Here is a 57,671-nt window from a genome sequence, read left to right as displayed (position 1 = left end):
TTTAAAGAAAAGAAGTACAAGTTTTTGAATTTTTACATCTTTTTATATGTCATTCTTCGTTGCGGCTCATTCCCGTATAAATCATGATCAATCGTACCAATTCAAGAACGGCGACAGCTGCGGCAGCGACATAAGTCAAGGCTGCGGCATTCAGAACCTTTTTCGTTTCCCTTTCTTCATCATTTCTGATGACTCCTAAGGAAACGACTTGATCCATCGCCCTTGATGAAGCGTTGAATTCAACAGGCAATGTAACGATTTGAAACACGACGGCTGCGGCCATGAAAGCGATGCCGACAAGCAGAAGTCCGGAAATTTGGGCAAAGATACCAATCAAAATCAGGACCCAGGATAAGTTTGATCCGATGTTCGCTACCGGCACAAGGGCATGGCGGATACGAAGAAAGGAGTAATCCTGCTGGTCTTGGATCGCATGGCCAACTTCATGCGCCGCAACGGCTGTACCGGCGACTGAATGGCCGTGGAAGTTGTCGGATGACAACCTGACTGTTTTCGAACGGGGATCGTAGTGATCGCTCAAGACGCCTCCCGTTTCTTCGACTGTGACATCATACAATCCGTTCTGGTCCAGGATTTGCCTTGCCACCTGGGCCCCTGCCATCCTGGAAGAAGACGGCACCTTCGAGTATTTCTTATAGGCACTTCTTACCTTCATCTGTGCAAATATCGGAACGAGAATGATGATCGCCAAATAGATGAAATACATATCTTCCTCCTGATTATTTCTAACGTACTTTAATTGTATGTTTCGAGAAGGGTACTGTCAATCATTTCGCTCTTTGATTGATTTTTCCTTACCGCCTTTATATTTTCTCCAACCAACGTAGGATAATGTCAAAATAATGATGCTTCCTGTCGAGATAATCACCCACCAAAGAGATGGATCTGCCTCGTCTTCATTCATCTCGTCAAAAATTGATTTAAAATCCTGCTGCAATGCGTCCAACTCTTTCTGGCTCCCTTTTTCTGAAAAAACCTGGGTGCTATTCTGATTGATAAACTGCAGGCGTTCATCCAGCTTTTGGATCCTATCCGGTGCAAGATCAACCTTTAAGCTTGGATAGATCATGTCATATTGAGATAGCAGCGTATTTAGCTGTACATGAAATTCCTCGGGGTCCTGCTTCTTAACCGCAGCTTTAGTCTGACTGAACGTTACCATCAACTGATCTTCCATGGCAGTCCACAACGGTTGATGTGTGGAGTTAATCGCATCAATAACAAGCCGGAATTTAGTCACTGAATTTACTTTTTCTGCCGAGGATGCTTGATTATTTTTCACAGCCTGTAATGCTTGATTATGGGCCACTGTAATGATACGAAGTTCATCCATACTGAAAATCTGTTCTTTGGCAGTGGCTTTTAAAAACTGATCCGAGAAATAAGACAGCATTTTTTCTGTATCTTCATATCTTTTCAGCTTTGTCAGCTGCAATGCCTCATCAGAGATTTCATCTAATTGAAGTAAATTAGAGGGGGACTCTGCTTGAACATTAGAAAAAGAAACTGCAAATACAACGCATAACAGCAACAGAATTTTTTTTGCCATACCCTTGTCCCTCCTTATTTCTCTACTAAACAATATGAGAGACGATTTAAGAGTAGACCAGAGTTAGGCAATTATTTTTCTAGCGATAGGGTGTATCGGTGTTTGCGAAAGCCAAAATAATAACCAATGAAGATAGATAGTATGCTTAACCAAAAAGTAAAATAGCCAATTCGGTCCATATAAAGCATGAGGTCGCTGTACCTGGGCATCATGTTAAATACATAATCGATAATATCATTATGTATCGTCCATATTGCTGCTGCAATCAGGTGCCATGCTTTCATGCGGTAGAACGGTGAATAAAGAATTCCCTGAATCGCCATCGCGAAATGTGATGCTATCAGCATATAGCCTTCCCACGGTAAATACCCCGTCGTATAAAGGGTTAAGAGATTCATGACAACAGCCCAGATCCCGTATTTAAAAAGCGTAACAATCGCCAGTGCCTCGATCAATCCCCAATTTGTTTTCAATAAAAAAGCGAGCAGGACAAATGCAAAAAACAAACTGGCCGTAGGGCTATCAGGAACAAACGGCAAAAAGATTGCAGGTGTTTCCTGTAATTGATAGCCATACCAATAATACCCGTAAATAGTCCCTAAAATATTGATGACGAAAAGCAAAGCGATTACATTTCTATTAGCAAAAAACACATAAAGGATATTCATACCCTTCCCTCTTTCTATGCTTCAATCAACTGGTCTGACATGCTTTACTTCCATTCTACCTTTATTGTCCAGGGAATCCAAATTTATTCTCTAATTATGTCGAAAAAAAACTGACGAAGAAGTTCCGCCAGTTTATTAATGTTAATATAGTATATCTTTTTCAACGAGAATTGGTGTCTGGCTCCAGCGCCTAGCCCCGACGCACAGGACGTGCTAGTGCCGGCGAAGACATAAGGATGTGGCGGCTCTTAGCCGACGTTCCTTTTTACCAGACGCTTGCGCTTTTCTTGTGTTATTCTGATTTTGCATTTGAGATGAATTCAGCCAGCTTTTCTAAATCCTCATCTGAACCTTTGAACATACCGGCTGGCATCGCGCCTTGGCCTTCCTTAGCAATTTTCGCAACTTCTTCAGGCGTAAGGCCGGTATCCAGCAATGTAGGCGCCGAGGCACCACCGGTTAGTTCAGCGCCATGACAGCTGATGCAGCCGCTGGCATTGAATACTTTATAGCCTTCACTTTCTTTGTCAACTGAGCTTTCCGCAACGATTTCCCCTTGCTTCTTGGCTGCTTCCCAGTCATGGGTAGAAGCTGATTCCCAGGTAAGGAAAAAGATAGCCGCAATTGCAAGCAGCATGAACCCTACTGCAAACGGACGTTTTGCAGGACGGCGGTGCGGGCCGCGGTCGATAAACGGCGCAAGCATCAGCGCCCCGAATGCTAGTCCGGGAATGACAAGTGCTCCAATAACATTATAAGGGCCGGAAGCATAGGTATATTTCAATAATTGATAAAGAAATAAGAAATACCAGTCAGGCAATGGGATATATGCAGTATCAGTCGGATCCGCGATTCTCTCTAACGGAGAAGGGTGGGCAACTGTTAAGCATAAATAACCAACAAGGAAAACTGCCCCAACCATCCATTCCTTTAACAGGAAGTTAGGCCAAAACGCTTCCGTTTTACCTGGATATTCCGAATAATCCTTCGGAATATTCGGTTTACGATGCTCAGCCGTTTTAATACGTGAGTCGCCAACGAACTTCATACCTTTTCCACGCTGCATTGAACAATTCCCCTCCTTTATGAAAAGGTTATTAATAATCTAGATTCGATTTCTCTTTTACAATGGGCCGGAAATACCCTGTTTGCGGATCATCAGGAAGTGAGCCGCCAATAAGCCCATAAGTGCCCCAGGCAGGAAGAATACGTGTATTGCAAAGAAACGGGTAAGTGTTTGCGCCCCGACAATGGTCGGATCCCCGGCAAGCAATGTTTTAATTGCCGTACCGATGAATGGAACGGACTCAGCGATCTGCAAACCTACTTTAGTCGCAAAGAGCGCTTTCATATCCCAAGGCAGCAAATAGCCTGTGAAACCTAAACCAAGGACGATGAAGAAAATGAGCACTCCAACAATCCAGTTAAGTTCACGCGGTTTTTTATAAGCTCCCTGGAAGAATACGCGAAGTGTATGTAAAAACATCATAACGATAACCAGGCTCGCTCCCCAGTGGTGCATACCGCGGATGATTTGTCCGAAAGCTACTTCATTTTGCAAATAGAATACAGATTGCCAAGCATTTTTAATATCAGGTACGTAGTACATAGTCAGGAACATACCTGAAAGGATTTGGATTACTGTGATGAAAAATGTCAATCCGCCAAAGCAGTAAACAAACGCTGAGAAGTGATGCGCCGGGTTTACGTGTTCTGGAACCTCATGGTCAGCAATATCCCGCCATAACGGCGTAATATCTAACCGCTCATCAACCCAGTCATAAATCTTGTTTAACAATTATTACGCCCCCTTATGCGGTTTTACTTGGCCTAAATAAAGCATTCCGTCCTTTTCATTATAATCATAAACGTCCAGTGGTGCTACCGGCGGTGTTCCCGGAACGTTTACCCCGTCTTTTGTATATCTGCCATAGTGGCAAGGACAGAAAAACTGATTTGGATTGGACTTGTCCGTATTCCAGTCAACCGTACAGCCCAAGTGCTTGCATACCGGTGATAAAGCGACTATTTTGCCATTATCATCTTTATAAACCCAGGCGACTTTGGTTTCTTCGGACTTGTACCAGGCGTCTGTTTGCTCATACGTAAAGTCGACACGCTTTGGTTCAGTTGTCAAATCGGACACTTTTTGATTAGTAGCGATAAAATCCCCGCCTGCATCCGCCTTCAGTACAGGGTCAACAGCAAATCTAACCATTGGCATTAACATACCGGCTGCCATGAACCCACCTACTCCAGTAAGTGTGTAACTAAGGAATTGACGTCTTGAAACATTATGTTTGCTCATGCATTTTCCCCCCCTCTATCAGAAGCTTCAGTCCAAGCGGACCAATTGATAGTAACACTATAAAACTAGGACATTACAATGATATATCAATAATTCGGCAAGGTCAACATTCTGTTAAATTTTAAAGATGCAATAATGTGTCTAAATTTCGAAAATTTCAAAAAAGGCCATTTATGCCTCATTCCATTTTCTTTTGAACAAGTCAAATACCTGGCGTGCCTGGTCACCCACCATGGTCCGTACCTGTTCTTCCCCAAAATGTTCGAGGGGGATAGAAGGCATCCAGATTAACGTGCCCGCAAACTCAGGCTCCCTGGCTTTCCACTCACTGTCAGATGTGATGAAATAAATGTTTTGAAAGCTGCCTATTTCATTTTTCCAATCGTTAACCAGTTCCATTCTTTTGTCGATGTCAACGCTTGACAAGTAAGCAAGTGAAGGCATCAGCATAATTCGGCCTTTAAATTGATGTTCGATAGCAGCAGTAAGCAACGTGATAAAATCATACATCGATGCCGATTGTTTCATTCCATTCTCAAATGCAACGGGTACAAGCGGCACGAGTACGGTATCGATATACTCCCTTGCCTTATCAAAGGTATCAATATCTTTTGGTGTCCATCTCAAAGATTAAAACCTCCTCAAACTTATGTATCAACTCCCATATTATTTTAGCATTTTTCTTCTTTATATAGTATCTTTACCAATTCCACGCGATTTTACTATTGAAACTGTCATTTTTTTTGACCAAGACAAAATAAAAAAACCTGCCCTTACGGGAGGCTTTAAGTATTTTGTCTTGATTTACCTAGTTTGTTTCTCTATTTTGTTTAACTGGTCTGATAGTTGAAGGAAAGCTGTTTCATCATGGCGGTCTAAAGCTTCATCGATCTGCAGCAATATTTTTTCGCGTTGGAACGTGAGAATCGTTTTCTCTAAAAACTGTTCGGCAAGAATTTTGTCTTTTTCATTAGATGTGCTGCTTTTTTGCATAAAAGGATTGTCCTCCAGCACAGCTGCATATTGATAGATAGAATATGCAGATTTGAAATTCAATTGGATATAGATTTCCTCCTCGCGATTCAGCCTGATATCGTGGAAGGACTTTTCTGCATCTGTCGTCATGATGTTAGATTTGTAAAATCTGAATGGGGCTTCGTCAACACAGTGCGTTGACATCACAAGTCCCCTGGGGCAATATTGCGCATGTTCCACAAAATGTACCTTCTTCATTAATTGGTCATGGCTCATTAGATAGTTCAAAATCCACACACATTCTCTTCTTTTTAATTGATAATGATTCAAAAACCAACGAATGAAATCTTTCTTTTCATTTACAGATACAGGAGCAGCCACCATGAGTTCCCTCCTCTGTTTTCATTTGTCCCACTCAAGGCTTCCTACATTCTTCTCATTCTGCCAGACGTTCCAAAATCAGCACATATTCATCATTAGATGGGTTTTCTGCGGCTAGTTTACTAAATATTTCTCTAGCTGTAGGCCGGTCTCCTTCTTCAATTAAGAAGAATCCGTAATCTTCCAGAAAGTCGTGGTTGTTCTTAAATGAATTATATGCATTATGATAGTCATTTAATGCCACTTCATATTGTTCTAATTTTTGATGGCTCACAGCAGAGAACCAATCAAACTGTGGATCCTCTTCGCCGTATTTCTTAACTTCTTCGATGCATTCAAGAGTATCTTGATAACGTTCCTCCTGCATCAACAACTTTAATAATGTCAAGGCGGCTTCTAAATAGCCCGGGTCAATTGCAAGTGCCTCCCTAAACATTCGCTCCGCTTCACGGGGCTCTCCTTTTTTCAGGGCTATCTTCCCGCCATAAAAATACAGATCTTTGTTAAATTCATCAACCCTGATTCCCTCTTGTACGGTTCCAAGCGAGCGGTCTATATCTTCAAGGTGTTCATAAGCCCTTGCCAGATATAAATATAAGGAGTTATATTCCGGGTCAAGCCCTTTCAATTCCGTAAATTTTTCAACAGCGGTCTCGTATAAGCCGGCTTGATAGGCAGTAAGGCCGTATTCAAATAGCGTGTTGATTTCAAGCCTTGCATCCAAGGCCTTTTCAAAGTAAGGGAGCGCTTCCTCAAAGCGGCCTAAGCCGCCCAAAGCCTCAGCCACTCGTTGATTCAAATTGGCTCCGCCGATTTCAGTTTCAGTGGCAAGCACCTTCATATAGCTTGCAAGTGCATCCTGGTCTCTTCCCTGCTGATAATACAGCTCTCCCAGAGCAAAATCGATCAAACGCTCTTCAGGAAGCAGTTTACTTGCTTTCAACAGCTTTTGCTCGCTTACTTCATCCATGCCCTGCATTTGATATAAATCGGCTTCTAGGAGGAGCGCACTTGGATAGATTTCATCCTCAGGGCTGATTCGAGCAAGCAAGACAAGCGCTTCATCTTCCTGATCGCCGTCAATCAAAATTTCAGCAAGCGACAGCATCAGTTCGCCTTCCTCGGGAAACAGTCTCAATAACTGCTCATACAAATCTTTTGCTTCTTCGATAAATCCAAGCTGCAGCATTTCGTCCGCAAGCAGGAGCATGTCTTCGGCAGACTCGGAAGCTTTTATTCGTGCAATCTGGATCCCCGCTTCTTCAAATTCCCCTTTTTTCAATAGTTGTAACGTCTTTTCTACTATATTCATTGGCCTTTTCCTTCCGCTATCGTTTATCGTTTGATTTCTAGAAAAGCGCAAGCGCCTTGTAAAAAGGAACGTCGACTAAGATCCGCCACGTCCTGTGGCACATCGACATCAGCGCATCCCTGCGCAAGTCCGATAAGCATAAGACGAGCAGCTGTATGGGGAGCGGTTTTCTCCCCATCAGATGATTGGCTTATGACCTCGAGGGGCTAGGCTGCTTGCGCTAGACATCTTTAGGCAGTGACAACTTTACCATAATCAAACGCAGAAATTCCATTAGGATAGCTTATGAATGCAATCCTTCGCGAATAAGTTATAGCTTATTTCTCCATTGACATGCAATTCTCCTCTTTGGTGACAAAGATCATTTTTTAATTCCGACAGTTTACAAACTAAACAATATCTAAAAAGGATAAAAAAAAGACCAGGAAGCGTCCCCGGTCAAGAATGAATCAACTCTGAAAGGTGTTCGAAAAATTGCGGATAGGATACTTCTATTGCTGAAGCGTCCAGTAAATTCATCTCGCTGCGGGCAATCAGCCCCGCCACCGCAAGCATCATGCCGATGCGATGGTCTCCATGGCTTGAAACCGTGCCGCCATGTAAGGTAACTCCTCCATTAATGATCAAGCCGTCATCCGTCGGTGTTATATCAGCGCCTAGTGACGAAAGCTCTTTCGCAACCGTATCAATGCGGTTTGTTTCTTTCACTTTCAGTTCTGCCGCATCTTTTATCACTGTTTCTCCTTCTGCCTGAGTGGCAAGCAGGGCGATAATCGGCAGTTCATCTATCAAGCGGGGGATAAGTTCCCCAGAGATCTCGATTCCTTTTAAGCTTGATGAGCGAACAATGATATTCCCAACCGGTTCTCCATCACTCTTGACCGGTTCGACTTCAATATTGGCACCCATCTGTTTAAGACAATCGATGATCCCCGTTCGCGTAGGATTCAACCCGACATTGACGAGCTTCACTTCACTATCTTTCGTAATCGCGGCGGCAACCATGAAAAAAGCAGCCGAAGAAATATCTCCCGGCACATCAATATGGGCCGCTTTAAAGGATTGATTTCCTTTTACCTTTATCGTATTCCCGTCTCTTTCAACGCGGCCGCCGAATTGGACGATCATTCTCTCCGTATGGTCTCTTGTTCTGGTTGGCTCAATGACAGCAGTTTCTCCTTCTGCCTGAAGGCCGGCAAGCAAAATCGCTGACTTTATCTGGGCACTCGCCACGGGGAGCTCATAGGTTATTCCCTGCAATTTTCCGCCGCGGATGGTAAGCGGGGCGAATTCCCCATTATTTTTACCCTCCACAATGGCGCCCATTTGCCTTAACGGCTTTACCACCCTTGTCATTGGACGTTTGGCAATGGAACTATCACCGGCAAGGGTTGCCTCGAACGGCCTGCCAGCAAGAATGCCAAGCATTAACCGTATCGTCGTTCCAGAATTTCCGACATCCAGCAGTTGCTCCGGTTGAACGAGCCCATTCATGCCGCCTCCGAAAACGCGGGTCAATGGACCATCTTCTTCGATTGCGACCCCAAGCTTCCTAAAGCAAGCAATCGTACTCAGGCAATCGGCGCCGGCAAGAAAATTGCTGATTATCGTTTCACCCTCGGCAAGAGCCCCGAACATAATCGACCTGTGAGAAATTGATTTGTCTCCAGGTATCGAAACCGTTCCTCTGAGCGACGTGATATTGGTCTGCAATGTAACATTTTTCATATAATCATTCCTTTGGATATGAATATAAAAACGTCTAAGCAATGAACGTCCCATAATTTGTGCGATGCTTGATGCACTTTTCAGCTTTACTTCTATCGTAGTCCGTTTGAAAACTGACGACGAGTACGCCGTATATTTCTTCTTCCCTTGTCTCGAGGATTCTGATATTCGTGATGCTGATGCCTTCCTGGGCGAAATAACCGGTGATTTCGGAAATTATACCCGGATAATCAGGCACATCAATATATAAATCGTAGAAAGCAGGAATCGCTCCTTTAGCATGTACCGGCAGTTCATCACGAAATTCTTTGGCACTTTTAAAAAAACCAAGAATGGATTCAGCGTCATCCTGTATTAATACCGATTTTACGCGTTCCATTTCTTTGAGCCAATCATCCATCAGATCCAAAAGCACCGTTTTGTTCTGTATGGAGATATCGCGCCACATGACCGGACTGCTGGAGGCTATTCTGGTTATGTCCCGAAAACCGCCAGCTGCAAGGCGGGAGACGAGGCTATTTTCTATGTTGTAATTTTTAGCCTGTTGGACGAGGCCGGCAGCTATAATGTGCGGAAAATGGCTGATGACGCCCGTCAGCCTATCATGTTCTTCCGGGGTAACAACCAGGAAATTGGCCTGGGTTCCCTCAAGCCATGACTTAAGCTGCTCGATTTTTTCTATATCGGTTTCTTCATTTGGCGTCAATAAATAAAAAGCATTTTCAAACAGACGGGCTTTCGCTGCACCTGGACCGCTTTTATGGGATCCTGCCATTGGATGTCCGCCAATGAAACAGATTCCCTTGTTGGTGAGGCATTTAGCCGTATCAGAAATTCCCTGTTTGGTGCTTCCGACGTCCGTAATAATAACACCCTGCTTTAGATCCATGGATGACAGGGTGCGCATGATCCGCTCCGTCTCAATGACCGGAACTGAAATGATTATTAGATCAGCTTTTGAAGCTGCCTCTTCCAGGACGTCGCAATCTTCATCAATGATTCCGAGCATTTTAGCTAACTGAACATTTTTTTGATTGACATCATAGCCAATAATCCTCACATCTCGATGATGCTGTTTAATTGCAAGCGCAACGGATCCGCCAATTAAGCCGAGACCGATGATAAATACGTTTCCCCTCATGAACTCACCCCCACCTACAGGGAATATTACATTTTGCGTACTATTATGATTTTTTTGAAGCAAGGTATTCCTTCATGATTTCAATAATTCCCTTATTTTGTTCAGCAGAGCCTACCGTTACCCTGACAGAAGTTGGGAAGCCAAGTGCCTGTCCTGAACGGACAATAAAACCTCTTTCAAGCAGAAATTGAAACACCTCGTCACCATCTGCCTGAAAATCAATCAAAATGAAATTTCCTTGTGATGGATAATAAGAAAGTCCTTCTTCTTCACAAAAACGGTAATATTGTTGAAGTCCTTTCCGATTTTCCAGCTTGCATTCTGCAATAAATTCCTGGTCACTGATTGCCGTCATCGCAGCAAGCTGCGCCAATGTATTCGTATTAAATGGTGCGCGGGCCGGTTCAAGCTTCTGGATGATTTCTTCGTTTGCCACACCGTATCCAACACGTAAGCTTGCGAGGCCGTATATCTTGGAAAAAGTCCTTAACACAATAATATTTTTATACGTTTCGATAAGTTTGGTGCTATCAGGATAATCTGCTGCGTCAACATATTCAAAATAGGCTTCATCAATCACGACAAGCACATCTTTAGGGACTTCTTTTAAAAAGCTTATCAATTCTGCTTCTGTAATATAAACGCCTGTCGGATTGTTAGGCGTGCACAGCCAGACGACGGCGGTATTTTCATCGATTTCTTCAAGCATCCGCGGTAAATTATGCGCTCCGCCCACAAGTTCCACTTCCCTGATTTCAGCGCCTTCAATGACGGCGTTGTGGCGGTATTGTGAAAAGCTCGGGGTTGCCATTACGGTATTCCAGTTGGAAGTGAGAAGGCTGCGGGAGATAACCTGGATAATCTCGTCAGTGCCATTTCCAAAAATGAGTTCTGTTTCCTTCACTCCTAAATAACTAGAGACAGCCTGCCTCAGCATCGTTGCGTATCCATCTGGATAGATGGCATACGATTCATTGAAACTGCTTATCACCTCTTTAACAGTTTCGGAACAGCCAGAAGGATTTTCATTTGAAGCAAGTTTCGTGATGCTTTCAAGACCGTATTGTTTTTGCACTTCCTGAATCGATTTTCCGGGCTGGTAAGGCTTTAACGAAAGTACGGCGTCTTTCCATTTCATTAACATTCACCTCAGTTAGGTAGATTCAACGCTTTAAAGCGGCAGAGTATATAGCTAGTATAGCACATTTCCATGTTTTAGCGATAGATTTATCTTTAGTTTTCAGATTTTTCAACAGCTGCTTATGAATGATTTTGTAGATCAGGACGCAAAGCAATCGCTTTTTCCAGATAAGCGTGTTGGATATCCTGCTGTGCTGTGTCTGTATTGAGATGAAGCATAATGCGAATACAGAATTTCAGCGAACTTGGTACAGGAATTTCCTTCATGCACATGACAGGCACATACATCCATCCTTCAAATTTACGAAGAGCCTTAGCTGGGAAGGCGGAACTAAGGTCGTCCGTAACAGAAATAAAAACAGAAGCAACTTTATCCGGGTCTATCTCATTTTCAGCAATCATCACAGACAACAGTTTTTCTGTTGCATCAATTATAGCGCGTTCATCATTTTTTTCGACAGTCGTTGCACCCCTGATTCCTCTAATCATATTGCTCCCCCTTCGATTTTACGACGTTCACTTCCCGCTGTACATAAGCGAAAGGCTATCCAGAATCTCACTGTCAGGAATATCTTCCATTTGAGGATGGCCAACCTTTTGAAGCAGTACAAATGTGATTATATTGCTGACATTCTTTTTATCTCGTTTCATAAAAGACAGCAACTCTGATTTCTTATCGTCCCGATCAATCGTTGTTTCATAGCCCAATGTATGTATCCAGCTTATAAAGCGTTGCATATCAAAATCGAGGCCAAGCCTTCTTTGGCTTAAATGCAAGGCGAAGATCGTCCCGGTCATGACCGCTTCGCCGTGAGAGATGCTGCCATAGCCCAGTAATCCTTCAATTGCATGGCCGAGCGTGTGGCCAAGGTTTAAATAAGCCCTTACCCCTGTTTCTTTTTCATCTTCGGCAACAATCGCTGCTTTGATTTCGATTCCTCTTTTAATCATATGCATGAGTTTTTCTTCGGTCAGATCATTCAGATTACCTATCGAGGACAGCAGCCAATTGTAAAAATCGCTATCCTGGATAAGGGCTTCCTTAACTACCTCCGCAAACCCGGAACGCCATTCCTTTGGAGGCAATGTCCTTAAGAAGTCTAGATCAAAAAATACTGCTTCCGGCTGATAGAAAACGCCAATCATATTCTTTCCTTGCGGATGGTTGATCGCGACCTTCCCGCCAACTGCACTGTCGTGGGCAAGCAGCGTTGTCGGGATTTGGAGAAAGGGGATCCCTCTCATGAAAGTAGCCGCAACAAAGCCCGCCACATCCCCGACCGCACCGCCGCCTAGCGCAATAATCACCGATTTCCTGTTTAAATTCTCCGAGAGCGCAAAGCTTTGGCACTGATAAAACACGTCAAAGCTTTTCGCATGCTCTCCTTCTGGGACTATGTATTCACAGATCGGGATATTGGTCTGAGACAGGCTTTCCTTTACGGTATGCAAATGAAGGCCAGCGACTTTTTCATCTGTAATAATCATGATCTTCCCGGTCAGGCGATAGTGGCCGATGATAAAATCAGTCAGTGATCTGACGGTATTCCGGCCGATAAAAACGGGATACGATTTGGATGGTGTTTTAATTTCGATGGTTTCCATAGCCGATTAAAACTCCTTTGCCTCTTTCTTATGGATCTCTATCGCCTCAGCCAGTTTATCAAAACGGTCAGACGGGAATTGATCGACAAGAGCACGGGCAAGCTCCCAGGCTACCACCGCTTCAGCGACCACTGCGGCGGCAGGTACTGCACAGCTGTCGGAACGCTCGATGCTTGCGGTAAACGTTTCTTTCGTATCAATGTCCACACTTTGCAGCGGTTTGTACAATGTCGGGATCGGCTTCATGACGCCGCGGACAATAATCGGCATTCCGGTAGTCATGCCGCCTTCCAAACCGCCAAGGCGATTCGTTTTCCGGTAGTAGCCTTCTTCCTGATTCCAAAGGATTTCATCATGAACCTCACTGCCGGGAAGATGGGCCGCTTCAAAGCCGATTCCAATTTCAACGCCTTTGAAAGCATTGATGCTGACAATGGCAGCCGCAAGCTTCGCATCCAGCTTCCGGTCATAGTGAACATAACTCCCGACCCCTACAGGCATTCCCTCGACAATTACTTCAACGATTCCACCAATCGAATCACCGTTCTTCTTAGCCTCGTCGATTGCGTCCATCATTTTTTGTTCAATACTAGAATCGAAGCAGCGGACGGGTGAAGCTTCCGTTCGTTCCTGAAGCTCACGAATGGACGAATACCCTTGCGGATTCGCCTTAATTCCACCGATTTCAATAACATGTGAAGCCACTTCAATTCCAAGAAGCGACAATAGTTTTTTGGCAACGGCTCCGGCGGCGACTCGTACCGTGGTTTCCCTCGCCGAAGAACGCTCGAGGACATTTCGCAAATCACGGTGGCCATATTTAATTCCGCCGTTTAAGTCGGCATGTCCCGGCCTTGGCCTGGTAATTTTCCGTTTAACCTCTTCCGTTTCTGTTTCGTCTAGGGGCTCACTGCCCATTATTTTCGTCCAATGCGTCCAATCCTTGTTTTCAACCACAAGAGCAACCGGTGAACCAAGTGTAGAACCGTGCCTGATTCCTGATGCGATAAACGCCTGGTCCTTTTCAATTTGCATTCTTCTGCCGCGGCCATGTCCCTTCTGGCGGCGTGCCAGTTCTTCGTTGATATCTTCCTGTGTGATTGGCATGCCAGCAGGCAAACCCTCAATGATTGTGGTTAACTGTGGACCGTGGGATTCCCCAGCCGTTAAATATCTCATTTCCGCTTCCCCCTTTTATCTCTTTCAAGGATTTATGTATCAATATACCATAGTTTTAAGAAAAGTGGGAACAGTATACGGTGAAATGTTATCGGTGTTTTTTATAAAAAAAAGTATCCTCCGTCTCGAACTGATAGCGGGCAGGATTAAATATTTGTTCCGTACTGCCAACAAAAAAAATTCCCCCGCTTTTAAGGGAAGCGCTGAATTTATGGTAAAGGATGTTTTTCGCTTCCTCAGTAAAATAGATCAGCACATTGCGGCAGACAATTAAATCTAATTGCGAGTCAAACCGGTCAGCCAGCAGATTATGTTTTTTAAAAATTACTGCCCTCTTGATTTCATCAGCAATTTGATAGAAGTCTCCATTTTTTGAAAAATACCGAGCCCTCATAGCTGCGGGAATCTCAGTAAGTGAGCGTTCCGGATAAATGCCCAGTTTGGCACGGGCCAATGCCTTTTCATCAATGTCTGTGGCCAGTACTTCGATTTGTGATAAAGGAACAAATTTGGAAAGCACCATTGCGATTGTATATGGTTCCTCTCCAGTAGAGCAGGCTGCACTCCATATTTTCAATTTCCGCGACGAATTCAACAAGCCAGGAAAAATTTTTTCCTCTAATACTTTCCATCTTTTTTCATTTCGATAGAACTCGGAAACGTTGATTGTCATTCTATCGAGGAATTCGTTTAAGATGTTAGGGTCTTCTTCAATTGCTTTATAATAGACACGAAATGATTTATATCCCTTTTTTTCATATAACGAAATAAGCCTGCGTTTCATCTGGGCTTCCTTGTAAAGTGATAAATCGATTCCTGTGAGCTTTTTGATATGTATGATGAATGCTTCATACTCTTGCGGCATAGATACGTCCCCCTGCTTTTTTTACTTCCGCCCACTAATATATCGGAAGAAGTTTGCAGGAAGTTTGCTTTTAGGACATAATTATCAAATGATCTTTTTTAAAAAAACAAAAAGCTTCGCCGGATGGCAAAGCTAGATTGATTAATATACCCATTCACCGATTGACTTAGCGTATTCCGCCAATTCTTCTTCTTTGAAAAATAAGCTGATTTCACGCTCTGCACTCTCCAGTGAATCAGATCCATGAATGATATTTTTGCCGACAGTAACAGCGAAGTCGCCACGGATTGTAGCTGCAGCTGCGTCTTTGGGATTTGTTGCACCCATCATCTGGCGTGCGACAGCGATTACATTTTCGCCCTCCCAGACCATCGCAAAAACGGGGCCGGAGGTGATGAAATCGACTAGTTCTCCGAAAAAAGGACGCTCTTTATGTTCACCATAGTGCTGCTCGGCAAGTTCTGTTGAAATCGCCATCAATTTTGCTCCAGCTAAACGGAAGCCTTTTTTCTCGAAACGAGAAACAATTTCACCGATGAGGCTGCGCTGTACACCATCGGGTTTAACCATTAGAAACGTTTTTTCCATGAATGTCCACTCCTGCTATGTATGAATGATATTTGCCTAAATCTTAGACAATCCTCAAAAATAGTATCATTGTTTTGAAAATTACGCAACCTTTCGGATATCAATAATTAAAATTTTCGTTTACCGATGAATTTCGCTATTTCGGAAAATGTGTTTTTTGCACGGTTGGGGGGCAGTGTCTCCAATATTGCAAATGCTTTTTTCAAATAAGCGTCTCCCATTTCAGACGCCTTTTCAATCGCTCCTGAAGCGTTGATTGTATCGATTATATCAGTTAATTCATCTTTCGAGATATTTTCATGGACGCTTCCAACCAAGGCCATGATCCTTGGGTCTTCCATGGCGATCAACACGGGAAGCGTGATATTTCCCTGCCTGAGATCGCCTCCAGCGGGTTTTCCGAGCTCCTTTTCCGTTCCTGTAAAGTCGAGGATATCATCGGTGATTTGATAGGTCATCCCGACATAATAGCCGAACCGGAACAGTTGTTTATGGACATGCTCCTCCACGCCTGCGGCAATGGCGCCTAACTGGCAGCTTGAGGCGATGAGCAGGGCCGTTTTCCGCCTAATCCTTTTTAAATAGGTTCTTAAATTCTGGCCGAAATCATATTTATCCTTGATCTGCTCAATTTCGCCTTTGCATACTTCGATGATTGCATGGGCAAGAAGCTGATGGGCAAGAGGATTCTTGATTTCAGACATCACCTCAAGAGACCTGGCAAAAATGTAGTCGCCTGTATACATGGCGACACGGTTATCCCACTTTGATTTAATTGTCGGTGCTCCGCGGCGCAAATCTGAATCATCAATAACGTCATCATGGACAAGCGACGCCATATGGATCAGTTCAAGTGCAATCGCAGCGTTTTTCACCACATGGATATCATATTGGCCAAATTTTGCTGCCAGCAATACAAAAACTGGGCGAATCCGTTTCCCTCCGGATTGCAGCAGATGCAAAGATGCTTGTCTAAGGACAGGCGATTCGGCGTGTATGGTAGCTTCTAATTCTTTTTCAATGATTTGCAGATCTGTATTCAAAAAGGAATACAATATGTTAAGTTTCATAAACTCCACCCAGCTTTTGTAAATGCTTTTCATCCAGCGCAAGCAGCCTAGCCCCGACGCACAGAACGTGCTAGTGCCGACATTGCCACAGGACGTGGCGGTTGTTAGTCGACGTTCCTTTGAACAAGGCGCTTCCGCTTTCGGTATTTATTTCAATTTATAGCCAAAATGTGTAGCGGCTGCCCCGCCGCTGTGGGCTTTGTAGCTGACATTCCGGAAACCGGCTTCCTTAAACATGCCTGCCAGCTCCTTCATCCCCGGAAAATCCCGTGCCGACTCCTGGAGCCATGAGTATTCCTGAAAGCTTTTGGCGAACAGCTTGCCAAACAATGGCATTACAAAACGAAAGTACATATAATACAGCTGTTTAAACCCTATCATCGTCGGCTGTGAGGTTTCGAGACAAACCGCCATTCCTCCCGGTTTCAAGACCCTGTTTAATTCCTTTAATACCTGCAGGTAATCAGGAACATTGCGAAGTCCGAATCCAATTGTCACATAATCAAAAGTATTATCTTCAAACGGAAGCTCCATGGCATTTCCGTGAATCAATGTTACGTAATCATCCAGTTTCAACTCTTCGATTTTCTCTTCACCGATTTTAAGCATATTTTTGCTGAAATCAAGGCCGGTGACTTTGCCAGTTGGGCCGGTTTTTTCCGCGAGAGCAATGGTCCAGTCAGCTGTTCCGCAGCAAACATCAAGAGCAGCCGCCCCCTTAGGGACATCCATTCGATCCGTCGTATATTTACGCCATTTGATGTGCTGCTTGAAACTTATGACAGAGTTCATTTTGTCATAATTATCATATATTTTTTCAAAAACATGATGAACTCTTTGTTCTTTTGACTGCTGCATAGTTCACCCTTCTTCCACAATTGAATTTGCTGTAATGGATGTATATTCCAAAATGGCGCCGATCCTTTTTTTTAGGGTCACGTTCTGGGGAGAAAGCTTTTCCAGTGTCTGTCTGGAGGAATCCTGAGCATAAGCGATGCACTGATCCATTTTGTTCAGCACGAGAGCTATTTGCTCATTCGATAAAGAGCCTGCCCTCTCTTTTTTTGGGAAAGAAATTTTTCTTACTATCTCGAAAATGATGGATTGTCCAGTTTCCAAATAGCTTTTCTTCTCGTTATGAAGGCGGTTCAAGAGAAGGATGTTCGCGGAGAGTTCCTTCCAGCCTGGTCTATTAAAGTTATCAGCCACTTTCCTGATCAATGACGATTCGATTGCCTTCACGCTTTCGATAAGACAGGAAATTTCATCCAGTGACTTTTGGTATAATAAAATTTTATGTTCATTTATGTCTTTTATCGCGCTAGCTAGAACGCGAATTAACGGAATGTTTTCGACTTCTGACAGTAACTGATAGTATAGGCCGCTGTAGTAATCCCCGGCTAACACTGTTAATTGCCGGTTTTTCAGGCTGCCCCCCTCTTCATCCTGCAGGGAGGTGTTAGTTACATTTTCATGGGCGTCAAGGGCCATCTGCACCAGCATGGTAGATAAGATATATTTTTTTCTTTCCTCATCTGTTATCTCCAATTCGTTAAACAAGCCCATAAGCAAAAGCAGCTTATCTTCATCAATACTCGGCTTCTCTAAATATTTGAGTAAATAAGGATGATAAGCTTTTCTTTCTATTAATTCTTTCAATTCTGTCAAAAGAGTATTTTTGTTTAACAATTGAGATCACCCTTACATCGCCGTAAGATAATTTTATTTACCCCGCATCATGCGAGGTTTCCGGATTAAAGCACAAATCATTATAACATAAAAATAATCCAATAGTGCTTGTAACAAATTTTTTTACGATAAAGTCTTGGGTTCGGTTCCTGAAAAATAAAACCGGCATAGCAGGCTTTAACGGCCAGTTTATGCCGGCAATGGTAGTATCGGTTAATGAAATCAGCTTGATCGACCAGGCTCTATTTATCGGCCAGCCCTTTTCTAGTTTCACTCTCTATCTCTCCATATGGAGTATAGATTTTGGCATTTCCTCTGATTTTTATCGCTGACGTATGCTCTGTGAACTGGGCAATCATCACTTCGCCCGAATCAAGCTTTTCAGAATGGTGGAATTTTGTATCAGTGCCCCGGGTCAGTCCAATCACATTGACGCCATCTTCCACTGCCTTTATCACAACAAAATCCTTTAGCTGTTTTTCCTCGATAATGTCCGCCTCCGTATCAAACGTTTCAAAGCCTTCACTTATTCTTTGATGAAAGCAAGCACTTCGGCTCTCGAGCGTGCATCCTCTGCAAATACACCTCTGACAGCGGAAGTCACTGTTTTTGCTCCCGGTTTCTTAACCCCGCGCATTGTCATACACATATGCTCTGCTTCAACAACGATCATGACACCATGGGGCTCCAGCTTCTCCATAATCGAGTCAGCCACGGTCGAGGTGATCCTTTCCTGCAGCTGCGGCCTTTTTGAGACGGCTTCAACGGCCCTGGCCAGTTTGCTTAAGCCGGTTACCCTTCCATTTCTCGGTATGTAAGCAACATGAGCTTTCCCGTAAAAAGGAACAAGATGATGTTCACAGACGGAATAAAAGGGGATGTCTTTTACTAAGACAAGTTCTTCATGATCTTCCCCAAAAACCGTTTCAAAGTATTCCTTTGGATCCTGCGCCAGTCCTGCAAAAATTTCTTCGTACATTCTGGCGACACGTTTAGGTGTATCCAATAGACCTTCACGTTCCGGGTCTTCGCCGACCGCTTCCAGAATCATTTTTACCGCTTCTTCTATTTTGGCATGATTCACGTTTGCCATCATACTTCCTCCTAAATTAGAAAAGCGCAAGCGCCTTTAATAATGAACGTCGACTAAGAACCGCCACGTCCTGTTGCGAACGTCGACGTCAGCGCATCCATGCGCAAGTCCGACAAGCATAAGACAGATCCCGAAAGAAGGCGCTTTTTGCCTTCTGTAGGGAGCCGGGCCTTATGACCTCGAGGCCGACTAAGTACGCCACGTCCTTATGTCTTCGTCGGCACTAGCACGTCCTGTGCGTCGGGGCTAGGCTGCTTGCGCTAGACACCAGTATAAATTGAAAAAGTTATACTTTCTTTTCTTTGAACAAAGACATTTTAAAAAACATATAACTCCATATTAGCACATTTCGAAAAAAAGAAGCAAAAAGGGGGCCACGTCACATTGCGTGGTCCCCTTACACCCTAAAGTACCGTATGTACTTACTTAACAGCGTCTTTAAGTGCCTTACCAGGTTTGAAAGCTGGTACCTTACTTGCTGCGATTTCGATTTCGTCGCCAGTTTGCGGGTTACGGCCTTTGCGAGCCGCGCGCTCACGTACTTCGAAATTCCCAAAACCGATTAGTTGTACTTTATCTCCGTTTTTCAAAGCGTCTAGGATTGTATCAAAAACAGCATCAACAGCTTTCGTCGCATCTTTCTTGGAAAGCTCTCCTGCTTCAGCAACTGCGTTAGTCAATTCTGTCTTGTTCATGCCATTCACCTCCTCCCAAAAGGAATTTTCGCAAGCATAAGAAAGTATAAACTTTCCTGTCTGCATAACTACGCCTCTGTCTTCGCCTTTAAAGGCTCGCCAATCGGCGAGTTTTCTAATAAAAAATCAATATTACAAACACTGTATAATAGTGATTTGTTATTAATTGAACCAGTTCCTTTGATTCCCTGCTAATAATAAGGGAAACTTTCTCAAAACTAGCGAGAAAAAGATTCTCAGTTGCCTAAGAATGGCGTTACAACGCGTTTTCTGTATGTAGATTATCACATATGGCAATCCGATAGCAAGTATATTAAAAAAATTATGGGAATCTTTTCTTAAAAATTGCATATATTATTTGTTTGTGCTATCAAAATCGGCTCTCTGCCTGATTTTTTTGATCTTAAACAAGCATAGAACCAGCCCGCAACCGGGCTGGTTCTTCGTCTTTGTTCCTCTATAAAATAATTGCAATCAAACCGCCTGATCCTTCGTTAATGATACGTTCTAACGTTTCCTTTAGTTTATAACGCGCGTTTTCAGGCATCAGCGACAGTTTTGCCTGAATTCCCTCTCTGACAATCGAACTCAAGGATCTGCCGAAAATGTCCGAATTCCAGATGGATAGTGGGTTGTCTTCAAAGTCCTGCATTAAGTAACGGACCAGTTCCTCACTTTGCTTTTCCGTGCCGATAATCGGGGCAAACTCCGACTCTACATCGACTTTGATCATATGGATCGACGGTGCAACAGCTTTTAAACGGACGCCGAACCGGGAACCCTGGCGGATGATTTCCGGCTCATCCAGGCTCATATCAGCTAATGATGGTGCAGCAACCCCGTATCCTGTCTGTTTTACCATTTTTAACGCATCGGAGTATTGGTCATATTCCTCCTTGGCATGGGCAAAGTCCTGCATGAGGGAAAGCAGGTGATCCTTTCCGCGGATTTCAACCCCGACGATTTCTTTTAGAATATCATCATAGAGTTCATCAGGCGCATAGAGGTCAATCTCGGCAACACCCTGGCCCATCTCAATTCCGGCTAGGCTGGCACGATCAATAAATTCAAAGTCGTTAAAATGTCCGACAACTCTGTCGACATCCCTTAAACGTTTGATATCCTTGACGGTTTCCTTAACGGCTTCCTGATAGCTTTCACGAAGCCAATGGTTTTCCTTTAAGACCAATACCCAACTTGGAAGATTCACATTCACCTCTAAAACAGGGAATTCATATAATGCTTCACGCAAAACATTCAATACATCGGATTCGCGCATTCCTTCAACACTCATTGCCAAAACAGGAATGTCGTATTTGGCCTGAAGGCTCTCTTTTAAGGCCGTCGTTTCAGGGTGATGCGGCTGTGCGGAGTTCACAATCATGATGAATGGTTTGCCAACTTCCTTTAGTTCCTCGATTACGCGCGCCTCTGCTTCAACGTAGTCGCTGCGCGGAATCTCTCCAATCGTGCCGTCAGTCGTTATTACGACCCCAAGCGTGGAATGGTCTTGAATGACTTTTCTTGTGCCGATTTCAGCCGCTTCATGAAAGGGAATCGGCTCTTCATACCATGGCGTTTGAATCATGCGCGGGCCATTTTCATCTTCGTACCCTTTTGCTCCCGGTACGGTATAACCGACGCAGTCCACGAGCCTGATGTTTACATCAAGTCCCTCGGAAACATGTACCGTAGCTGCCTGGTTCGGAACAAACTTCGGCTCGGTCGTCATGATCGTTTTACCGGCAGCGCTTTGTGGCAGTTCATCCTTTGCCCGGGCACGGTCTGACTCTGTCCCGATATTCGGAATGACCACCAGTTCCATAAATTTCTTTATGAATGTAGATTTACCGGTCCGCACAGCTCCGACAACCCCTAAGTATATGTCTCCCCCGGTGCGTTCAGCAATATCTTTAAAAATATCTACCTTTTCCAAGGTATCCCCTCCCGATATTAGAGTCCTGGGATAGCATCATCCGTTTTATTTAAAATTCTAGGACAGTATATGTTTATGACGTTGTCCTAAAAATTTATTCCAGAATTTTTTGTTGAACTCTGCATCCCATTTTTACCTTTAAAATAGATTGTTTCCCTGGCTGTTATGCCACGGAAGAGGCGCCTCTCTTTCGATAATCTGTAAGTTCAAGCTGCCTGGCTTTTTGATTAGAAGCGGTGATTCTAACCAGGGTCGCCTGCAGAGTTCGCTTTTTATATGAGGGCTGTTATTTTTAAGGTCCATATATATTCAGAAGAATAAAGAAATAACCCTTCCCCTACAATATATTTTGCAGAAGAAGGGTTATGCCTATTTTGTTAAGAATATCGGTTTTTTTGCTGTTTGATCAATCGTGTAAGGAAGAGAGTAAGCTGGAACAAAATCAGAATCATCTGTCAGGATTGAACGGATATCTTCGCCTTGTTTATATGAGTTCCCCTTTTTTTGCAAGGCATCATATAAATCAGGTGTGTAATCCACAAATAGCTCTACATCGGAATTGATGACAATCGACAGCGTCTTTTGTGAGTAAGGGCTCAAAACGGCCGGCACTTCTTTCAGGCCCATTTTTTCGTAATCAATTGTAAAAACATCATTCGAAAGGCGTTCTTTAAATGGAGGATAGCCATTTTGTTGTCTGTACGCAGTCAGGCGAAGATTCAGGTCCTGTATTTCCTGGGCGATCCTCACATCAAATATCTTCACTTTCGGATCTGTTTCCACATCAATGATTACATATTGAAACACACCGCCCGATTCATAGGAATTACCGGGCGGTTCTGCCATATACTTTGGAACGATTTTCGGAAAATCGACAAGATATTTTTGATAATAGGGTGTTTCCATTGACTTCGTTTTAATCGGCAGGATTCCGCCTTCGTCTTCCCTGAACTGGTCGATTGCACTCTGAACAGACTGAATCTGCTCTTTGTAAGGAACCTGATTTTCTGCGGTTTTCTGTTCGGGATAGAGGCACCCAGTCAAAAAAAGCGGTAGAAGCAATAATAATGCAGTTACTTTTACTTTCAACATATTAATTTGTCCCTATGCATCCGTCGGTCCAGTTAATACGACAAATAGAATAATCAGACCCGCTGAGATCATCAATATGTAAGCAATGATGGCAGTAAATACCCGCAAGAAACCTTTTAACTTATAACGGCTGAAATAAATGGATAAGATGGAAATAAACATAAAAAACATGGCAGCAAATGAGATCCACATTTTTTGCAGTGCTGGTGTCATAGATTTTCACTCCTTCATTCCGAAAGTATTATAACACATGCAAGCTTTACCGAATACCTCTTTATTAAAGTGGAACCAATCGGCGCTCGGCCACTGCATGCCCTTCATACACTTTAAAAAAGCAGAAGATATAAAACAGCTGTATATCTTCCGCCATTTGACTAAATCCCCCATGTCGCCAGGTCAGATTACTAGTTTACTACGTTGCATTGTATGCAGAAAAGAAATAAGGCGCGCCCCCTAATGCCTATTTTCCAAAAATAATTCAGGCCTTCGCTTCCTTCGCTTGAACCAGTTTTAGGAAAGGCTCGGTCATTTGAGCCTTGAATCAAGGACATTGAACAGGTCTTCCATCTCAGCCGTCTTTGTACGGTTCATTAAAATATCAACTGATTCCTTCACGTTCCGCCCGTTGAACAGCACATTATACAACGCATTTGTAATCGGCATATTTACACTATATTTCTCGGCAAGCTGAAAGGCGGCTTTTGTAGTCCTGACGCCCTCGACAATCATGCCCATATTTTCGAGGACTTCATTCAGGTTCTGCCCTTTTCCGAGCAAATTCCCCGCTCTCCAGTTCCGCGAGTGGATGCTAGTACAGGTTACAATTAGATCGCCAATCCCTGCCAAACCAGAAAAGGTCAATGGGTTCGCACCCATTGCCGTCCCTAATCTTGAAATCTCGGCAAGACCTCTTGTAATCAAAGCTGCTTTTGCATTGTCCCCGTACCCTAATCCATCTGTGATCCCGGCGGCAAGTGCAATAATGTTCTTCAAGGCCCCGCCTATTTCCACTCCGACAATATCAGGGTTTGTGTATACGCGGAAGTTCTGGTTGATGAACAAATCCTGGATCCTTTCAGCCGCTGCCATATTCTTCGAAGATACTGCTACGGTTGTAGGATGGCGCTGGCTGACTTCCTCGGCATGGCTGGGTCCGGAAAGTACGACTACATCCTTTAGCAGTTCCGCTGGCATTTCTTCTTCGATCATCTCAGAAATACGCAAGAGTGTATCAGGTTCTATTCCTTTGCTGACATGGACAACCATAAGCGGTTTCTTTGCAAGCTCTCTAATTTGTCCGAGTACCCCTCTAATCGCCTTTGTTGGTACTGCCAGAATGATGTCTGTGATTCCTTCTAACGCCTGCCCTAAGGAAGAATAGCCGGTGATTCCTGCTGGCAATTCAATTTCCGGAAGGTATTTCCGGTTGGTATGTTGTTCATTTATTTCATTGATTTGATTCTTTTTATGTCCCCAGAGCCTTACTTCGTGATGATTATCCGCCAGCACCATCGCTAAGGCAGTTCCCCAGCTTCCTGCTCCAATCACGGCAATACTTTTCGTTTCTTTCGGCATGTTCAGCACCTCTCCTTTATTTTCTTTGGCGACCGAAGATCCTTATGGGTGTACCTTCGAATTCAAACGCATCACGAATCCTGTTTTCCAAAAATCTTTCGTACGAAAAATGCATAAGCTCAGGATCATTGACAAAGACGACAAAGGTCGGCGGTTTCACGGCTACCTGAGTAGTATAATAGATTTTTAGGCGGGTGCCGTTATGGGTTGGCGTTGGATTCATAGCTACCGCATCCATGATTACTTCGTTCAAGACATTGGTTTGAACACGCAACGCATGCGCTTCGCTGACCCGATCGATGATAGGCAGCAAGGAATGCACCCGTTTTTTTGTCTTTGCCGATAAATAAACAATTGGGGCATAATCCAGGAAGAGGAAATGGGCGCGAATATTTTCTTCAAATTCTTTCATTGTTTTTTCGTCTTTTTCGATGGCATCCCACTTATTGACGACGATGATGACACCCCTGCCGGCTTCATGAGCATAACCGGCAATTTTTTTATCCTGCTCCCTGATACCTTCCTCCGCGTTTAATAAGACAAGGACCACATCTGAACGTTCAATCGCCCTTAAGGCACGAAGAACACTGTATTTCTCAGTGCTTTCATATACCTTCCCTTTTTTTCTCATTCCAGCAGTGTCGATAATGACATATTCTTTGCCGTTATATGTATATGGCGAATCGATCGCATCTCTTGTCGTCCCTTCAATTTCACTTACAATCACGCGGTCTTCCCCGAGAAGCGTGTTTACAAGTGACGACTTTCCGACATTCGGACGCCCAATTAAGCTAAATTTAATGACTTCTTCATCATAATCCTGCTCATTATACTGGGGAAAACTTTTAGCTACCTGGTCGAGCAGGTCGCCAAGCCCTAAACCGTGGGATCCGGAGATAGGGAATGGATCGCCGAAACCAAGTGCATAAAAGTCATAAATCTGGTCCCTCATTTCCAGATTGTCAATCTTATTTACGGCAAGCACTACCGGCTTTTTTGACTTATATAGAATTTTAGCCACTTCTTCGTCCGCAGCAGTTACTCCTTCACGGCCATTTGTCAAAAAAACGATGACATCGGCTTCGTCGATCGCAATTTCCGCCTGCTGGCGAATCTGCTCCAGGAAGGGTTCATCGCCGATATCTATTCCTCCCGTATCGATGATGTTAAAGTCGTGTGTCAGCCATTCGCCTAAGCTATAAATTCTGTCTCTCGTTATCCCAGGCACATCTTCGACAATGGAGACCCGTTCCCCGACTATTCTATTAAATATTGTGGATTTTCCTACGTTCGGCCGCCCCACAATGGCTACTACCGGTTTTGGCATGATGTTTCTCCGCCCTTTCTTCAAATGAGTATCTGTTTTTATGGAATTCATGAAAGCCGTTTTATTGCGATATAATAAAGTTCATTTTCCATGTCTTGTGTATGCAGCCGTACTCGTTAAGCAAGGCCATACTCTCTTAGGACGGCCTTTTCTACCTATCATATAGTATCAAATTTTTCCGCAATCAACAATGTTTGTCTTATCTTAGCCTGGACGCTCCTTTTGCTGCTTGTTGATTTGCAAACACACCCTGGATAAAGCGGCTGGCAAATTCCAACAAAGCCCATGCCAAATTTATCAATACTAACAGGACAGCTGTATCCAGCCATGAATACGAACCTGCCTTGTAAGGCAGCGAATGAAATAGTAATAACCCTGAAAAGATAGTTTCACCTAGTATCATTCCGATCACGAGGGCACATGTCCGCCTTTTCCAGTCCTGGAAAAGGACTACTGCAAGATAATTCAAGAAAAAACCGAGCATCCAATCAGCCTTGAATATGAGCCATACCGGATCTAACAGCGCATATAACTGGAAGCATGAGTACCCTAGTGAAATAATGAAACTGCAAATGATAAATTCAATCGTCCTGTAGAGACTCAGGTTTCTGCAATAAAAACTGCAAATAATTAACAAATATATAGAAGAACTATTAATAACATAACGATAAACATGCAGCTCATAAGCTGCTAAAAACATTACGGCAAGCAAATGAAATAAAATAGCATAGCGGGATTGAAACGTTTTGGGGATAAAAAACATAACGACTACCCAGGCCATCCATAAGATCCAATAAAAAAACAATCCATCCATAATATTTCCTCCTCTAGAACCATTATGTCTTCTTTCTAAAAGGCTTAAACCCTGAACCAGCTCACGATAGCCCGTTATAATGAACACATAAATTCTTTTCGAATAGCAACGCTAAACGTAGGAGGTGTTAAAATGGGAAGAGACCGACAAGAAAAAAAACTGAAGGAAAGCGGACGTGTCGAGTCCGATCGAGACCAGGGGCTGGCTAAACCGGGTGCAACGAAAATGGAGAGCCCAGAAGAGGCCCGCGACAGAAACAAACGGTAAGAAAGGCGCTAGCGCCTGTAAAAGGAACGTCGACTAAGAACCGCCACGTCCTTATGTCTTCGTCGGCACTAGCACGTCCTGTGCGGGGCTAGGGGGTAGGCTGCTTGCGCTAGACACTTAGCATAGTTGAAAAGGTTATACTTTCTTATCTTTAAAGAAAGAAGCTGCACCCGGTTTATAGAGAACCGGGTGCAGCTTCTTTATAAAACTCATTATTTTGCATACCGGGAACAATCGATGCCTCGCTGTGTAAGCCAATGGTATGTCTTTCCGCTGATAACTAGACTGGAGTCCTGCAATTCTTTGATATTTTTTGCCCCAAGGGCCGTCATAATGATTCTTAACTCTTGATGCAAGTCTTCGATCTCGTGAATTAAAGCGGTCATGCCTTTTTCTTTCAAAGATTTCATAAAATGCCCCGCTATTCCCGCTCCATCCGCTCCTAAAGCAATGCATTTTGCCACATCAAGAGCATCTTGGATTCCCCCTGAAGCTAAGATTGAGGTATCCTCTCCTGCTGAAACTGCTTCTGCAATGGACACAGCAGTTGGAATTCCCCAATCATTGAAAAGGGTGAGAGCCGTCTGGCGCCTTTCATTCTCAATTCTTGCAAAGTTCGTCCCGCCGAACCCGCCGACATCCAAGATGCTAATGCCAGCCGAACATAATTGGGCTACGGTTTCTTTGCTCATGCCAAATCCAGTTTCTTTAACAATTACCGGGATATCGAGCTTCAGTCTTATTTCTTCAATCCTCGCTAAAACACCTTCGAAGGTACGGTCTCCTTCCGGCATAGTCAGCTCCTGGATGACGTTTAAGTGTATTTGCAGCGCATCAGCCTTCAGCATATCGGCGGCACGTTTAGCTTCTTCAATGCCGGCCTCCCCGCCAAGATTCGCGATCACGATGCCATCTGGATTCATTTTCCTGACAATTTCGAAAGAGGCAGCTTGAGCAGGATCCTTTATCGCTGCCATTTGTGAACCTACCGCCATCGAAATTCCTGTTTCTTTTGCAGCCATCGCCAGATCCCGATTCAGGTTTTCCGTCTCTTTTCCGCCGCCCCCGGTCATCGCGTTTATAAAAATTGGCGAACTTGCATGAAGTCCGCCAATGGCTGTATCAAGAGAGATACCCTCTGTAGATAGATCCGGCAAGCTTTGATGAACAAACGAAATATCCTCGAACCCGGATAGCCTGTGCTGCCCGGTTTGCAGTGCATAATGTATATGTTCTAATTTACGCTGGGTCCTTGTCAAAACTATCACCAATTATTTGAATTTTTTTAACTGCTCCCCGATCATATCACCAAGCTGGAATCCATTCGATTCCTCTGGCAGGTCATAATTTGAATCCTGATTAATTTGTCGTTCTTGCAATTCTTTTATACTTAAAGATAAGCGCTGATCCTCTTCATTTACATCGAGAACCTTCACCTGTACAGTTTGTCCTTCTCGCAAGACCTCCTGTGGTGTGCCGATGTGACGATGGGAGATTTGGGAAATATGGACAAGCCCCTCCACACCTGAGAAAATTTCCACAAAAGCACCGAATGAAACAAGCCTTTTGACAGTCCCTTCAAGTACAGCGCCTTTAGGAGCTTTCTCTGAAATATCAGACCAGGGACCAGGAAGTGTTTCTTTCACGGAAAGCGAAATTCTTTCGTTATCACGATCGACAGAAAGCACCTTTACGTTTATTTTGTCCCCCTCTTTAACGACATCAGAAGCTTTTTCAACATGCTCATGTGAAAGCTGGGAAATATGGACAAGCCCGTCCACACCGCCAATATCTACGAAGGCTCCAAAATCCGTGATTCTTTGTACGGTGCCCTCAAGAACTTGCCCGCTTTGAATCGAATCAAGCACCTCGCCTTTTTTCTTCTCCTTTTGATCCTGTACGACAGCACGATGGGAGAGGATCAAGCGGTTCTTCTCTTTATCAAGTTCAACGATTTTAAACGTCAATGTTCTATTCTTGTAATCAGCAAAGTCTTCGACAAAATAATCTTCGACCAGCGAAGCAGGTACAAAACCTCTGACCCCAAGATCAACGACAAGTCCGCCTTTTACGACATCCTTGACTTCCGCTTCAAAAACTTCCTCAGCTTCGAATTTCTCTTCCAGTTCATTCCATGCCTTCAATGCATCAATCTTGCGTTTGGACAGGATAAGAGCCTCTTCTTCTACTTTGATGACCTCGAGCTCAAGCTCGTCTCCTTCAGAAATTGCATCGGAAGCCTTTTCGACATGCAGGCTGGAGAGCTCACTGATTGGAATAATTCCATCTGTTTTGCTGTTCTCCACATCTACAATCACCTGTTTTTCTTCAACTTTGGTTACCCTGGCTTTAACTTGATCGCCAACTTCATAGTTGTTTACTTCTACTTGGTTCATGTCTTCTGTCATTTACGACTCCTCCTTAACCCCTGACTGCTCTGCAGAATTTATCTTCCTATTAATTCATAATTCGGAATAACCCCTTTTTTATAAATTCTAATAAATCGAGGAAATTGTCAAGCAAGAAGGATTACTTGCTCGCGGAAATTAATACTCTTATTTCTTCCATGATGATTTTGGTAGCTTCGTCGGCAGATATCTTATTTTCCCTATGTTCGGTAAAATCAATCGGCTTTCCATAGACAACTCTTAGTTGGCCAAAGGCTTTATATGGACCAATAATTGCACATGGAACCACCTGTGCATTGGATCGCAAGGCAAAAAATCCTGCACCCCCCAAACCTTCGCCAAGCTCCCCTGATTTGCTTCTTGTTCCTTCGGGAAACAAACCGAGGACCTCCCCTTCCTTTAGCAGCGAAAGTCCTTTTCGAAGAGCCTCCCTGTCACTCATTCCCCGCTTTACCGGAAAAACATTTACCCTTGGCAGGATTTCCTTTAAAACAGGGGCGTGAAAAAGTTCTTCTTTTGCCATAAAATGAATATCGCGGGGACAGGTGATTCCAACAATCGGCGGATCGAGATTATTGATATGATTGGAGCAAATCAAGACGCCGCCTTCTTTTGGAAAATTCTCCTTACCTATTGTTCGGACCCTATAAATAGGGCTTAAAACTAGTTTCACTACGTTTTTGCCAAATGTGTAAAACTTCAAGCTCATCTTGTCCTTTCTTCAATCCACGACATTATTTTTTCAGCCACTTGTTGTACGGACAATGAGGTAGTGTCGATTTCGATGGCATCATGAGCTTTTCTTAATGGTGCTACTTCCCTTTCGGAATCCAGCTTGTCCCGCAGAGAGATCTCTTCTTTTAATTTTCCGAGATTTGAAGAAAACCCCTTTTGAATATTTTCCTGATGCCGCCGAAGGGCCCGTTCCTCAACTGAGGCAATCAAAAATACTTTTACTTCCGCTGCAGGAAGGACATGCGTGCCTATGTCCCTGCCATCCATCACTATGCCGCCATGTTTGGCGAGAAGCTGTTGCCTTCTCACCATTTCTTCACGTATCGACTTATGCTTCGACACCTCGGAAACGGAGGCAGTGACCTCGTTATTGCGAATTTCTTCGGTTACATTTTGATTATCGAGGAAAACAAGCTGGCCGTAATCATTCGGCTTCAGTTCAATTACTGTATCATTCAATAAATGGACCAGGGCAATTTCGTTTCCGATATCGACTCCTTCACTCAGTGATTTATATGTCAACGCCCTGTACATGGCGCCTGTGTCTACGTATATGTAATTGAGTGTTCCTGCAACGATTTTTGCGACCGTGCTTTTTCCTGCTGCTGCGGGTCCGTCGATTGCAACTGATATTTTCTTCTCCATAAATCCTCCCATAATCCTGACAATACATCGATAATTCCATACCTCTATAGTTTAACACAAAAGGTTGAGTTATTATGAAAATAATGAATGCTTGCCTGGCAGTGGAATTATTATTTGGTTTTTGAAAATAAAAAAAAGCAGGAATCCCTGCTAGTTATTTCGGCCATTGAATGTTTCGATGATTTTCGTATAGTTGTTTTTTGTCACGCCTTCATATTCAGCCAGTTTCTTTATTTTCAGAAAAGAATCTTCACGGTGAAAAACCACCTGAAAAGCAAGCAAGCAAACCACCTGAATGAGTATTAGCTTGATGATAATCCGTTCGGTTGTTTTCATGATAGACCTTCCCAACCATCTTTTATTGACAGTATGGAAAAATGGAACAATTTTTATTCATGTTTTTCGAGAATCTAGTCAATCAGGCCCTTCTTCTTCATCTCGACTTGCCTTTCGAAAATATAGCGGATAAGGGTCTGACGGTTTGCGTCGGCCATTTCGATGAATTGTACAGACAGTTTATTAAATCGTTCTGTATGTTCGCTGATCCGGATGACATTGCTTTTCAGCCGCAAATAGCCAATTTCTCCGGATTTTAGCGGGAGTGCAAGCCAGACAAATATGTTCGAATGCGGCTGTAGACTGATTTGCTTTAAAATTCGCAAAGCTGCACCACCTGCACTGATATCATCCGTTATTGCCCTAAACGGCTCAAATTCAAACGCTTCTGGATGGACAGCTGTATCCACAGGCGTTTCAACCCTTACAAACTGTCTTCTTTGAATCTTTACATAAGACTCAATCGGAGGGTGTGACAATTGTATCATCGCTATCTGTGCTTTCACCCTGCCCAGGACTTCTGTATCAAAAATATACAGGTCCTGATTGCCGGCTATGAACGTGATTTTCATTTGAGTCCCATCTAGTAAAAAAGCAATTTTCCCAGTAGCGGTGTTGATGGGATAATCAATGAAAATGCTGCTTTCACTGATCTCAACTACCATGGATTTATACTGTTCAGACTGCAGCGAAAATTTTGGTTCTATGAGAAGCGTATCACCAATTTTAATCATTTTTCTCCATCTCCAGATTGGATCTCTCTTTTTATTCACTCTTATTTACCTATGATTAATGTATCACGAAACTCCAAATTAAGGATACAAAAAGTTCCTTCATGGAAAAAAGGAAAAGTGCTTATGCACTTTTCCCTCCTGTTATACACCATTTTACAATAAATTTTCATAAACCGGCTCTGCGTTTTTAAGCTTTTCCACTCTTTCTTCCTGTACTGTGTTTGCATTGATAAAAATCCTGTACGTATCACTATCGATGGTCCCAAGAAACTCATAGCAAAGAACTTCTTCCCCTAGCTCATTTTCTATCAATGCTTTCCGCTCTTCCATGATTTTAACTTTAGGATTAATTTCTGCTCTCGCCTGTTCAATTGTTTTCGATGCTTTGCCAATTTCCCTTGCTTTATTTGATTTAAGAAATTCATCTGCAGAAAAGCCAACAACACTTCCATTATCAAGGGCGATTTTCACTTTTACTGAATCAGGATAAATTCTTACACCATTTAACGATGTGACAAAGTTGAACATGCCTATATTGCCATACTGGGCACTCTCATATAAGTCGAGGGAGTCAAAATCATGGTCCTTTAAAAAAGCAACAGCCTTATTGCTCGCGCTATTCAAATCGATTTTAGACTTATCGACTTTACGGTTATTGATATACCAGATTGGATACCCTCCTACTTTTGTGATATCCATGTTGACTTCCGTTTTTGTAGCAGGGTTGATCAGGCTTACACTATAAAATCCATAATCAGATCCTTTTCCGTTCTCTTCTACCCGGGTTTTTAAAGATCCTGAAAGATTCGCATATCTTTTTGCTTCGGCAACGGCTTCTTTTTTCGTGATTTCTTTTCCTTTCAGATTGCTAAAGTTTTCTTCCTTCTGCCTGCCGCTTATGAAGTTCGGATCCTGATTGGCGGTTTCACTATAGCCCTCAACCTTCTTTTCAACGGTTTTGAATCCATCGATGATTGTATTATCGGCCTTTTCATCGTTTGATGCCAATGCTGTTTCGACATCCATCCATCTTAAATTGTTCTTAATGACGAGATATTGTACTTTCCTTAATTCATCCTGTATTTCCCCTGCCTCCTTATGGAGGGTTTGAAGGCGGGCATACTCTTTATCGTTTAGCGGATCCTTTTCAAGATCCCTTACCCCAGTCCGGTAACTGAAGCTCCCTATGTCTGATAGAAATTCTTCGGTTTTATTGAATGGCATCAGGGTAAGGGGCAGCTGGCCGACATCGATCTGCGCCTCGGAAGTAATCCTCCACACATCAGTGAGTGCAGGGCTTAGCGAATTTCTCGAATTCATCGCCAGTGTATTCCCGATCTTATCATGCAAAATATCGACTTGATAGGACAAATCGTGAAAAGCCCGTTGATAATTATTTTCCGCATTTATCAGGATTGCATTTTTTTCTTTATGTTCTTGATAGCCCCAGAATGCACTCCCGACTAAGGCAATTGCAAGAACTCCGACCAAAATATTTCGTATCACTTTTTCTCACCTCTTTATTTACAGAAGATATGTTTGCCGATTTTTTTAATTTGCGGCCGCGACCAGATCCATCCGCTTGTTGCAGTATCAGGATTAAAATAGTAAATTGCATTGCTGGTAGGATCCCAGCCATTGATTGCATCAATGACAGCCTCACGTGCCCTCTCATTCGGTGTCAGCCAGATTTGGCCGTCAGCCACTGCGGTAAACGCGCGTGGCTCAAAAATGACTCCAGAGATCGAATTTGGAAAAGACGGGCTTTCTACCCTGTTTAAGATAACCGCCGCAACGGCAACTTGTCCTATGTACGGCTCACCCCGGGATTCTCCGTACACGGCATTTGCTATCAGCTGTATATCATTCTGGGAGTAACCCCCTGGAATGTTGGAGGCAGTAGCTGTAGCCTTTCTCGTCGTTTGTCTGGCGGGTGTACCCGAAGCCCCTTTTCTCGGCTTTACTTGCTTATCAATATCCACTCCACCGTAGTAAGTAAAGTCATTCCCTTTCGCTATTTGTTCATGTACGAATTTACCATTGAAATTTGATGCGCTAACAAGTTTCTTCCTGGTACCTAGTCCAGCCAGTCCGTCAATCGGCAATCCAAAATCTTGCTGGAAGTTCCGCAGGGCCCAGTATGTTCCCCAGCCATAAGCGCCGTCAATTTTTCCATTATAATAGCCGATGTTTTGCAGTCGTGCTTGAAGCTCAATGACATCATCCCCCACAGCACCTCTTTGGATAACTTGGCCGGAGAACGCCTGCGCTGTTGTTTCAAAGGTCAGAGAGATACTGACTGATAAGCAAAGTAACCAAAGCAATAATTTGCTTTTTGACGAAATTCCTTTCATCAAAAACACTCCCTCTTTTCTTATATTGACATTATCCCTATTTTCTTCGTAAAAGGTGTTTTTATTCCGTGCTGCTTAAAAAATCCAAAATAAAAAAGGAGACTGACTTGACAAGTCAGTCCCCACTCTCCCATATTATAATGTCTCAGATGCATGGAAATCTGAAAGCAGTCTTGCCATCTTCACTTTTTTCAAACCGAACCACCATAAAAAAAGCATGAACGGCATCATCCAATAAAGCCAGGAATCCTGTGTAAGCAGGATGTAATCATAGACACCATGCAAAAGGAACGGCACTGCAAGGGCTAGGAAAACATATATTTGTTTGTTTGTTTTCATAAATTTCCCTTTCCCCAGATAGTACCCCATGATCACTCCGAACAAAGCGTGGCTGGAAACCGGTAGTACCGCTCTCGTCAGGGCATGTTCCGCCCCATTCGCAACAAGGTAGAGAATGTTTTCCATGGTCGCAAAACCAAGTGAGACGGCAGCACCGTAGACAATCCCGTCATATGGCTCATCAAAGGCAACATGAGGATATATCGCAAAAAACAGGATAAACCATTTAAAAAATTCCTCAAAAAGTCCTGCCCAGAGGAAGGCATGCTCCACATCACTTTGAAAGATATGTTCTGTTTCTAATATATATTGTAAAAACATAATCGGAAAAACAAGAAAAACACCAAACACAAACGATTTAATCACAACCGAAATAGGCTCTGTTTCATAATAGTCTTTTAAATAAAAATAGCTAAGCAAGGCCAGACCTGGCGCAATACCCGCTGAGAATAAGACCAGCATTTTTCTGACCTCTTTTCTTATCTTTTATCTAATCCTATCACGGAATAAGGAAAAAGAAAATGCCAGAAATAAAGGCCATTTGGCATTGATCTTCAGTAATGAATTTGATCAAGAATTAAATCAGATGGTATAATACCAGTTCAACATCTGGCTTCGAAATATATTTCTGGTTTATCTGTAAATGAACCTCTCTTTATCCATTTCTTTCATTTACTGCTCCACTATGTTATATTTATTAAAAAGCGAGGTGTCATTTTGACAATTTATAAAGCAAAAAAGAGTAATCTTAAAGAACTTTTATCAAAGAGCAGCACTAAGCTTGACGTATTAGCAGATAACACTGGAATTTCCAAACCGTTGCTTAATGAATATTTAAGTAAAAAGGTAATGAGTTTAAATAATGCCATGACCATTTCTAAAGAACTAAACTGCAAAGTTGAAGACTTATATGTATGGAATATTTCTGAAGAGTGACGATTAATCACTCTTCTTTTGATTTGATGACTTTTTTACCTATAATTAGCTGCTTACATACATAAAATAATATTAATTAGCATTTTCTAGAAAAACTATGCTATACTTAGACAAACCTTTTACAACCTTTTTACTTTACCTGCATCATGTTCCCTGCTCATACTCTGAGCAGGGTTTTTTATTCAAAAGCGCAAGCGCCTTGTTCAGAGGAACGTCGACTAACAACCGCCACGTCCTATGGCGAACGTCGACGTCAGCACATCCTCGAAAAGCTATCGCTTTCCTTCGTGCGATGTAATGCTGACGAAGCGTTCCTTGTCCTGTGCAAGTCCGACAAGCATAAGCCAATCATCTGATGGGGAGCGGTTTTCTCCCCATCAGATGATTGGCTTATGACCTCGAGGCCGACTAAGAGCGCCCCGTCCTGTGGCGACGTCGGCACTAGTACATCCTTGTACGTCGGAGCTGGATGCAGATAACCAAATTTAAGTTATCCCCATAAAATTCAATCTATAGTTTCCTATACAATAAAAAAGCAGACTCCACTGAAAGAGTCTGCTTGTATATATGATCTTTATTAAGCTTTTTGAACGTTAGTAGCTTGGGGTCCGCGTTGACCTTGTTCTACTTCAAAAGTAACTTCCTGACCTTCATCAAGAGATTTAAAACCTTCGCTTTGGATTGCTGAGAAATGTACGAATACATCGTCTCCGCTTTCACGTTCGATAAATCCAAAACCTTTTTCTGCATTAAACCATTTAACTTTACCTTGTTCCATTTTTGTTGCCTCCCAGTGTGAAAACACACAATGTATTACTATCCTTGCTCTAAGTGATCATCAAGAAGAAAAGTTAACACTTATACTATCATCTATTACACCGAACAAAAATAATTCTTTTTAAGAATAACAGGAAATGGAAAGGAATGCAAACTGTTTTTATAGAATACCTAATAAATAAAATGATGATCTCTTACTTTGTCTCCACTGGCTAATAGAACCGCCAATTTAATTCTTGCTTTCTTGCTGTCATAATCCGACCCAAGAATAACTCCTCTTTGCTTCAAATCAAAGGCACTCCCTACATAATCATAAGCGGGATAAACCTTCCCTTCTTCCGCGCTTGTGGTCATAACTAAAGCTATATCATTATCAATAGCGGCCTTAATGGAAGGCATCATATGCGGAGTGACCTGCCCTCTGCCTACTCCCTCCAAAACAATCCCCTTAGCTCCTGCTTTTATAGAAGCATCTAAGTAAAGACCATCAGCGCCTGTATGGCATTTAATGATATCCACCCTCGGTATTGCCTTCTGTATATCGTAAAATTCTCTATGTAAGGGTTTTTGATAGATACTAACTACATCGTTATCAATAATCCCTAAGTAACCGTAACCAAAAGATTCAAAGCCCTGTAAATTGGAAGCGTGTACTTTTTTTACATATTTAGCTGAATAGATTCTTTCATTAAATACGACAATTGCGCCAACGTTTTCTAACAATTCATCTGCTGCTGCGTAAATTGAATTTCGCAAATTGGAGTACACATCAGTTCCCACTTCCTGTGGGGAACGTTGTGAACCTGTAACGACAATGGGTCTTTGGTCGTTTATAGATAGATCCAGAAAATAAGCTGTTTCTTCCAGGGAGTCAGTTCCATGGGTTACGACTACTCCTGAAACTGTCGGGTCTTCCAGCTCTTTCTTAATTGTATTGCGTAATTTCAGCATAGATTCAAAATCGATAAACATACTGGGGACTTGCGAAAAGTCGACGATCTCAATTTCTATATGCTCCGGCAACTTACATAAGGAAGCTAACTCATTACCGCTTAAAGCTCCCGAAGAGAGCATTCCATTTTTAGTTTCTTTGCTTGCAATAGTTCCACCAGTGGTAATTAGCGATATTTTCCGCTTCATTTTCTTAACACCTCTCGTTTATCATACTCCAAGAGCTTTGCGAATAACGAACTAAGAGGTCTTAAACAAGGATAATCTTGGATAACCCTCTACATTTTCTTGCCCAAAATATGCTGTGCAATCAAGCCGCCATGAAATCTTCCGTTTTCAATGAAGATTTCATTTGCATTATTGCCGGCAGCAATGACTCCTGCAATATAAACTCCTTCCACGTTTGTCTCCATCGTCTCCTTATCAAAGAGGGGCCGGCCCGATTCTTCATCAATATGGATGCCGATCTGCCCGAGAAATGAATGGTCAGGATGATAGCCTGTCATCGCAAAAACAAAATCGTTCTTAATCGTCTTCATCTGGTCTTTCACCTGATAAATGACGTGATCCTCAGTAATTTCCACGACCTTGGCATTAAACTCCATCATGATCGTGCCACTGTTTACAAGCGATTCAAATTCAGGAAGAATCCATGGTTTAATGCTTGGGGAATATTCACTTCCCTGATAAAGCACAGTGACTCTTGCCCCTGAATTCACCAGTTCCAAGGCGGCATCCACACTGGAATTTTTCCCGCCGATAACAAGGACATCAGTATTGAAATAAGGATGCCCTTCTTTGAAATAGTGATATACCTTTGGAAGTTCTTCCCCTAAGACATGCATATAATTTGGGTTATCATAATATCCGGTTGCAACCACTACTTGCCGAGCCTTGTATTCCCCCTTGCTAGTATGGACAATAAAGGAATCATCTGCCTGTTTGTCGATCCGTCCCACTCTTTCAAAAGTATGAACACGCAATTCTTTTCGCTTAACCACTTCACGGTAATACGCTAATGCCTGGTTTCGTACAGGCTTGCGGTTTTCGGTGATAAATGCGACGTCCCCGATTTCAAGCTTTTCGCTTGAACTGAAAAACGTCTGGTGGGTTGGATAATGGTATACCGTATTTACGATATTCCCCTTTTCAATGACCAGAACCTTTTTCCCCGCTGCTTTTAATGAAATTGCCGCTGCCAGCCCGCACGGACCTCCTCCAATAACGATTACATCTTCTACACTCATGGATGAGCCACTCCTCTTGCAATTATACTTTCTTTTAAAAAATACCATTTTTATCTGCTTATCTGTAAATTACCACAATTAAAAAATCCCCTACCCGCTAATGATAGGAGATTTTATTATCCGTTTCAATGAAGAAGCATTGGCGAAAATCTACAATGTCGATTAGATCCAGCCACGGAAGCGGGAAGCTTCTGCCATTTTCCTGACACCTACCATATAAGCGGCAAGACGCATATCGACTCGGCGGGTTTGGGCTGTTTCATAGATATTGTTGAAGGATTTCACAAGTATGGTTTCAAGCTTTTCTTCCACTTCTTCTTCAGTCCAGTAATAGCCCTGGTTATTTTGGACCCATTCGAAGTAAGAAACCGTCACACCGCCGGCAGAGGCAAGCACGTCAGGCACTAGCAAAATGTCGCGGTCGGTCAGGATTTGAGTAGCTTCAATGGTCGTCGGTCCATTGGCAGCTTCCACGACGATTTTCGCTCGTATATTATGCGCATTTTCTTCCGTTATTTGATTTTCTATCGCCGCCGGAACAAGAATTTCACATTCAAGCTCAAGCAGCTCTTTGTTTGTAATCGTATTTTTAAACAGCTTCGTTACTGTTCCAAAACTGTCTCTGCGGTCCAATAAATAATCAATATCAAGGCCGGCTGGATCGTAAAGGGCGCCATATGCATCTGAGATGCCGACTACTTTTGCTCCGGCGTCATGCATAAATTTAGCCAGGTAACTTCCTGCATTTCCGAAGCCCTGGACAACGACGCGTGCACCTTCAATTTGGATACCCTTCTTTTTGGCAGCCTGATCTATACAAATGGTTACGCCTTTTGCGGTAGCAGTTTCACGGCCGTGTGATCCTCCCAGAACAAGCGGTTTTCCTGTAATAAATCCTGGAGAATTGAATTCATCGATTCTGCTATATTCATCCATCATCCATGCCATGATTTGCGAATTGGTAAATACGTCAGGTGCGGGAATATCCTTCGTAGGGCCAACAATCTGGCTAATGGCACGCACATAGCCGCGGCTAAGTTTTTCAAGCTCGCGGAATGACATATTACGCGGGTCACATACGATGCCGCCTTTGCCGCCGCCATAAGGCAGGTCAACAATCCCGCATTTTAAACTCATCCAGATCGACAGCGCCTTCACTTCGCGCTCCGTCACGTCTGGATGGAATCTGATTCCGCCTTTAGTAGGTCCTACAGCGTCATTATGCTGTGCGCGATAGCCCGTAAAGATCTTTACTGATCCATCGTCCATCCGCACCGGGATCTTTACTGTCAGTAGTCGTAACGGCTCCTTCAAGAGTTCAAAGACTTCTTCCGGATAACCGAGTTTGTCCAACGCTTTATGTATAACAGTCTGAGTCGACTTTAGCACATCATGTTTATCTTCATCGTTAGTATGGTCAGTACCTTTTTCGGCTACCATCTGTGTACCTCCTAAAAAATCATATAAAAGGCTATGGGTCACCTTTCAGACAATAGTATACACCTTTGAACTCTTTATGCAAAGCATTATAATCGTCATTTTTTCTATTCTCAACCCGTTCTGAAAGCGCTATCAAAGCTTTACCTTTTTTACATTTTTCCACTGCCCTGCATGTGTTTATCCTCATTCTTTGTAAAAAACGGTCAGCTGCATAAGAAAAGCGCAGGCGCCTTGTAAAAAGGAACATTGACATCAGCATTAAGGAAGGCTTCCCAGAAAGGCACCGCAGCCAAAAAATCTGCGATTTTTTGGCGACATCCTCGAAAAGCTATCGCTTTCCTTCGTTCATCGTAAATACTTCCTTACACATCTATCCGATCTTATTCTTTATTTGAGAAAGTGGCTTGTAAGGACACTGACCGCTTCATCAGTAATTATAAGTTTTCCGTATTCCTGGACCCGAAATAGGGTCAGCGTCGAGACAGAGCCGTATTCAGCGGCCAGGGAGATCACTGCATCATATCGGCTTTCTTGAACCCGGTTAATTAGAAAATAATAATGGTTTTCATAACGATATAAAGAAGAACTCTCGATTTCGATGGACTTTAATGCATAACACAGCTGGATGACATCTTCCAAGTCGGAGAAGGTATAGAGAATATCAGGATGCTCCCCTACCTTGACCTGCAAATCGAGAAATTCATCATCTTCGTCGTCATCCGCTATTTCTTCTTCATCTTTCGTTACGATAATAATCAAGCCCTGAGCCTGCAGAGAAAAAATTTCTATTGCAATCGCCCCGCTCATTTTAAAACTTAACTCCTCACATGCCTCTTCAATCATTTCCTGAAAAAGCTTGTGAACCTTAAGCGAATTTCCATGAACATCTTCTTTCGTCAATCCTCTGTCAATTAAATCATCGAAAGTTAAAAAAATCTTTATCTTATTATTGGTTAATCGCTCAAGCTTCATAAAAAAATGCCCCCTGGATACCATCTTCATACATCATATGAAGGTGTTTAGCCGGGGTGCATATCCTTTATATAGTGAAGCTTTTGCCAGCGACGCTTTTCTTAAGATGGAGAAGGTGCGTTTCCGGCTCTGCCCCAAGCCTGAGGGGAAGTGTACTGGTGCCATAACCATTGCTCGTTAATAGGAGGGTGCTCCCTTGTTTTTTCATTCCCCCCAATTCATATGGGCCAAATCCAAAAAACCTGATTTGGCCGCCATGTGTATGACCGCTTAACACAAGAGAAATATTATTTTCATCCTTTATCTGTCCCGATACTAATGGGTTATGGCTGACGAGAATTTTGAAAACTGCACGGTCGGATTCGCTAAGGGCGAGATCGAGACGATCCCGTTCCATGCTGATATCGTCAATTCCGATGAGCTCGATTTTTTCCCCTTGATCCGATTCAATCACAACGAGAGTGTTATCGAGAATTTTCACGCCGTGTTTTAAGAGAATCGCATCAAGCATATGGTAATCCGCTTCATAATCATTATTTCCCCAGACAAAATAAAGCGGGCCAACCCCTTTTAGTTTCACGATATTCTTTTCAATCCGCTCCATTGGCACACCTTTCTCGGTAATATCGCCTCCAATAATGACGATATCAGCTTTACCGCGCACCTCATCGAGAAGCTTTTCCGTTACTAAGCGCCTATGTATATCAGAAATAAAAAAAACGCTTATTGTACGGAATGTTTCTGGAAAATCATCAAAAAACAAATCTTTTTCAACCACTTTATTTACAAACGCCGTTCTTACCATGATTAGCACGATTACAATAAGCAAAATGGCCGCTGCACTATATACGATTGTCATATTATCTCCCACTAACTATTTGTTTTCATGATATAGATTAATGTCATAATTTTTTTTCATCATCTCAAATACTTTGTGGCGGTTTGTCCATTGTGATTCCTGTTTCCAGAGATCCTTGCTTTTGTCGATGATTTCACAACGAAGCCCCTGGTATTCCTTTTCAGCTTTATCCCTCATTTGCTTAAGCACAATCATAAAGCCGTATAAGCCAATTGTGGCGAGCAAGAAAAGGAAATGATTATCATTATCTACAAACACGCTGAACATGTCGAAGAATGAATCCGAATAGGGACGGGCGATATAAAAATATACATAAACCAGCAGCATCGCAGCCATCGTCATTGAAGCCCAAATGCTTACAAGATGATTTCTTTTGGCTAGATCAAACTTTCTTTTTCTTTCGATTACAGTTTGCAGCATGTGCTTTGTTGCCTGGTCTGTGTGTTCGTCCAATAGAATGATTGCGGGCTCCACACCGATTCCTCCTCGCTACATATATTCACCAAAATATATTTTTCGAGTCCTGCAATTATGCCCGCTTTTTCATTTTGGAATGGAAGATCACGTATAAAAAAACTGACAGCAGAAAGATCCAGTGAGGATAACCGTGTTCTTTAAGGGAGGGCTTGAGCTTGGATTACTGTTTAATTGGTATTTTTAAAACCTGGCCAACCTCGATTCCTGTTCCGCTCAGCTGATTCCATTTTTGAATCAAAGCGACGCCATCATCGGAGTTGTAATATTTCAATGAAACATCGAAAATCGTTTCCTCCGGCTCTACCGTATGATATAAAATTTTATATCCTTTTTCCTGCTCCTTGCTGTCTTGAACCTGCTTATCACGATGTGTCTGGGTGCCTGCAGCGATAGAATCTGTCTGCTGCGCTTTCGTTTCCTGAGCATCTTCAGGGCTTTTTGCTTCATCCGTACCCGGGATGCCGTCTTCCTCAGTCCCGCCGCTTATCTCCACCGTCTCAAAGCCATTTTCCCCCAAAGCGCTTAGAGGTTTCTGTCCGAAATATGTATAGAGGCCGTATATCGATACGGGCATCAGGATAAAAAACAACGCAAGCAGCTTAAGCAAAGGGAACTTCATTTTCCATTTGTTCTTTTTTTTCTTATTTCTGCGCATTTCGCTTCTGCTCGGAAGAGGTTTCTTTTTTCTTTCCTGTCCTGCATCTGACTGTAATTTCTCTGCCTGGCCATGCTGAGTGTTGATATTCTGTTCCATATACCTCTCTCCTCTGTTGTGATAATTAATGGCTGCCTTCCTTGTTCTTCACAATGATTCCAAGTATAAAATCAATCAGGAAATGAGTAAAAATCGTAACAAGCAAATTATCGGTGACTTCAAAAAGAATGCCGATAAAGAAACTGAGAACAGTAATATTCACAAATAAAAACCAGTTAAACAGATAACGATAATGAATAAGCGCAAAAATCAAGCTCGTCCAAAACAGGCCAAGATGGGTTTGTATAATCCCCCGAAATAGAATCTCCTCGCTCAAGCCAACCGTCAGCGCCACTATAAAAATCATCGGGACCGGCAGATTTTTAAAAATCCGCTCATTTACTCCCCCGTCATCGTGATACGATTCCGGCAGGAGCTTCATCATCAGGATATCCAAGAAAATGACAGCTGCGCCTGCAGATCCGCCTATGGTCAGAATTCTCCAATCCTTGAATTGGAATAAGTCGAAAAAAGAAGAAATATCTTCAAATAAAATAATACTTAAAACCAGTGAAACGATTAACAGGATTATTTGCGTGAATACTAAATTAAGATACAGTTCTTTATCAGAGAGCTGTTTGATAAGTTCTGCCTGTTTATTTTTCATTGCTGTCTGCTGCTTTCAATAATAATTTCGCCAAATCTTGTTTCCAATTGGTGAAGCGGCTTGCTGCTAATTCGGAACCGTTAGCAGACATGTTTTGCAATAATTCCGGATCAAGGCCGCAACGGTCGCAGCATCGTTCATTCTGAGATTTTTTTTCTTCCTGGAAATAGTTCAATACCCCTTCTCGCCTGCATTGCTTTGATATCAGCCACGTAAGAAAGGAGTATATTTTCGCTGTTTTATACTCTTTGCGCGAGGATACATATCTTTTCATGGCTTCCTTTACTTTAAGCACATTGCCTTGTCCCCTATTTAACCCGATAAAATGCTGGATAAACCGCCACTGGATTTCACTTAAAGAAAATTGCTGGATAATCGCCTCTTGTACAGCCACTGGCGGTTTTTCCGAAACAAACTTGCTGAAATCCACATAAGAAAATACACCGTCTATTTGTGGTTCTGTAGGCAGTTCTTGTTCCATAAGATGAAGCGGAAGCCCTTCGTCGCCCTCACAATATAAAATAATCGCCGCACTCTGGTTCCCATCCCTGCCTGCCCTGCCCGTTTCCTGAACATATGCTTCGATGCCGGACGGAAGATGGAAATGAACCACGAACCGGACATTTTCTTTATTCACTCCCATGCCAAATGCGCTGGTAGAGCAGATAACCCTTAACTGACCGGTAATGAATTGCTGTTGAATGAGCATTCTTTGCTCCTGTTCCATACCGCCATGATAATAAGCAACATGCGCAATGCCATTTTCTTTCAAATACAGTGCCGTATTTTCTGCTGCTTTCTTGCTTGAAAAATATATAATTCCCGGCCCTTTGCTTTCCCGGGTGATTTCTAAAAGCCTTTGCAGCTTTTCTTCATAACCAGAAAAAGTTTCTACTGCTAGAGCAATATTTCCACGGTCAACGGACGAAATAACCTGATGAACAGTGTCGAGGTCGAGCCTATCTGAGATATCTTCCCTGACTTCTTCAGTTGCTGTTGCGGTCAGGGCAAGAGTCAATGGGTTTGAAAGCTTTCTTCTGATGTTTCCAAGCTGTAAATAGTCCGGTCTAAAATCATAACCCCATTGGGAAATGCAATGTGCTTCGTCGATTACGAATAAGCCGATATCCAAGTTTCTCAAAGCATTCAAAATACCTTCAACAGCAAGCATTTCCGGGGACAAAAAGATAAAGCGGTATCGAGTGATATTTTGAATGGCTTCCCGTTTTTGCTCACGCTCGAGGAAAGAGTTCAACGTCAGGACACTTTTTTCCCCCATATGCTTCAATTGTTCCGCCTGGTCTTGCATCAGTGATAGAAGAGGTGAAACGATCAAGACGGGTTTTTTTAGGATGTATCCTGTAAGCTGATAGCACAAAGACTTCCCTGTCCCGGTTGCAAGCATCCCCAGTGTATGCTGTCCATTAAGCAATGAAGAGATGATCTCCTTCTGTCCTGGACGAAAAGTATTAAATCCAAAATGTGTATGTAATTGTTTCTCCAAATTCATCGGTTGTCACCTGCCTTTGCTAAAACAAGGCGTATCTGAAAGAAGGAGATATCCTCATCTAATTGATTCTTAATGAGCTTAAGCTGTTTTGTATCCATCCTTTTTGCCGTATCAGTGATCTTGCCCGCTGTTTCTTCTGTAACAAATGGCGTTATCGGAAAACCTGGCTTTGCCAGGACAATTTCGACGATATGGTCTTCAATCGTGTTCACTTTCAAACGTCTGAACCCAGCGATTTCATCAGGCCTTTTGCCTTTTTTTATATGGTCAAAAGTAACTTTGGCAGACTCTGTCAGCGGCTTGTCCACACCTGCCGGCAGGTCTTCGATTATTGAAAATAGAAAAGGGAAACATGTCTTGTTGGCGTTTATTTCATGAAGAATAGAATGAAGGATGCCCAGGAAAAGGAAGCGGATATACACTTCATCCAGCTTTGCTGTTTCTGAAATTTGCTTGAAGGTGCTTCCCACCCGGTGCGAGCCGGTCAATCTCATCACGAATATATTTCTCTCTATATCGCTTTTCTTTTCAAGAAGCATGACTAGTTCATCAAAAAGGCCCTTGCCTATTTGGGACCGGTTCTGTAGATGAAGCCGAAAAAAACGTTTTACCCAATTCTGGATGTCGGCATTTCTTTGAATCGGATAAAAATGGTTCTGTTCGTGAATGATATGGGAAAGAGATTGAATCAGAAGGGTCAGCCTTCCCCAAAAAGCGGCCGGATTACTTTGATAGCTCCAGCCATCCAAAGCTGATGGCAGTGGATAGTTCTTCCCGTATTCGTGGAGTACATCCCGGCCTTTTTCCGTAAGCAAAAAATGACTTTCTCTTTGTTGGTCTATTAATGATCTTTGAAGCAAAGATGCAGAGATTTGTTCTAAGAGCTCCCTCGTAACAGGAGAATAGGTACCAAATAATTCTTTTAGCCCATACAGGTGAGCGTCCTGGATGGTCTGCGAGGATTTTTTTCCTTTTAACAAATGATAAATTGCGAAGATACTTCGTTCTCCGTTCAGTTTATCTATACAATAAAGAAAAAGCGCTTCAAAGAAAACGGAATTCACCATCATTAATCACAGCCTTGATTCTAAATTTATACGCCACGTTTCACATTACCTATTGTATCAGAATACGGATCAGGCTTGGGAATAGCGTATTAGAAAATCAATAATTATTGTGAAGGTTATAACAGGAGATTATAGAGTCTCGCCTGCCGCGATAAGCAACAGCTTTTCACCCTTGTATGCGTTGACAAGATATTTCTATTGAAAAGTTCATGTATCAGTTTTACAATAGGTATGTGTATGGAATATTCATACTTTTAATTATGGAGTTAAATCGTTGGATTAGGAGGGATTTTATTCATGGCGAAATATACAATTGTAGATAAAGATACGTGTATAGCATGCGGTGCTTGTGGAGCAGCTGCCCCTGACATCTATGACTATGATGATGAAGGCATCGCATTTGTAATACTTGACGACAATGAAGGAATCGTAGAAATTCCGGATGTACTCATAGATGACATGATGGACGCATTCGAAGGGTGCCCGACAGATTCTATTAAGGTTGCTGACGAGTCCTTTGACGGAGACGCAACAAAATTCGAATAAGATGTAAGCCATCGCTTCGTTTAGGGTGGCTTTTTTTAACTGGAAAATGTTTTTCGCAAGATATTCAGGGAAGTTAACAGGGATAGAAATCGGCCGCTTGACCAGGACAGCAAAAAGCCAGCTTGCATCAGGGACTACAAACTGGCTATATATTCATTTTTATGCATTTTTATAAATTGATTGTTTGTTAATCCACGGCTGCAGTCTGATGAACAGCAGCATGAACACAGCAGTAATCAGGGTTCCTTTCAGGATATTAAATGGCAGGATTGCAGTGGTGGCAAATTGTCTCACCTGTGGTCCTGACATGGCATCCCAACCCATGAACAACGTATATGCTGGCAGGATAAGATAGTAATTGAGGACACTCATCAATACAGCCATAATCAGCGTGCCGGCAATAAGGCCAAATGTCATCCCTTTTCTTGAACTCAACTTTTTATAGATGAAATATGTCGGCAATACAAATAATACGCCTGCGGTAAAATTCGCAATATGGCCTACCGGAACACCTGTCTGGCTTCCAGTCATCACATAATCCAGCAGGTTTTTAATAAGTTCAACGATAATGGCCGCCATCGGGCCAAATAGCAATGCCGCAATCAAAGCAGGTATCTCGCTGAAATCGATCATCAAGAATGTTGGAAATCCTGGAAAAGGAAAGTTTAACAGCATCAACACATATGAAACGCTTCCCAACATTGCAAGTGACACCAGTTTTCTTACATTGGTAGTCTTCATAGATCTCTCTCCTTCTTTCTTGGCTAATAGAAAAGTACCTTTCCTATCCGCATAAATGCAACTACGCCTTTGTCTTCGCCTTTACAAGGCTAGCAATCGGCACGTTTTCTTTATGATCTACCACGAAAAAGAGGTTTGGTTCCTTCAAGATGAGTAACCGACAAATAAAAACCCAATAATTATCGAAATTATTGGGAAGAATAGCGGCATACTCAAACAGACGTTCAAACCCTGCTTTTTTGAACGCTATCTGGAACCTCCATCTTCTCCCATCCAGACTGTACTGTCGGCTTTGGAATCACACCAAATCTGCCTTGATAAGGCTCGCGGGCTTTGAAGCAATTGCTTCATCACCGCCGGTGGGGAATTCCACCCCGCCCCGAAGATAGACCTATTAAATTAGATTATACAAATAGATTATATATCAATTCCTAATATTTGTGTAGCATTAAATTGACAGTATAAAATCTCTCTTGTAAAATTAACAGAAATTTAAGAGTAGTTATAGGAAGGTGTTCAATTGTGTATCGTATCTTAGTAGCTGATGCCATTAAACCCGAGGGGCTTGAGCCTCTTTTACAGGCATCTGAAATCGAACTTATTCAAAAGAAAATCGAAGAAGCGGAGGAAAGTCTTCATGAATTTGATGCTCTGCTGGTAAGAAGTGCAACGAAGGTTACAGAAGAATTAATCGAGAAAATGCCCAATTTAAAAATCATTGCCCGGGCAGGAGTCGGCGTTGATAATATCGATGTGCCGGCAGCGACTAAACATGGGATTGTAGTGGTAAATGCACCTGATGGCAATACCATTTCCACAGCCGAGCATACATTTGCAATGATGGCCGCCCTCGCCCGCCACATACCTCAAGGACATTCTTCCGTGAAAAATGGAGAATGGAAGCGTTCTGCCTTTACTGGTACGGAGCTTTATGGCAAGAAACTGGGCATTGTCGGCATGGGTCGTATCGGCGGAGAGATTGCTAAACGAGCCAAGGTTTTTGGAATGGACGTGTTAGTATTCGACCCATTCTTAACATCCGACAGAGCCAAAAAGTTGAATGTAACTTCCCTTTCTTTAGAGGAATTACTGCCGCTTGCTGATATCATTACGGTACACACGCCTTTGACAAGTGAAACAAAAGGCTTGCTGAACAAAGACAATCTGCGTACATGCAAAAAAGGAGTCTATCTTCTCAACTGCGCACGCGGCGGAATTATCGATGAGGATGATTTATACGAACTATTGCTTGAGAACCATGTAGCCGGTGCTGCTCTGGATGTTTTTGTCGAGGAGCCTCCTGCAGGCAATAAACTGCTGGAACTGGATTCGGTTATTACCACGCCTCATCTGGGTGCTTCCACTAAGGAAGCGCAGTTTAACGTGGCCACCCAGGTAGCCCAGGAGGTACTGGTATTCCTTGAAGGCAATCCAGTTGCTAATTCTATTAACCTTCCGGCAATTTCCAAAGAGCAATTTGAAAAGGTACAGCCATACTATCAACTTGTTAAACAAATGGGTTCCATCGGCTCTCAATGCATGAAAGAAGGCATCAACGAAATCTCCGTTACCTATGGCGGAGAAGCGTTCCATTTTGACACAAGCATCTTAACGAAAAGCCTGATCTCCGGAGTTTTCAAAACACGGCTTGACGGCCCTGTTAATGAAGTGAACGCCCTGCTTATCGCAAAAGAGCGCGGGGTTACGATCGGCGAGAAAATATCTACCGATGCTTATGGATATGCCAACTGTATCTCCGTCACCGTAAAGGGTGATAATCGCCAGCTCGATATCCGCGGAACGCATGTTGAGAATTATGGTTCACGGATTGTCAGCCTGAACGGATTTAACATCGAATTCCTTCCTGAAGGTAACTTCCTGTATATCCAGCACACAGACCAGCCTGGCGTTATCGGAAATGTCGGCAGAATCTTAGGTGACGATGAGGTTAATATCGCTACGATGCAAGTTGGCCGTAAACAGGCAGGCGGCGAAGCAATCATGGTTCTGTCTTTTGACAAACCATTAAGTGATGAAATGTTTGAAAAACTGAACGAACTTCCTGATATTTCGTTTATGTACCGAATGTCTTTATAATGATGAAATTGTAAACATAAGAAAAGGCTGTCCGATATTTCCATGGTACAGCCTTTTTTATTAAAGGGAAACTTATTCTGCTATAATGAAAGATTAACCGGCCTTATCATATCTTCCTGAAATTGAGGAAGCTTCCAGACAATTTTGACAGCCCAAACCTGATCTGTCTTAGAAGCAATTTTTCCTGCCGTTTGGGCGTGTCCCATTTTGCCTCCTACAAAAAGCAGGCCGATACATCCGGCTAAAATCATTACTATCAAAAATCGTTTTCCATAATCAATCATCCATTTGCCTCCCAGCCAGCCATAAAATACACAGTCTCAAAAATTATATGCTGACCATCGGGAACTCATTCCTGCTTTCGGTTAATTGATGCTTCTAGCTACAATGGAACCTTCCTCTGATTACCCCAAAAACCCTCTAATTGATCTTGTTAGGAGCAATCGGGACAGGTACATCCTCCTGCAGGTTATATGGTCCGAGAGCATCAATATTTGCATTGCTAAATTTCACATAATCAAAGCCAAAATCCTTTGCCGTCAATAGAATCGCTTCCAACGCGGTCAAATATTCTTCAGTGTCCGATATTTTTGTTCCTTCTGATAGTTCCAATATCACTTTCTTATCCTGCTCTTCAACACGATCCCATTTCAATTCCTTAGGGATTGAGGGGGAAATCGATGGATCACCGCTTCCCTTTATCATCTCTTCCAGTGCCTTGTCAATTGTCGGGAATTCGGAATGGGAGGAAACCAGCATTTTACGTGAGCTTTCATTTGTTTGATAAATAAAGTACGCTTTTCTAGCGCCATGGTTGATGCCAACTTCCTCTTCAGAGGGCTTTTCTTCGGCGGCACCATGCCTGTCTTCACTCTTTGCGACTTGATCATTCGGCGTGGAAGAACTGTTATTCTCAGTCCCGGCATGCTGTGAAGAAGCGGCCTTCCTGCTTTGCGAACCCCGCTCCATTTCAGTCTTTTCAATGGCTCGATCCTCGCTGGCCGAGTTGTTCGATCCCAGCATAATGCTTGTCGCAAGCACTGCAAGGACAAACAGGGCTGCCATAGCAGCAATAAGAGGGATCCAATTGTTCGATCGCTTCCTGTGAATCCTTGATTCAATGTTTTGGTAGATATCTTTGGGATGCCGCCTATCTTTAATGTTCGGCAAATTTTTCAACAGCTCTTCAATGTCATTTTCATTCCATTGGGATCTTTTCAAAGGGGATCTCCTCCTTTCCTGCCTGTTCCTCCATTGCTTTCTTTACCGCTTTTAAAGCTCGATGCTGCGTCGTCTTAACCTTGCTTTCCGTCCACCCCAGCACTTCAGCCGTTTCTGAAATCGAAAGTGATTGAATATAACGGAGAATGATGACTGAGCGCTGATCCATTGTGCAATCGTCCAGGCTCTTATATACCCGTCGCATATTGTCATTTTGTAATGCTTTTTCTTCCGGAAGCGGCTGCTGGTCCTTTATCTGGTTCCGTTCCCAATCAAAGCTCTCAAACAATTTCTGCTTCCAGCTTCTTTGTTTTCGGAAATGGTCGATGGCAGCATTTCTGGCAATTGAAAAAAGCCATGTCTTTTCACTGCTTTTCCCTTCAAAACGGTCATATGATTTTAGTACGCGTATATAGACCTCTTGAACTAAATCCTCAGCAGTTTCCCTGTTTTTAACGAGATAGAAAAGAAATTGAAATAGATCACGATGGTACTTTTCATATATTTCCAGAAAAACGGAGTCCATCTTTTCCCCTCCTCCGCTCGATCATTTAGTCGTAATATTCACACAAATAGTTACATTTTCACTATAGGCTTTTCGAGCAAAAAAAGGAAGGGCATTCCAGCCCTTCCTCCAAGTTTATCTTTGTTTCTTATGAAACAAGATTATCCGTCAATATTTTAATATCTCACTCATTTCCCATCATTTTTCGAGGCAGGTTGAATGTAAAGGTTGTTCCTATTTCGGCTAAACTATTTACGGTTATATAACCATGATGGGCATCAATGATGTTTTTTGCGATGGCAAGGCCAAGTCCTGTCCCTGACCGGCCCCTTGTCCTCGCTTTATCAGCCTTATAAAACCTCTCAAATACAAAGGCAAGATCTTCTTCCGGTATGCCTGATCCGGAATCTCTGACATCAATAATCAAACCCTGCCGCCCGTCGCTTCGTTGAATGACCTCGACAGTCCCGCCTTCAGGAGTATGGCGGATGGCATTGTCAATGAGATTGGTCAGAACCTGTTCAACTCGGTCAGGATCAAACTCCCACCGAATCGCCTCATCCTGCATGTGAGTGACTATCTTAATATCCTTCTCTTTTGCGAGTCCATAAAACTTAGAGGCAATCCGCTTCAAATAAGAATTGAGCTCGACACTGTCATAATTAAGCGTGATATGGCCCGCTTCCATTCTTCCAAGGTCAAGCAGATCATTAACAAGCCTTCCCATCCGCAATGATTCCTCATAAATGACCTGTGCCATTTCTTTCTTTTCTTCTTCACTTTCAGCAATGTCATCGATGATTGCTTCACTATATCCCTGGAGCATGGAAATCGGCGTTCGCAACTCATGCGACACATTGGCAATGAAGTCTTTACGCAGCTTGTCCAATTTCCGTTCTTCAGTCATATCGCGGATAATCGCCACAGCGCCTCGTATCGTATTGTTGCCATATAAAGGGCTGACAATTAACGTCCAATCATGCCCCTGAAGCGTGATCCCTTCGACCTGCTCCTTCTCCATCACTTCCGTCTGGTCAAAAAGATTCATCAGAACGGAAGGAACAGTATCCGCGTTGTCTCGATTGAAACCTTTTTCATAATACCAGCTATGGAGGAAACGTTCCGCAGGCGGGTTTTTCACGAGGATTGTCCCATCCTTATTGAAGGTAATCACCCCGTCTGCCATACTGCTCAGAATGCTCGCAAGGTGTTCCTTTTCCTGGTTAAGGGCGTTCAAATTAAATTTTAATTGTTTGCCCATTTGGTTAAACGCCATAGCGAGCTCACCGATTTCATCCTGGGTAAGGATCGGCACTTTCGTATCGAATTTGCCTCTTGCGACCTCAAAAGCGGCTTCTCGCATTTTCCGGAGCGGGGCATTAATTCTCGTAGATAGAAAAAAGGCGAAAATGGTGGTTAATATGATGGCGACTCCTGCAGCCATCAAAATAAATTTCGTTGTTGAGTGTGTTGCTTCCTGCATCTCTTCAAGCGATTGGTATAAGAATATGCCAGCGTATTTTCCGTTTAACTCTAAAGGAACACCGACCACTATCGCAGAGGTATTACGGTTGCCGCTATCATCAATTGGCAGCACCATCTCTTTTTTCACCGTTTTTTGCTGCGAAAAAACTTTTACTAACTCAGTGTCGCTTTTTAAAAACTCTGACGTTACATTCGGGTCTGTTTGCTTAGTAGAAAATGTGACCCTGTCTCCATTGATGACGAGCATTTTTGTTTCTTCGCCGATCATTCGCGAAGCAATTTGAAGCACCTCGTTCGAATCGGGATGCAGATGTACAATCTCGGCTATCCTTTGTCCGCTTTTGGTTAGTTCCTTTTCCGCCTCATCGAGCTGGAAGTTTTCGAAGAACTCCATTAACAGGATCGTCAAGATGAAGAGAACAAACGAAACGAGCAGCAATATCGTAATCCAAAGTTTTCCAACTACACTGCGCCAAAACATCAGTCATTTATCACTTCGAACTTATAACCAACACCCCATACAGTCACGATCATTTTCGCCGCATTCTCGGAAATGCGGTTTAGCTTTTCGCGCAAGCGCTTCACATGGGTGTCTACGGTTCGAAGGTCTCCAAAAAATTCATAATGCCAGACTTCCTTTAGTAATTGTTCGCGATCAAAAACCTTATCAGGTGATTTGGCCATGAAATATAGTAGTTCATATTCCTTTGGCGTCAAGGATACTTCCTGGCCGTCAGTCGTAACCCGGTGGGCCTCATTATCAATCGTTAAGTGAGAAAAAACAATTATATCCTTCGCCTGCGGCTCTGTTTGGATATAACTTGTTTTCGAGGAACGGCGCAGCAGAGCCTTTACACGCAGGACCACTTCCCTGGGACTGAACGGCTTTACAATGTAATCATCGGTACCGGACTCAAAGCCTTGGACGCGATTGACTTCTTCCCCTTTTGCAGTCAACATAATAATTGGAGTCGATTTCCTTTCCCGCAATTCGAGGCATACCTCAATACCATCCTTACCCGGCATCATGATATCAAGCAGAATCAAGTCATAGTCACTCTCAAGCGCTTTCATTAAAGCGATATTCCCGTTCTCGGCTTCATCAATAAGATAATCTTCTCTTTCAAGATACATCCTTAATAGACGGCGGATTCTATCTTCATCATCGACTACTAAAATTCTCGGTTTATTTTCCAACCTGACTCCTCCCTTACTGTTTTTTGACACACCCATATTTTATAAAAAAAGTCTAACTCCCTACACAAAGCAGGCTCCGCCACGATTGTGTATAACAGGGAGTCAGACCCTTTTGAGAAAGACAACACCACTTATTAGGAAGACTTACGCATAGGAATGCAGACCTGCAATGATAAGGTTCACAGCTATTAAATTAAACATAATAATGATAAAACCAATCATAGCCAGCCAAGCCGACTTCTCTCCATGCCATCCCCTGGAAAGACGGAGATGCAGAAATGCCGCATAAAACAGAAAGGTGATTAAGGCCCACACTTCTTTTGGATCCCAGCCCCAGAAACGGGTCCAGGCTATCTGGGCCCAGATCATCGCGAAAATCAGAGCACCCAGCGTAAAGATTGGGAAACCGATCATCACAGCACGGTAGCCTATCTCGTCCACTAAGTCTAAATTAATATTTTTCACAAGCGGCTGAAGCTTAGCCGCAATGCGTTTTCGCAAAATAAGTCTGATTATCCCGTAAAGGACAATACCAGCAACAATAGACCAGACTACTGTGTTCATTTTTTTCGCATTGATCATCGCCGGCACTTCTGCCAGCGGCTCCATTTTATCCGGCGTCTGCAGCTTTCCTTCATGCGGGCCGATTAACGGAGGCAATGTGTAGCTGGCCTTTGCTTCAATATTATTCTTGTCCATATAGATGAAATCTGCCTTATAATCCATCATGGAGAAGGTGGTCGCGACAAGGACAAACCCTAGCGTCGTGACTAAAGTAAACATCGTGGCTTCAAGCCAAAACGTACTTTTGCTTCGTTTCGACTGGTCAACGGATTTTAATAAATAAATCAATCCCGCCGCAAAGCTGATTGCAAGAATTGCTTCACCGGCTGCGGCTGTCGTCACATGAATATGAAGCCAGTCACTTTGCAGGGCAGGTATCAAAGGCGAAATGTCTCTAGGGAACATGCTTGCATAAGCGATGACCAACACTGCCACAGGCAATGTGAATACCCCTAGAGCAGGGGTTTTGTAAATCATATAAATAACGATAAAGGCACCGACAAGCATCATCCCAAAGAATGTCGTGAATTCAAACAAATTACTGACCGGGGCATGTCCGCTTGCAATCCATCTTGTAATAAAGTACCCGATCTGTGCAATGAAACCAATGACGGTGATGCTAATACCGATGATTGCCCATTTATTTTGTTTTTTCTCAGTTTGCCCTCTTTTATCCTTGATTGCTCCTGCGAAGAAAAAGGTTGCAACGAGATATAGAACAAACGCGATATATAACAGATTACTGCTTATTTGAGCCACTAGTTATCTTCCCCTTTATTTGCAGACTTCTTTTCCTGAAGCTGATCGGCCGGTTCGTCGATAATGGTATTTTCGATTACACGATTAATATCCCGCTTCAATCCATGCCAATTTTTGTTCGTATGGCCCGCAAGCATTATTTCCCCGTCTTTCTTCTGAAGCCAGATGCGACGGTGGTTCCAGTAGGCACCCTGGACGACGCCAATCATGAAGATTACTCCGCCGAGGAAAATGATCCAGAGTGTCAAATCTTTTCTGATTGTCAGTGCTGAGACATTTTTTGTCTCGATTCCGGCAAAAGTCATCTTATAGTCATTATCGCCGAGCGGTTCCAATGTTTGTTTGATTGCGACAAAGCTGACTTCACCCTTTGGTTTGTCAGGGGTAAACATTTTAAAGATGAAGGCCGGGTTATTCGGAATCCTCGACTTCGTACTTGGTTCGCCGTTTTCAGCAAACTCAAAGTCCGGGAAATAACTCATCAGCTCGACTGAATAGCCTTTTTTTAACTCATATTTTGGTTTGGGGTTATATAAATCAACCGTGACCATTCCGAATTGTTCCCCGGATTTTTTATTGGTCAAATTAAGTTTCATCTTGTTCAGCTCATCGAGTTTATAATCCACTTGATAAGCCGCATAGCGGTCATGCTTTAACGGCTGATTGACTTTAATTTGATCCTCTTTGATCTTCTTCAGCTCAGGCTTTTCCCCAGGTATCACCTTTCCTACCCGTTCGTACAATGTTACATCAGATTGGTAGTTTTTTGCAATCATTCCCGTTTTGTCAATGGCAGCAGTGAAATCTTTGTCATCTTTTTCCTTATCATATACTTCAAGAATGAACTTTTCGCTTGAAAGGTAGTATTCCCCTTTAGTTCCTGGCATTTCTTTCGTTTCCCCTTCGCGAAGCCAGACCAGCTCATCGACGTACATGCCGGGAACGAAGCGGAGCATGGCGCCAATCAGGAAAACAATCAAGCCGATATGATTTACATACGGGCCCCATCTTGAAAAACGTCCTTTTTCTGCAAGAATATTCCCGTTTTCTTCACGGACATTATATCGTTGGTTTCGCAGATTTTTCTTGATTTCTTCAAAATCTGTTTCTATATTTTCGCCTTTAGTAATTCCAAAAACACGCTGCCGTTTCAAAAAGCTTTCATGCCTGGATACCTTTTGTTTTTTTAAAGACCGGTATAAAGGGAAAAACCGGTCAATACTTGCGATAAGTATCGACGTTCCAATTAAAGCAATTAAAATCAAGTACCACCAGGAGCTGTACAAATTATGAAACCCAAGCTGGTAATACAATTTCCCGAACCAGCCATATTCCTGTTCATAATGCTGTTCTGGGGGTACATTCGGGGGTATGTACATTTCCTGGGGCAGGATCGTTCCCACTGCCGAGGCAACCAGTGTGATGACGATCAGCCAGACCCCAACTTTAACCGAAGAAAAGAAGTTCCATATTTTATCAACGATTGTTTTATTGTATGTTTGCGAACGCCTGGCACTTCCTTCGTAGCGCATTTCGACAAGCTTATTGTCCGCCTGTGTTTCATCCAGCAACCTGCCGCATGCTTCACAGAGAACTGTGCCATGCGGATTGACATGCCCGCATTCGCATTTCACTTCAGCCATGTTAAAAACTCCTCGTGTTATGGTTTAATACTCTCCATATGGTTCCGGACAATCTCCTCCGTCAACTCTCCTTTAAACATATCGACGACCTTGCCTTCCTTATCAATCAGGAAGGTATAGGGGAGCGGGTCGATTCCATATGCCGTCATCACCTGCTGATCTTTATCGATAACGACGGGAAAGCTCAGTTTATGCCTGTCGATGAAATTTTGGACAGAATATTCGGATTCAGCAACATTCACGGCTAAAACCTGGACACCCTTATCTTTATATTTGTTATATTGGTTATCAATGTAGGGCATCTCCCTTTCACAAGGCTTGCACCATGTTCCCCAGAAATTGAGAAAAACACCCTGGCCTTTATAGTCTGACAGCTGATGTTTCTTGCCTTCCATGTCAGTCAGCACAAAATCGGGAGCAACGGACCCTTTTTGAACCGACTCATGCTTATCTTTCGTGAAATTGGCATATAAAGTATAAACCAAAGCTGCACCCAATATGAGGAGGATGATTGTTCTTACAATCAGGCGGCGCTTTTTCTTTTCCATAAAAAACCCCCTGCTTTCGATTCATTTACTAAAGTATAACTTTTTTCGACGTGAATTGATGTCTAGCGCAAGCAGCCTAGCCCCGACGCACAGGACGTGCTAGTGCCGACGAAGACATAAGGACGTGGCGATCTTAGTCGGCCTCGAGGTCATAAGCCAATCAACTGATGGGGAGAAAACCGCTCCCCATACAGCTGCT

63 protein-coding genes and 1 riboswitch are annotated in these 57,671 nt (G+C 43.0%); of the genes, 4 read left to right on the top strand and 59 right to left on the bottom strand.

Annotation, left to right across the window (positions count from 1 at the left end; genetic code table 11):
- Positions 1–49: 49 nt before the first annotated feature.
- The 30 genes from ELQ35_RS10165 to ELQ35_RS10020 form a co-directional block, all read right to left on the bottom strand.
- Positions 50–727, bottom strand: coding sequence for a zinc metallopeptidase (locus ELQ35_RS10165; protein ID WP_126864734.1), 678 nt, complete (start codon positions 725–727; stop codon positions 50–52).
- 57 nt (positions 728–784) lie between these two features.
- On the bottom strand, positions 785–1,570 hold the full coding sequence (gene ypjB, locus ELQ35_RS10160) for a sporulation protein YpjB (RefSeq protein ID WP_126864733.1): 786 nt from the start codon (positions 1,568–1,570) through the stop codon (positions 785–787).
- 71 nt (positions 1,571–1,641) lie between these two features.
- Positions 1,642–2,238, bottom strand: a complete 597-nt coding sequence (lhaT, locus tag ELQ35_RS10155) for a lipoprotein heptaprenylglyceryl N-acetyltransferase LhaT (protein ID WP_126864732.1) — start codon at positions 2,236–2,238, stop codon at positions 1,642–1,644.
- Between the two features lie 292 nt (positions 2,239–2,530).
- A complete protein-coding gene (locus ELQ35_RS10150) occupies positions 2,531–3,304 on the bottom strand; it encodes a menaquinol-cytochrome c reductase cytochrome b/c subunit (protein ID WP_126864731.1) in 774 nt (257 codons plus the stop codon).
- 57 nt (positions 3,305–3,361) lie between these two features.
- On the bottom strand, positions 3,362–4,036 hold the full coding sequence (gene qcrB, locus ELQ35_RS10145; RefSeq protein WP_126864730.1) for a menaquinol-cytochrome c reductase cytochrome b subunit: 675 nt from the start codon (positions 4,034–4,036) through the stop codon (positions 3,362–3,364).
- 3 nt (positions 4,037–4,039) lie between these two features.
- Entirely contained in the window at positions 4,040–4,546 is a 507-nt protein-coding gene (locus tag ELQ35_RS10140; protein WP_126864729.1) for a QcrA and Rieske domain-containing protein, read from the bottom strand.
- A gap of 171 nt (positions 4,547–4,717) precedes the next feature.
- Positions 4,718–5,173, bottom strand: coding sequence for a YpiF family protein (locus tag ELQ35_RS10135; RefSeq protein WP_126864728.1), 456 nt, complete (start codon positions 5,171–5,173; stop codon positions 4,718–4,720).
- Between the two features lie 177 nt (positions 5,174–5,350).
- Positions 5,351–5,902 carry a ReoY family proteolytic degradation factor gene (locus ELQ35_RS10130; protein WP_126864808.1) on the bottom strand — a complete coding sequence of 184 codons (552 nt, stop codon included), beginning with the start codon at positions 5,900–5,902 and terminating at the stop codon, positions 5,351–5,353.
- Positions 5,903–5,957: 55 nt separating this feature from the next.
- Positions 5,958–7,214: a tetratricopeptide repeat protein gene (locus ELQ35_RS10125; protein WP_126864727.1), complete on the bottom strand. Its 1,257-nt coding sequence runs from the start codon at positions 7,212–7,214 to the stop codon at positions 5,958–5,960.
- Positions 7,215–7,652: 438 nt separating this feature from the next.
- Entirely contained in the window at positions 7,653–8,942 is a 1,290-nt protein-coding gene (aroA, locus tag ELQ35_RS10120; protein ID WP_126864726.1) for a 3-phosphoshikimate 1-carboxyvinyltransferase, read from the bottom strand.
- Positions 8,943–8,976: 34 nt separating this feature from the next.
- Positions 8,977–10,083 carry a prephenate dehydrogenase gene (locus tag ELQ35_RS10115; RefSeq protein WP_126864725.1) on the bottom strand — a complete coding sequence of 369 codons (1,107 nt, stop codon included), beginning with the start codon at positions 10,081–10,083 and terminating at the stop codon, positions 8,977–8,979.
- A 43-nt stretch (positions 10,084–10,126) separates the two neighbouring features.
- The gene (gene hisC / locus ELQ35_RS10110) at positions 10,127–11,221 is read right to left on the bottom strand and encodes a histidinol-phosphate transaminase (RefSeq protein ID WP_126864724.1); all 1,095 of its coding nucleotides are present in this window, start codon (positions 11,219–11,221) and stop codon (positions 10,127–10,129) included.
- Positions 11,222–11,343: 122 nt separating this feature from the next.
- A complete protein-coding gene (gene aroH, locus ELQ35_RS10105; RefSeq protein WP_126864723.1) occupies positions 11,344–11,712 on the bottom strand; it encodes a chorismate mutase in 369 nt (122 codons plus the stop codon).
- A gap of 27 nt (positions 11,713–11,739) precedes the next feature.
- Positions 11,740–12,828, bottom strand: coding sequence for a 3-dehydroquinate synthase (gene aroB / locus ELQ35_RS10100; RefSeq protein WP_126864722.1), 1,089 nt, complete (start codon positions 12,826–12,828; stop codon positions 11,740–11,742).
- A 6-nt stretch (positions 12,829–12,834) separates the two neighbouring features.
- Positions 12,835–14,007, bottom strand: coding sequence for a chorismate synthase (gene aroC / locus ELQ35_RS10095; RefSeq protein ID WP_126864721.1), 1,173 nt, complete (start codon positions 14,005–14,007; stop codon positions 12,835–12,837).
- 88 nt (positions 14,008–14,095) lie between these two features.
- The gene (locus ELQ35_RS10090) at positions 14,096–14,872 is read right to left on the bottom strand and encodes a CheR family methyltransferase (RefSeq protein WP_126864720.1); all 777 of its coding nucleotides are present in this window, start codon (positions 14,870–14,872) and stop codon (positions 14,096–14,098) included.
- A gap of 141 nt (positions 14,873–15,013) precedes the next feature.
- Positions 15,014–15,460, bottom strand: a complete 447-nt coding sequence (ndk, locus tag ELQ35_RS10085) for a nucleoside-diphosphate kinase (protein ID WP_126864719.1) — start codon at positions 15,458–15,460, stop codon at positions 15,014–15,016.
- Positions 15,461–15,567: 107 nt separating this feature from the next.
- Positions 15,568–16,530, bottom strand: a complete 963-nt coding sequence (hepT, locus tag ELQ35_RS10080) for a heptaprenyl diphosphate synthase component II (RefSeq protein WP_126864718.1) — start codon at positions 16,528–16,530, stop codon at positions 15,568–15,570.
- Positions 16,531–16,677: 147 nt separating this feature from the next.
- Positions 16,678–17,388 carry a demethylmenaquinone methyltransferase gene (locus tag ELQ35_RS10075; RefSeq protein ID WP_126864717.1) on the bottom strand — a complete coding sequence of 237 codons (711 nt, stop codon included), beginning with the start codon at positions 17,386–17,388 and terminating at the stop codon, positions 16,678–16,680.
- Between the two features lie 3 nt (positions 17,389–17,391).
- Positions 17,392–18,219: a heptaprenyl diphosphate synthase component 1 gene (locus ELQ35_RS10070; RefSeq protein WP_126864716.1), complete on the bottom strand. Its 828-nt coding sequence runs from the start codon at positions 18,217–18,219 to the stop codon at positions 17,392–17,394.
- A 37-nt stretch (positions 18,220–18,256) separates the two neighbouring features.
- Positions 18,257–18,493, bottom strand: a complete 237-nt coding sequence (locus ELQ35_RS10065; protein WP_126864715.1) for a hypothetical protein — start codon at positions 18,491–18,493, stop codon at positions 18,257–18,259.
- Positions 18,462–18,707, bottom strand: a complete 246-nt coding sequence (gene mtrB, locus ELQ35_RS10060) for a trp RNA-binding attenuation protein MtrB (RefSeq protein ID WP_126864714.1) — start codon at positions 18,705–18,707, stop codon at positions 18,462–18,464. Before mtrB ends, ELQ35_RS10065 begins: the two co-directional genes overlap by 32 nt.
- A 38-nt stretch (positions 18,708–18,745) precedes the next feature.
- Complete coding sequence (gene folE, locus ELQ35_RS10055; RefSeq protein ID WP_126864713.1) at positions 18,746–19,312, bottom strand: GTP cyclohydrolase I FolE; 567 nt, start codon at positions 19,310–19,312, stop codon at positions 18,746–18,748.
- A 422-nt stretch (positions 19,313–19,734) separates the two neighbouring features.
- A complete protein-coding gene (locus tag ELQ35_RS10050) occupies positions 19,735–20,007 on the bottom strand; it encodes an HU family DNA-binding protein (RefSeq protein WP_126864712.1) in 273 nt (90 codons plus the stop codon).
- A gap of 457 nt (positions 20,008–20,464) precedes the next feature.
- Entirely contained in the window at positions 20,465–21,943 is a 1,479-nt protein-coding gene (spoIVA, locus tag ELQ35_RS10045) for a stage IV sporulation protein A (RefSeq protein WP_126864711.1), read from the bottom strand.
- Between the two features lie 369 nt (positions 21,944–22,312).
- Entirely contained in the window at positions 22,313–23,035 is a 723-nt protein-coding gene (locus ELQ35_RS10040) for a hypothetical protein (protein WP_126864710.1), read from the bottom strand.
- Positions 23,036–23,047: 12 nt separating this feature from the next.
- On the bottom strand, positions 23,048–23,248 hold the full coding sequence (locus ELQ35_RS10035) for a DUF2768 domain-containing protein (protein ID WP_126864709.1): 201 nt from the start codon (positions 23,246–23,248) through the stop codon (positions 23,048–23,050).
- A 312-nt stretch (positions 23,249–23,560) separates the two neighbouring features.
- Positions 23,561–24,610 carry an NAD(P)H-dependent glycerol-3-phosphate dehydrogenase gene (locus ELQ35_RS10030; protein ID WP_126864708.1) on the bottom strand — a complete coding sequence of 350 codons (1,050 nt, stop codon included), beginning with the start codon at positions 24,608–24,610 and terminating at the stop codon, positions 23,561–23,563.
- A gap of 16 nt (positions 24,611–24,626) precedes the next feature.
- Entirely contained in the window at positions 24,627–25,937 is a 1,311-nt protein-coding gene (gene der / locus ELQ35_RS10025) for a ribosome biogenesis GTPase Der (RefSeq protein ID WP_126864707.1), read from the bottom strand.
- Positions 25,938–26,136: 199 nt separating this feature from the next.
- Entirely contained in the window at positions 26,137–26,751 is a 615-nt protein-coding gene (locus ELQ35_RS10020; protein WP_126864706.1) for a YphA family membrane protein, read from the bottom strand.
- Positions 26,752–26,883: 132 nt separating this feature from the next.
- Here ELQ35_RS10020 and ELQ35_RS10015 point away from each other — a divergent pair, with 132 nt between their 5' ends.
- The gene (locus tag ELQ35_RS10015; protein WP_126864705.1) at positions 26,884–27,018 is read left to right on the top strand and encodes a YpzI family protein; all 135 of its coding nucleotides are present in this window, start codon (positions 26,884–26,886) and stop codon (positions 27,016–27,018) included.
- Positions 27,019–27,230: 212 nt separating this feature from the next.
- On the opposite strand, the gene fni is transcribed toward ELQ35_RS10015, so the two are convergent.
- The 9 genes from fni to prsW all read right to left on the bottom strand — a co-directional run bounded on the left by fni (position 27,231) and on the right by prsW (position 35,031).
- The gene (gene fni, locus ELQ35_RS10010; RefSeq protein WP_126864704.1) at positions 27,231–28,277 is read right to left on the bottom strand and encodes a type 2 isopentenyl-diphosphate Delta-isomerase; all 1,047 of its coding nucleotides are present in this window, start codon (positions 28,275–28,277) and stop codon (positions 27,231–27,233) included.
- 12 nt (positions 28,278–28,289) lie between these two features.
- Positions 28,290–29,426 carry a 30S ribosomal protein S1 gene (gene rpsA, locus ELQ35_RS10005; RefSeq protein WP_126864703.1) on the bottom strand — a complete coding sequence of 379 codons (1,137 nt, stop codon included), beginning with the start codon at positions 29,424–29,426 and terminating at the stop codon, positions 28,290–28,292.
- 121 nt (positions 29,427–29,547) lie between these two features.
- Positions 29,548–30,129: a lysophospholipid acyltransferase family protein gene (locus ELQ35_RS10000; RefSeq protein ID WP_126864702.1), complete on the bottom strand. Its 582-nt coding sequence runs from the start codon at positions 30,127–30,129 to the stop codon at positions 29,548–29,550.
- A gap of 2 nt (positions 30,130–30,131) precedes the next feature.
- Positions 30,132–30,806: a (d)CMP kinase gene (cmk, locus tag ELQ35_RS09995; protein ID WP_126864701.1), complete on the bottom strand. Its 675-nt coding sequence runs from the start codon at positions 30,804–30,806 to the stop codon at positions 30,132–30,134.
- Between the two features lie 150 nt (positions 30,807–30,956).
- A complete protein-coding gene (locus ELQ35_RS09990; protein ID WP_126864700.1) occupies positions 30,957–31,142 on the bottom strand; it encodes a YpfB family protein in 186 nt (61 codons plus the stop codon).
- 74 nt (positions 31,143–31,216) lie between these two features.
- Complete coding sequence (locus ELQ35_RS09985; RefSeq protein WP_126864699.1) at positions 31,217–31,876, bottom strand: flagellar brake protein; 660 nt, start codon at positions 31,874–31,876, stop codon at positions 31,217–31,219.
- 153 nt (positions 31,877–32,029) lie between these two features.
- Complete coding sequence (gene ypeB / locus ELQ35_RS09980; RefSeq protein WP_126864698.1) at positions 32,030–33,382, bottom strand: germination protein YpeB; 1,353 nt, start codon at positions 33,380–33,382, stop codon at positions 32,030–32,032.
- Between the two features lie 14 nt (positions 33,383–33,396).
- Positions 33,397–34,230 (bottom strand): spore cortex-lytic enzyme, encoded by an 834-nt coding sequence (gene sleB / locus ELQ35_RS09975; protein WP_126864697.1) that lies wholly within the window; start codon positions 34,228–34,230, stop codon positions 33,397–33,399.
- Between the two features lie 135 nt (positions 34,231–34,365).
- Complete coding sequence (gene prsW / locus ELQ35_RS09970; protein ID WP_126864696.1) at positions 34,366–35,031, bottom strand: glutamic-type intramembrane protease PrsW; 666 nt, start codon at positions 35,029–35,031, stop codon at positions 34,366–34,368.
- Between the two features lie 255 nt (positions 35,032–35,286).
- Between prsW and ELQ35_RS22570 the strand changes: the two genes are divergently transcribed.
- On the top strand, positions 35,287–35,505 hold the full coding sequence (locus ELQ35_RS22570) for a helix-turn-helix domain-containing protein (protein WP_185861719.1): 219 nt from the start codon (positions 35,287–35,289) through the stop codon (positions 35,503–35,505).
- Between the two features lie 577 nt (positions 35,506–36,082).
- Here the strand turns inward: ELQ35_RS22570 and ELQ35_RS09960 are convergent.
- From ELQ35_RS09960 to ELQ35_RS09910, 11 genes are all read right to left on the bottom strand, one after another.
- A complete protein-coding gene (locus tag ELQ35_RS09960) occupies positions 36,083–36,283 on the bottom strand; it encodes a cold-shock protein (RefSeq protein ID WP_126864694.1) in 201 nt (66 codons plus the stop codon).
- A gap of 170 nt (positions 36,284–36,453) precedes the next feature.
- A complete protein-coding gene (locus tag ELQ35_RS09955) occupies positions 36,454–37,422 on the bottom strand; it encodes an asparaginase (RefSeq protein ID WP_126864693.1) in 969 nt (322 codons plus the stop codon).
- 89 nt (positions 37,423–37,511) lie between these two features.
- Entirely contained in the window at positions 37,512–38,480 is a 969-nt protein-coding gene (locus tag ELQ35_RS09950; protein WP_126864692.1) for a YpdA family putative bacillithiol disulfide reductase, read from the bottom strand.
- A gap of 162 nt (positions 38,481–38,642) precedes the next feature.
- A complete protein-coding gene (locus ELQ35_RS09945) occupies positions 38,643–39,920 on the bottom strand; it encodes a Glu/Leu/Phe/Val family dehydrogenase (protein WP_126864691.1) in 1,278 nt (425 codons plus the stop codon).
- Positions 39,921–40,307: 387 nt separating this feature from the next.
- Entirely contained in the window at positions 40,308–40,892 is a 585-nt protein-coding gene (locus ELQ35_RS09940; protein ID WP_126864690.1) for a genetic competence negative regulator, read from the bottom strand.
- A gap of 67 nt (positions 40,893–40,959) precedes the next feature.
- On the bottom strand, positions 40,960–41,751 hold the full coding sequence (locus ELQ35_RS09935) for a metallophosphoesterase (protein ID WP_126864689.1): 792 nt from the start codon (positions 41,749–41,751) through the stop codon (positions 40,960–40,962).
- A 15-nt stretch (positions 41,752–41,766) separates the two neighbouring features.
- Positions 41,767–42,225 (bottom strand): YpbF family protein, encoded by a 459-nt coding sequence (locus ELQ35_RS09930; protein ID WP_126864688.1) that lies wholly within the window; start codon positions 42,223–42,225, stop codon positions 41,767–41,769.
- A gap of 163 nt (positions 42,226–42,388) precedes the next feature.
- Positions 42,389–42,982: a LysM peptidoglycan-binding domain-containing protein gene (locus ELQ35_RS09925; protein ID WP_126864687.1), complete on the bottom strand. Its 594-nt coding sequence runs from the start codon at positions 42,980–42,982 to the stop codon at positions 42,389–42,391.
- A gap of 25 nt (positions 42,983–43,007) precedes the next feature.
- Complete coding sequence (locus ELQ35_RS09920) at positions 43,008–43,589, bottom strand: CPBP family intramembrane glutamic endopeptidase (RefSeq protein WP_126864686.1); 582 nt, start codon at positions 43,587–43,589, stop codon at positions 43,008–43,010.
- Positions 43,579–45,099 (bottom strand): RecQ family ATP-dependent DNA helicase, encoded by a 1,521-nt coding sequence (locus ELQ35_RS09915; protein WP_126864685.1) that lies wholly within the window; start codon positions 45,097–45,099, stop codon positions 43,579–43,581. Before ELQ35_RS09915 ends, ELQ35_RS09920 begins: the two co-directional genes overlap by 11 nt.
- Positions 45,096–46,169 (bottom strand): YpbB family protein, encoded by a 1,074-nt coding sequence (locus ELQ35_RS09910; RefSeq protein WP_126864684.1) that lies wholly within the window; start codon positions 46,167–46,169, stop codon positions 45,096–45,098. Before ELQ35_RS09910 ends, ELQ35_RS09915 begins: the two co-directional genes overlap by 4 nt.
- 294 nt (positions 46,170–46,463) lie before the next feature.
- On the opposite strand from ELQ35_RS09910, the gene ELQ35_RS09905 reads away from it, so the two are divergent.
- Complete coding sequence (locus tag ELQ35_RS09905) at positions 46,464–46,712, top strand: ferredoxin (RefSeq protein ID WP_126864683.1); 249 nt, start codon at positions 46,464–46,466, stop codon at positions 46,710–46,712.
- 159 nt (positions 46,713–46,871) lie between these two features.
- Here the strand turns inward: ELQ35_RS09905 and ELQ35_RS09900 are convergent, their stop codons facing one another.
- On the bottom strand, positions 46,872–47,453 hold the full coding sequence (locus ELQ35_RS09900; RefSeq protein ID WP_126864682.1) for an ECF transporter S component: 582 nt from the start codon (positions 47,451–47,453) through the stop codon (positions 46,872–46,874).
- A 257-nt stretch (positions 47,454–47,710) separates the two neighbouring features.
- A riboswitch (FMN riboswitch) is annotated at positions 47,711–47,844 on the bottom strand.
- 131 nt (positions 47,845–47,975) lie between these two features.
- Here ELQ35_RS09900 and serA point away from each other — a divergent pair.
- On the top strand, positions 47,976–49,550 hold the full coding sequence (gene serA, locus ELQ35_RS09895) for a phosphoglycerate dehydrogenase (RefSeq protein ID WP_126864681.1): 1,575 nt from the start codon (positions 47,976–47,978) through the stop codon (positions 49,548–49,550).
- A gap of 80 nt (positions 49,551–49,630) precedes the next feature.
- Here serA and ELQ35_RS09890 read toward each other — a convergent pair whose 3' ends face one another.
- From ELQ35_RS09890 to resA, 8 genes are all read right to left on the bottom strand, one after another.
- Entirely contained in the window at positions 49,631–49,834 is a 204-nt protein-coding gene (locus ELQ35_RS09890) for a hypothetical protein (RefSeq protein WP_126864680.1), read from the bottom strand.
- Positions 49,835–49,970: 136 nt separating this feature from the next.
- Positions 49,971–50,771: a GerMN domain-containing protein gene (locus ELQ35_RS09885; RefSeq protein ID WP_126864679.1), complete on the bottom strand. Its 801-nt coding sequence runs from the start codon at positions 50,769–50,771 to the stop codon at positions 49,971–49,973.
- Positions 50,749–51,297: an RNA polymerase sigma factor SigX gene (sigX, locus tag ELQ35_RS09880; RefSeq protein WP_126864678.1), complete on the bottom strand. Its 549-nt coding sequence runs from the start codon at positions 51,295–51,297 to the stop codon at positions 50,749–50,751. The genes ELQ35_RS09885 and sigX overlap by 23 nt, the downstream gene beginning before the upstream one ends.
- A gap of 163 nt (positions 51,298–51,460) precedes the next feature.
- On the bottom strand, positions 51,461–53,245 hold the full coding sequence (locus tag ELQ35_RS09875) for an ATP-binding protein (protein WP_126864677.1): 1,785 nt from the start codon (positions 53,243–53,245) through the stop codon (positions 51,461–51,463).
- The gene (locus tag ELQ35_RS09870) at positions 53,242–53,994 is read right to left on the bottom strand and encodes a response regulator (protein WP_425466820.1); all 753 of its coding nucleotides are present in this window, start codon (positions 53,992–53,994) and stop codon (positions 53,242–53,244) included. Before ELQ35_RS09870 ends, ELQ35_RS09875 begins: the two co-directional genes overlap by 4 nt.
- Before the next feature lie 108 nt (positions 53,995–54,102).
- Positions 54,103–55,281: a c-type cytochrome biogenesis protein CcsB gene (gene ccsB, locus ELQ35_RS09865; protein ID WP_126864675.1), complete on the bottom strand. Its 1,179-nt coding sequence runs from the start codon at positions 55,279–55,281 to the stop codon at positions 54,103–54,105.
- Positions 55,281–56,924, bottom strand: a complete 1,644-nt coding sequence (gene resB, locus ELQ35_RS09860; protein WP_126864674.1) for a cytochrome c biogenesis protein ResB — start codon at positions 56,922–56,924, stop codon at positions 55,281–55,283. Before resB ends, ccsB begins: the two co-directional genes overlap by 1 nt.
- Positions 56,925–56,941: 17 nt before the next feature.
- A complete protein-coding gene (resA, locus tag ELQ35_RS09855) occupies positions 56,942–57,472 on the bottom strand; it encodes a thiol-disulfide oxidoreductase ResA (RefSeq protein WP_126864673.1) in 531 nt (176 codons plus the stop codon).
- Positions 57,473–57,671 lie beyond the last annotated feature (199 nt).

Origin of the sequence: Peribacillus cavernae (genome assembly GCF_003989135.1) — a bacterium.
Lineage (GTDB): Bacteria > Bacillota > Bacilli > Bacillales > DSM-1321 > Peribacillus > Peribacillus cavernae.
Note: the sequence above shows the minus strand (reverse complement) of the source record. Positions and strands in the feature narration are given on the sequence as shown.

Coding starts and splice junctions, on each gene's coding strand:
- ELQ35_RS10165 (WP_126864734.1), bottom strand. CDS start 727: ATGTATTTCATCTATTTGGCGATCATCATTCTCGTTCCGATATTTGCA.
- ypjB (WP_126864733.1), bottom strand. CDS start 1,570: ATGGCAAAAAAAATTCTGTTGCTGTTATGCGTTGTATTTGCAGTTTCT.
- lhaT (WP_126864732.1), bottom strand. CDS start 2,238: ATGAATATCCTTTATGTGTTTTTTGCTAATAGAAATGTAATCGCTTTG.
- ELQ35_RS10150 (WP_126864731.1), bottom strand. CDS start 3,304: ATGCAGCGTGGAAAAGGTATGAAGTTCGTTGGCGACTCACGTATTAAA.
- ELQ35_RS10140 (WP_126864729.1), bottom strand. CDS start 4,546: ATGAGCAAACATAATGTTTCAAGACGTCAATTCCTTAGTTACACACTT.
- ELQ35_RS10125 (WP_126864727.1), bottom strand. CDS start 7,214: ATGAATATAGTAGAAAAGACGTTACAACTATTGAAAAAAGGGGAATTT.
- aroA (WP_126864726.1), bottom strand. CDS start 8,942: ATGAAAAATGTTACATTGCAGACCAATATCACGTCGCTCAGAGGAACG.
- ELQ35_RS10115 (WP_126864725.1), bottom strand. CDS start 10,083: ATGAGGGGAAACGTATTTATCATCGGTCTCGGCTTAATTGGCGGATCC.
- hisC (WP_126864724.1), bottom strand. CDS start 11,221: ATGAAATGGAAAGACGCCGTACTTTCGTTAAAGCCTTACCAGCCCGGA.
- aroH (WP_126864723.1), bottom strand. CDS start 11,712: ATGATTAGAGGAATCAGGGGTGCAACGACTGTCGAAAAAAATGATGAA.
- aroB (WP_126864722.1), bottom strand. CDS start 12,828: ATGGAAACCATCGAAATTAAAACACCATCCAAATCGTATCCCGTTTTT.
- aroC (WP_126864721.1), bottom strand. CDS start 14,007: ATGAGATATTTAACGGCTGGGGAATCCCACGGTCCACAGTTAACCACA.
- ELQ35_RS10090 (WP_126864720.1), bottom strand. CDS start 14,872: ATGCCGCAAGAGTATGAAGCATTCATCATACATATCAAAAAGCTCACA.
- ndk (WP_126864719.1), bottom strand. CDS start 15,460: ATGGAAAAAACGTTTCTAATGGTTAAACCCGATGGTGTACAGCGCAGC.
- hepT (WP_126864718.1), bottom strand. CDS start 16,530: ATGAAACTTAACATATTGTATTCCTTTTTGAATACAGATCTGCAAATC.
- ELQ35_RS10075 (WP_126864717.1), bottom strand. CDS start 17,388: ATGCAGCAGTCAAAAGAACAAAGAGTTCATCATGTTTTTGAAAAAATA.
- folE (WP_126864713.1), bottom strand. CDS start 19,312: ATGGCAAACGTGAATCATGCCAAAATAGAAGAAGCGGTAAAAATGATT.
- ELQ35_RS10050 (WP_126864712.1), bottom strand. CDS start 20,007: ATGAACAAGACAGAATTGACTAACGCAGTTGCTGAAGCAGGAGAGCTT.
- ELQ35_RS10040 (WP_126864710.1), bottom strand. CDS start 23,035: ATGTTGAAAGTAAAAGTAACTGCATTATTATTGCTTCTACCGCTTTTT.
- ELQ35_RS10035 (WP_126864709.1), bottom strand. CDS start 23,248: ATGACACCAGCACTGCAAAAAATGTGGATCTCATTTGCTGCCATGTTT.
- ELQ35_RS10030 (WP_126864708.1), bottom strand. CDS start 24,610: ATGCCGAAAGAAACGAAAAGTATTGCCGTGATTGGAGCAGGAAGCTGG.
- der (WP_126864707.1), bottom strand. CDS start 25,937: ATGCCAAAACCGGTAGTAGCCATTGTGGGGCGGCCGAACGTAGGAAAA.
- ELQ35_RS10020 (WP_126864706.1), bottom strand. CDS start 26,751: ATGGATGGATTGTTTTTTTATTGGATCTTATGGATGGCCTGGGTAGTC.
- ELQ35_RS10015 (WP_126864705.1), top strand. CDS start 26,884: ATGGGAAGAGACCGACAAGAAAAAAAACTGAAGGAAAGCGGACGTGTC.
- rpsA (WP_126864703.1), bottom strand. CDS start 29,426: ATGACAGAAGACATGAACCAAGTAGAAGTAAACAACTATGAAGTTGGC.
- cmk (WP_126864701.1), bottom strand. CDS start 30,806: ATGGAGAAGAAAATATCAGTTGCAATCGACGGACCCGCAGCAGCAGGA.
- ELQ35_RS09990 (WP_126864700.1), bottom strand. CDS start 31,142: ATGAAAACAACCGAACGGATTATCATCAAGCTAATACTCATTCAGGTG.
- ELQ35_RS09985 (WP_126864699.1), bottom strand. CDS start 31,876: ATGATTAAAATTGGTGATACGCTTCTCATAGAACCAAAATTTTCGCTG.
- sleB (WP_126864697.1), bottom strand. CDS start 34,230: ATGAAAGGAATTTCGTCAAAAAGCAAATTATTGCTTTGGTTACTTTGC.
- prsW (WP_126864696.1), bottom strand. CDS start 35,031: ATGCTGGTCTTATTCTCAGCGGGTATTGCGCCAGGTCTGGCCTTGCTT.
- ELQ35_RS09960 (WP_126864694.1), bottom strand. CDS start 36,283: ATGGAACAAGGTAAAGTTAAATGGTTTAATGCAGAAAAAGGTTTTGGA.
- ELQ35_RS09955 (WP_126864693.1), bottom strand. CDS start 37,422: ATGAAGCGGAAAATATCGCTAATTACCACTGGTGGAACTATTGCAAGC.
- ELQ35_RS09950 (WP_126864692.1), bottom strand. CDS start 38,480: ATGAGTGTAGAAGATGTAATCGTTATTGGAGGAGGTCCGTGCGGGCTG.
- ELQ35_RS09945 (WP_126864691.1), bottom strand. CDS start 39,920: ATGGTAGCCGAAAAAGGTACTGACCATACTAACGATGAAGATAAACAT.
- ELQ35_RS09940 (WP_126864690.1), bottom strand. CDS start 40,892: ATGAAGCTTGAGCGATTAACCAATAATAAGATAAAGATTTTTTTAACT.
- ELQ35_RS09935 (WP_126864689.1), bottom strand. CDS start 41,751: ATGACAATCGTATATAGTGCAGCGGCCATTTTGCTTATTGTAATCGTG.
- ELQ35_RS09925 (WP_126864687.1), bottom strand. CDS start 42,982: ATGGAACAGAATATCAACACTCAGCATGGCCAGGCAGAGAAATTACAG.
- ELQ35_RS09920 (WP_126864686.1), bottom strand. CDS start 43,589: ATGAAAAATAAACAGGCAGAACTTATCAAACAGCTCTCTGATAAAGAA.
- ELQ35_RS09915 (WP_126864685.1), bottom strand. CDS start 45,099: ATGAATTTGGAGAAACAATTACATACACATTTTGGATTTAATACTTTT.
- ELQ35_RS09910 (WP_126864684.1), bottom strand. CDS start 46,169: ATGATGGTGAATTCCGTTTTCTTTGAAGCGCTTTTTCTTTATTGTATA.
- ELQ35_RS09905 (WP_126864683.1), top strand. CDS start 46,464: ATGGCGAAATATACAATTGTAGATAAAGATACGTGTATAGCATGCGGT.
- ELQ35_RS09900 (WP_126864682.1), bottom strand. CDS start 47,453: ATGAAGACTACCAATGTAAGAAAACTGGTGTCACTTGCAATGTTGGGA.
- ELQ35_RS09890 (WP_126864680.1), bottom strand. CDS start 49,834: ATGATTGATTATGGAAAACGATTTTTGATAGTAATGATTTTAGCCGGA.
- sigX (WP_126864678.1), bottom strand. CDS start 51,297: ATGGACTCCGTTTTTCTGGAAATATATGAAAAGTACCATCGTGATCTA.
- ELQ35_RS09870 (WP_425466820.1), bottom strand. CDS start 53,994: ATGGGTGTGTCAAAAAACAGTAAGGGAGGAGTCAGGTTGGAAAATAAA.
- resB (WP_126864674.1), bottom strand. CDS start 56,924: ATGGCTGAAGTGAAATGCGAATGCGGGCATGTCAATCCGCATGGCACA.
- resA (WP_126864673.1), bottom strand. CDS start 57,472: ATGGAAAAGAAAAAGCGCCGCCTGATTGTAAGAACAATCATCCTCCTC.